Genomic DNA, 57,671 nt, shown 5'->3' on the forward strand with positions numbered 1-57,671 from the left:
CAAGATCATGTTTGTGCACTGCTAGCAGTGCTTGGGTCTGACAATGCCGGAGTCGCACTTCAGATCGAACCGAAAGATGGCGAAGATGCTCTGCTGACGCTGTCCGATGGCGCTAATGTCAGAATTTTGGAGGTCCAGGTCAAGGGTGCGGAAGTGCGCATTACTCACGACGTGCTGGTCGACTGGCTGGCGCACTTTCCAGATCGCGACGACAGTGGTTCACTTCTAGAAAGGCTTGTCGCCGATCCAAGGAAGTCGGTGCTCTTTGTGGCCAGCGGTCGATGCAATGATGAAGTTGTGCCTCATGTCGTAGAGCTGGCTGTACATACGACGGAGGTTAAAAAAGGCTTGGTGACGATTCAAACAGAGCGCGGGATGCGGGCGAGTCTGCAGGACTATGCCAACGCAACATCGAAGGCTGACAAAGGTCTAGCCAAAAAGCGTCGAGCACACATCGGAAAGCTGCTACCCGTCATATCGACAACTGTGCTGAAAGCATCGCTTCAGCGAGTACTCGTTGCAGAGAGGCTCGACGAGCAGGAGATTTTGCGACGCATTCGAGACAAACTTGTATCTCGTCATCGAGTCGTTCCAGATCGTGTTGAGGAGGTAACGAGGCGCATCACAGAGATAGTCATGCGCGAGAAGCGGACCGGCGTTGATGTGCTGCCGGAAGTGAAAAAGGTCATTGCGTCTGGCGTAGCCGCAGATCCTTTGGTGGTGGCATCCTATGTTTCCAGAGGCGAGGAGAAGGCATTGCTGTCCCAACTCGCGGAAGACTCTGCACTCCTTCTCACGGGCGCCCCTCGGGTAGGTAAGAGCTTTTGCGCTCGTAGCCTCGCTTCCTTGCTGCAGAACCAAGGCTATAGCGTTAGGATTTGCTCCGACGTCGCCGAGGCGGATCGCTACTTATGCGAGCCAGTTGAGGGTAACAGAGTAGCTCTCGTAGACGACCCGTTTGGAGGGGCGCACGCCGCAGACTACGCATCTCGTGAGTTGATGCTCCTTCACGCATTGATTCCGAAACTAGGGAACGGTAGACGCCTCATCGTTTCTCAAGCCCAGGACCGGCTTCTTGAGGTCTCTCGATGCAAGTCCATCGATCAAATCCGCATAGGCAAGTTATCGTGGGTGGAGATGGGAATTGGGAATGCAATCTTTCTAGGCGCTCTATGGGCCATGTCGGCGGACGAATATGCCGTTCCCGCAGCGTTGAAAGCTCAAGTCGCGGAGGCTATCCAGGCTGAGCAGTTGGACCTCGAGCCGGGCTGTCTCGTATATCTTGCCGCTAACCATGATCGGTTGGATATCGCGCTCCCCCTCGAAGAGGTGGTCCGCTATGCCCGTCAGGACTCGAAGTCCCTCGGCAGTGCGCTTCGGCAGGAACTGCTCGCGCCGCTCATGAGTGCGCTTGTCGTCGCCTCAACGCCGGCCTTGCCGACTGCGGAGCCCGAGTTAGCATTCGTCTTGGATAGTGGACGGATTGATCGTCCTGGCGAATCAGATGTCCGTGCCGTCATGAGTTCGTTTGGCCAAAGCTCGACCGCCCCACCAGCGCTGCCTCCCAGCTACGTTCCCCAGCCGGTCTTGTCGGCCCGTGAAAGTGACTCGTTGGAGCAGCTCGAGCTGCGCCGGATGGTGAGCGCGATGTCTCGGCGCTATACCTTCAGCCATCCATTCTACCGGGCGAGTGCAGAGTCACTCATCGATGCAGCAACGTCTCGGTCAACGGAGGAGGCGTTGTCGCTCGTGGAGAGGGCTCTATTCACTATCGATGCTGACACGGCACGTGCGGCTGCTACGAACCTTGGCTGGATTCATCAAAATCTCGATACTCGAGAGGGCCAGCAGGGGGTAGTTGACCTTGCTATTCGTGGGCTGCACTCAATTTTCCCGGTGGTGCGTGATCTGTGCTTCGAGTTCCTCGTGAGGCGACTGGGCTCGCTGCCTGTCAAACTGCAGTCTGACGTGTCGTCGTGGGTTCGTAGCGTGACTATGATGAAGCTTTCATATGTCGAGTGGTCGGGTGATCAACCGCGGATCCCTGCTGCGACAATTGCGAATTCGCTAGAGGTCGACGTGTTCCCGGCCGCTGTGTCTTCGGCAGAGGTCAAAGATGCGTTGGAACTCTTGAATAGCGTTCGGCCAGATCCGCTCTCAATTCGGGATGCGGCAAAGGTAGTCGCCTTTCTAGAGAAGTCGCCGGGTCAATTAACTTCGCAGATAACAGCCCGACTTCTCAGCATTGACGTGTCGATGGTCCGTGCGCCTGTTGTGCGCCTGTGGCTAAGTCAGCCTCGCAACGATGACCAACATCTGCTACAGCGTATCTTCAGCGAACAGCATCCGGCAGTTACACGGGCCGCGTATCAGGGCGTTGTGGAGGCTTGGCCTTCGTGTGATCACCGGCGCCGCGATGCTCTGACCAGCGGGCTGCGAGCGATGGCAGACTCTCCAGTTTCCGCTGCTGTTCTTATCGACCGCCTGGTAGTCATTGCCCGCGACGAGTTTGGAGGTAAGGATACCCCATGGGCACTACTTGAAGCTCTCATGCCGAGAGTTCTTCAACAGCTCCCGATCGGAGCATCCTTCAGGGACGAGCGTCTGTATGACGTGATGGATAAAGCCATCGGAAATATCTCTCTGCAGAGCTTGTTGGAAATAGTGGATCGCTGGATAGAACTTGTTCAGCATTCCTCGCTCTCAGGCATTCCAAGCGACTATATTCTCGGGGTATCGCACATCTTGATATCCGGCGTCTCGAGCGAATCTGGGGAAAGAGCGTCACGCGTTGAAAGTCTGCTTGCTCTGCCAGGCACTGCCGCTCGAATCCGGGTTGTATCGGACCTCGTGGACGCTTGGGGTGACCTCTCAACCGAAGAGCGCACGCGTTTGCTTCAGCACCTGGCGACCAAAGCGCTGGACGAGGTATGGTTGAAGGCAGCTGCTCTGACACGGTCCTTGGTTCCGGCTGAAATTCAAACTGCGTTGCTTCCTGGAGGCGTCGACCTAGAATCGCAGCCAGAGATGGTCATTAACAGACTGCCGCCTCAATTGCTTGATGCTTGCGTGCAGATTTTCACTGGCGACCATCCTGCCATCTACTACGTTGGCGCCCATGGATCGCGAAACGCAGTATGGAACGTGATTCTTCGAAGAATTGCTAGGATGCCAACTCACTCAATGTTTGATGTGGTTTGGAGGTGGCTGTTATCATTCGGCAACTCGAAGGAGTTGACTGAGGTCGCACGTGAACTCGGACCGGAGCAGGCGGAGCGCCTAGCGGGTCTACTGCTTGAACGCAAGCGGCACACGTCTGGTGAGTTTATGCAGGAAGTATGGGAGACGCTCTTCGGTCTTCCCGTCGACGAGGAGCTGAAGTCGGAGTGGATTTCCCAGATGGCGGCCTTGGCGCCCAGCGCCCTTGACTCCTTAGAAGAGCACGAGAATTGGATTCCCGAGTCGCAGCGCGAGGAGTTCTTATCGCATTTTGCGGAAGACTTGGTCGTGCGGGAACTGCTGAGCGCCTGGCTGAATTTGATGGAGAACTTGGAAGATCCGGCATCTGAACACTCGCGGCAGATACCCAATGTTGCTGAGGTTATCGATCTCGTGGTTGAAAGGGCACCTCCCAAGCATTGGCACACTTATGAAATGATCCTCAATTTCTTGAAGCTAACCAAGACGTCTGACGAGGCACTGAAGAGCAAGTTGGAAGAGCGTCGCACGCTCGGAATTAAGCGTGCCCACGAGCGGCCGGAAAGACATACGTCAAGTTTGGAAAACTGGAATGGGCGCTCCTGACATGGGAATCGGTCGTTGGATTTTCGAGTTCATGTGGTCATTGCCCCACAAGGAGCTGCATTCAATACCAACCGTTCATGCTGATGTAAGCCAGCTGATTCGGTGAGACTCGATCTTCGGAAGCTTCCGCAAGTTGACAGTTAGCTAGCGATCCGGGTGGGACGGCCTCCCTGTTCTACTGCACCCAGGCTGAAGCGGTCGTTCGGGAAATATTTTAGATCACCGTTCTTGGCCGATCTGAGTTAGGCAAACTGACGCTGTTTGCTTGGTCTAAATTGGCCATATACACGTAGGGTTAGGGGGTACACGACCATGTCAGTGCTTATTGGGGCGATGCCGTTTCGCTTCCCGCGATCGGCTTCCAGTTCGGTAGCGGCGTCAGGTAGTGCAGTTCGAAGCGTCGCTGCGTAAAGGCCCAGCGACCGTTCCGGCGCACGAACGTATCGTGATACAGGCCGCTGATCTGAGCCGGGCCGAGTTCGGCGTGTGTGACGAGCGCATCGAGCGCCACCTTGCCCGACGCGCGGTCACCGTCGACATCGATCAACGGATTGGCCATCCAGTGATGCATGTACGGCATCTGCTGCCAGTTCTTGTGCGCCGATTCGACGATGGCATCGATCCCCGTGTAGTTGCCGAAGGCGTCGCCGAGCAGCAGGCGAGCGTCGTCGTGCCAGAGGTCGCGCAACAGCGCTTCGTCGCGGCTGTCAAATGCGTGGTTGTATGCCGCGATCAGGCGCTCCAGCGTAAACCTACTTTCCAGCGCGTCGAGCCGCGCCTCGTAATGCTGCATGTCCATTAAGGAAGGCTCCGTAAAAAGACTCGGAGACGTGTGTCCAGAACGAAAGGTCGCACGCTCAAGTCTGGTGTGAGAGAAGGCACGTCGAGGCTACCTCTGTTGGATACGGGAACCAACCCGGTCGGTGTTCCGCTCAGAATGGACAGGACGTCCGGAGTGGAGCCGCGGCGGATCCCCGCCGTCGCACGTCGCTGTCTTCCGGATCCATTGCCATTCCGAGTCGGAGTGGTTCAGCGCTTACAGCCTGACCAGCCCGCCATCCGCGATGATCGTCTGCCCGGTGACGAACGCACTGTCGTCGCTCGACAGGAACAGCACCGTGCCAACGATGTCTTCGGCGGCGCCCGGGCGCTTGATCGCTTGCGCCTGAGCCAGCGCTTCGATGTGCTCTCGCTTGATATGTGTCTTGCCGCCGGTCGTCAGCGAAGCGGTCGGGCCAACTGCATTGACGGTAATCCCGTGCTCCGCGACGTCTGTTGCGAGACCGCGCGTGAAGCCGATGACACCAGCCTTGCTCGACATATAGTGCGACAGGCCCGTCGCAACGAGCCCGACCGAATTCGACGTGATGTTAACGATGCGGCCCCAGCTGCGTTCGATCATGAAGGGGAGTACGGCCTTCACCATCAGGAACTGGGAATCGAGATTGACCCGGTGCACGCGTTGCCACAGCGCGTAATCGACGTCGGCGAACGAAACGTTCGGATAGATGCCCGCGTTGTTGACGAGAATGTCGCAGCGGCCGAATTCTGCTTTCAGCAGCGCAGACAGGCGCTCGACCGATGCGGGATCCGACACGTCGGCGACGAGGCTGACGGCACGTGCGCCGGCACGCTCGACTGCCGCGACCGTGGCATCGGATTCAGCGAGGTCGACGGCGACAATGTCGATGCCGCGACCGGCCAGGCCGACGCTGATGGCCTGGCCGAAGCCCTGTGCCGCGCCGGTGACGACTGCTACTTTGCGATGGGTGCTCATGATGTTCATCTCCTGTTGGATTCTTCGTTACGGACGGGGTGCGAGTCGCGGGAAAAGTTGCAACGCATTGCCGTGATTGATCGCGGCGCGCTCATCGGGCGTCAGGCCGGTATAACCGTCCAGCCGATGCGTGAATGCACCACTGATTTCCTTGGATACATACGGAAAGTCGCTGCCGAACAGAATGCGTTCGCTGCCAGCAAAGGTCTTGAGCGCCGTCAGCGTGGCGGGGCTCGCCGACAGCGCGGTGTCGAAATAGAAGCCGCGGAATTTTTCGAGGATCGTGTCCGGGCCGGCGGCGCCGGCGTCGAATACCCGTGCAAGTTCGGCGAACCGGAAGGACGCATAGGGCAGGAAGCCGCCGGCGTGCGCGAGGATGATGCGGGTGCCGGCATGGCGTTCTACCGTTCCGTTCAACACAAGCTGGACGGCGGTGCGCGTCGTGTCGAACGGGTAGTCGACGAGCGGGCCGGCGACGCCGCCGATGGTGGGTAGCGGCGGCTGGCCGGGATGGACGAATACCACCGCGCGGCGGCGCGCGAGTTCCGCCAATACCGGTTCGAACGCCGGGTCGCCGAGATACCTGCCGGCATAGTTGGCGAGCAGGATCACGCCGTCCGCGTGCAGTACGTCGAGCGCGTATTCGAGCTCGAGCAACGCGCCATCGACGTCCGGCAGCGGCAATGTCGCAAAATTGCCGAAGCGCGTCGGGTGTTTCTCGACCAGTTCCGCCGTGTATTCGTTGACGCGGTGCGCCATCGTGCGACGCTCGAGCTGCTGCCAGCCGACCACGCTCGGCGCGGTCAGCGACAGGATGCCGGTGGCGATGCCCTGTTGATCCATCATCTCGATCGCGCTTTGCGGCGACCAGTCTGGAATGACGGTGCCGGAAGGGTCGCCGCCGTGCGTCGCCAGCTTGTCCGCCCAGAATGGCGGGACGACGTGCTGATGGACATCGATTCGGTTGGTTTGACTCATGATGTGCTCCTTGAATGCGGTGCGGCCGGCGCCGGCATGCAATGCGGGCCGCTACCGCAGGACGGATCAGAACGGATACGCCGGAATCTGCTGGCGAGTCGTGATCCATTGCCATTCGCTGAACTGGTCGGCGTTGGTCAGCGTGCTGTGGTTGAAGCCGTTGCCCGAGGCACCGACACCGCCGATCGGCCCGTAGACTTCGTGCAGGACCGTCTGATCGTTGATGTGGATGACACCGGAGTGCAGTCGATCCGCAATGCGCTGCGCGTGAGCGAGATCGGCCGATGCAACGGCGGCGACCAGGCCGTAATCCGTTCCGTTGGCCAGTGCAACGGCTTCGTCGTCGCTGCTGAAGGTCGTGATAGGGGCAACGGGCCCGAAGATTTCCTCGTCGAACGCAGCCATGCCAGGGCGCACACCGACGATCACCGTCGGTTCGAAGAACAACCCGTTACGCGTGCCGCCGGCCAGTACGGTTGCTCCCTGATCGCGCGTTTCCGCCACGATCCGATCGACGTTGGCGGCTTGCCGCTCATTGATGATCGGGCCGATCTGCACGCGGTCGTCGAACGGATCGCCGACCACGAGTGCCCGGGCCTTGCGAACGAGCGCGGCAGCATAGGCTTCCGCGACACGCTCGTGGACGAGATGCCGGCCGGCCGTGAGACAGATCTGCCCCTGGTGGAAGAATGCCCCCCATGCACCGGCGCTTGCAGCCGCCTCGATGTCGGCGTCTTCGAGGACGATGTACGGGTTGTTGCCACCGAGTTCGAGCGACACGCGCTTGAGCTGCCCGCCCGCGATCGAACCGATCTGCCGACCGACGCGGGTCGATCCGGTGAAGCTGATCATGTCGACGAGCGGTTCGTTGACGAGTGCCGAGCCGGTGTCCGCACCGCCCGGCAGCACATGGAAGAGCCCGGCCGGCAGGCCAGCCTCCTCGAACAGGCGGGCGAACGTCACGCCGCCGGCAATCGGCGTCTGTACGTCGGGTTTCAGGATCACGGCGTTGCCCATCGCCAGCGCGGGGCCGATTGCCCGGGAGCCGAGAATGAACGGCGAGTTCCACGGCGTGATGACGCCGATCACGCCGACCGGGATGCGGCGCGCAATGCTCTGGCGGCCGGCCTCGGCCGTGGCGACGAGCACACCTTCAGGCTGACTGCCGAGGGCGGCGGCTTCGAGGACTTCGCGCGCCGAGACCTGCACTTCCCACAGTGCCTTGGCGCGGATCGACCCGGTTTCCCGGACGATCTGGTCGGCGATCTCGTTGGCATGGACGAGCACGAGCCAGGAAAATTCCCGCAGCACGTCGCCGCGCTTCGGCCCGGGTACATTCGCCCATGCCTTTTGCGCTTCGCGTGCGATGGCGGCGGCTTTCGCAACGTCCTGCGATGATGCGATGCCGATGGCGCCGAGCCGTTTCCCCGTGGCCTTTTCCAGCACGTCTTCCGTGTTGCCGAAATTGGAGCGGGTCCATCCGTTGCTATAGATCTTTTCGCTCCATACGGTCGCGGGCGAGAGGAGCGTGTTGTTCGTCATGATGTTTCTCCGGGAACGTGATGTTCCGTTCAGATAATGTTTGAAGTACTGATCAATAATGATTGATCGGTTCGCTGGTGAGATATCTGTTTGCCGATTACGAGCGCGGCATGCTCATGCCGTCATCGTCGCGGCGATACGCTCGGCAAGCATGATGGTCGTCACGTTCGTTGGCACCGACGGGATCTCCGGCATGATCGATGCATCGACTACCCGCAATGCTTCGACGCCGCGTACACGGCCCAATGGGTCAACGACGGCGGAAGGATCCGACTCGGCCCCCATCGGTACCGTCGACGTCGGGTGCAGGTAGGCGGCGGCGTTGGCGATGATGTTGGCGCGCAACGCGGCCGGATCGTTGGCGCTGATGCCGGCACCCGGTGCCATCTCGTGATCGACAAGCGACGAGAAGGGGGCTGTTCGGCCGATCTCTCGCGACAGCTGGACCGCCTCGACCATCCGGTCGAGGTCGTTCGTGTCGCTGAAGAAGTTGTAGCGAATATGTGGCGCGATACGCGGATCGCGGCTTGCCAGCCGCAACTGGCCGAGCGATCTGGGCAGCGTGACCGCGCAGGCCAGCACAATTGCGCCGCCAGTCGGGCTGACCTTCGGGTCGATCAGGTGCGTGGCCGAGATCTGCAGGTCGAGCTCACCCGGCTTCGCGCTTTGCGACGGCGTCCAGACGATCGCGCCGGCGGCGGGCGTCATCGCGTTCGCTTCGCGCTTCAGTGCGTAGACGTTGTAGAAGAACGGGTGGTCCTGCAGTCGGTTCCCGACCGGCAGATCGGAGACGGTGGCGATGCCCAGCTCCGACAGATGCGATTGAGGCCCGATGCCCGAGCGCATCAGGATCGCCGGGCTGCCGAACGCACCAGATGCGAGGACGACCTCGCCGGCCGGGATGACTTCGCCGCCGACGAGCGCGACGCCGGCTGCACGTTTGTGCCGGATGACGACGCTGTCGACTTCCGCGTCGCCGCGAATCGTGAGGTTCGAACGGGCGCGTACCGCGGTAGTCAGGTAGGCGATACCGGTATTTACGCGCACGCCGTCGACGACGTTGAGTGCGTAGTAGCCGACGCCTTGAGGGTCAGCGCCGTTCAGGTCCGGCACGCGCCGCATGCCGAGCGCTTGCGAGCCTTCGACGAATGCGCGCATCGACGGCGTGTTGTCGGCTGCAGTCCGTTGTCGGATCGGGAACGGGCCGTCGCGGCCGTGCCAGGCATCGTCGCCGGCCGGCGTGTTCTCCAATGCCTTGTACGCGTCGAGCACGGCTTCCCACGACCATCCTTCGATGCCGCGGGCGGACCAGCGCGCGAAGTCGGCAGGGCGGGCGCGCATGGCCACTGCGGCATTGACGGCCGAGCTGCCGCCGACGACGCGGCCGCGCGGCACCGGGATATCATGGCCGAGCCGGGCCGCGTCCTCGGTGTGGTAATGCCAGTCGTACGCCGGGGAGCCGGCGACGACGTTGGCATTCGTCAGTACCTCGGGGTAGCTGCCGGGCGCGAAATTCGGTCCGGCTTCCAGCAGCAGCACGCTGCGCCGCGGGTCCGCACTCAGCCGGGCGGCCAGTACGGCGCCGGCCGATCCGCCGCCGACGATCACCACGTCGAAGTGTCGTGACTTCTTTCCGGATTGCGTGCTGGCCGAGACCTTGCCTGCAAGCGCCGCCATCGCGGCGGCCGCGCCGGCCACCAGAACCTGACGTCTTGATACTTTCATGATCCAACTCCTGTCCATGCCCCCGGACGCGATGTGGCCCGGAGCGCTCGTCGATCGGTATCGACCGGCCGTAACTACAGAATGGATTCAGACGTATGGATCAACAAGATGGATGCTATGGAATTAATGTCCAATAGTTTGGACGATGATGCTACGACACGACCTTTGGGATGCGCTCAACCAGGAAGTCGAGAAACACGCGCACCGACGGCAGCATGCCGTGCCGGAACGGCAGTACGGCGGTGATGGTGGCTTCGCCGGCGAGCCAATCGGGCAGAATGCAGCGCAGCGCGCCGGAGCGGACTTCGTCGCGACAGACATAGCCAGGGAGCGCGACGACGCCGAGTCCATCCTGCGCGGCCTGTTTCAGCGTGACCAAGTCGTTGCCTGCGAGGCGTGGCTTCAGCGGGACGCTGACTTCACCCTGCGACGGATGCTTGAGCTTCCAGGCGAACGGAAGATGGTGCCTTGTGACGAACAGCGAATCGTGCCCGGCCAGCTCGTCCGGCGCGACGGGCTGGCCACGTCGGTCGAGATAGTCCGGGCTGGCGAATAGGAACCACGGGGCAGGGGCCAGCTTGCGTTGCACGAGCGCGGAGTCGGATAGCGGCCCGTTATGGGCACGCAGCGCAAGATCGAAATTGCCGCCGACGATGTCGGTCTGTTCGTCGCTGACGTGCTCGATCACGTCGATTTTCGGGTAACGCTTGATGAAATCCGGAAGGATCTGGCGCATCGCGTAGAGCGACGTGGCCACCGCAGTCGTGAACCGGATCGTGCCGATCGGTTCGACCAGGCGCTCGCGGACGGCGTTCTCGGCTACTTCGGCGCGCTCCAGCATTGTGACGGCGTGACTGTAGAAGAGCTGGCCTGCGTCGGTCACGCTTAAGCTGCGCGATGTTCGGTTGATCAGCCGCACGCCGAGCGCGGCTTCCAGCTGCTGAAGCCGGTGGCTGACGGTCGATTTCGGGATGTCGAGGTTCCGGCTGGCCGCCGTGAGTCCTCCCGATTCGACGATTCGGACGAAATAGCGAAAGTCGTTGAGATCCAGCATGTTTGATCCGTATGGTTCGATCAATTGGACGATCTGATTCTAGTCGTCTTCCTACTGGAACGTATGCCGACTGGGTCGATAAGTACATTTCGTGCGAAATTCGACGCATTGCTAATGCAATTCTGTCGGCAGGTGGCCAAAATGGTGACGGCTGGGCTGGGCTGGGCTGGTGCGGCTGTCCGACGACGTGCCGGACATAGCCGTTGCGCACGAATTTGGCGTTCAGAGTTGGCGCCGACGGCGCTGTTGTCGTGGTGTGGGGGGCGGCGCCGGAGCCAACTCTAGAGAGGTCGTGTGGCCTGCTGCCCGAGGCGAATCGGCGCTGGCTTAACAAGCGACCCGTTCGCTTGAGTTAGCTGTATCGCCGTGTCGTGGCGTTCCAGCTTCTAATCGGACGACTACGATAATATCGTCGATGGCAACGTGTCAAAGGAGTCCTTATGTCGGTGTCCCTTTGTGCCGCGGCTCATCAATTCCGTCCAGGTGCACTCGATAAAGCGTGACATGCGTGGAGGCCGCAGTTCGAAGGATTTTGAAATAACTCTATAGGCATTCCGGTAGACATAGCAAACAATCCAATGTTGCAGTGTCACGCGTAGTCTTCAAATACTTGTGCCCATCTGGCGTTTCCGCAACCGTCACTTCTGCGGCCTGGCCATCGACGACGATAAAGAACTCGCGTCGCCCCGCCTCGAGTTCCGAGATGACATAGGGGATGTCCATCTTCCATCTCGCTCCGTGAGAGGGGCTGATTCCCCCGATGTGAGATATCGCCTCATGTCGGGCCGACTGGCCTGTTCTCTTTATACATCGAATTTGCTGTATCGCTGCCATTGTCAATCTCGCGCCCATAGATCATTCGAAACAGGTCTGTTGAGAACACTCAAACTCCTGCGAACAGGCAAACAGGATCGATGCAAGCCGGGCGCAAGAACGCGAACCGAAGGGGCTCCCTCCAGTTCGCTCGTGACGGAGATGTGGCTTGCTTCTCTTCGAGTTATCGACCCCGGTTAGGCTTTCTGGATCAGGCCGAGCTGCATGAGTGCGGTGACACCGTCGTCCAGGCCCAGTTCCTCGACGATCATGCCGTCTTTCAGACGAAGTACCGTCGTTCCCGTGAAACGCATCTTGCGACCCGTTGCCGCCGGCAGCCCGCCGACGAGGAAGTCGCTGAATGCGGGGCCGGTATGCGTACCACCACCTTCCCACTGGCCGACGACGAAATCACCTTCGGCGATGAGATCCGTAACACCCCAGAAGTTCAGGTCCGGGAATGCCGCGCGGAAGTCGGTCATGAACGCCTTGATGTCGTCGCGGCCGCGACGCGGCTCGTGCAGAGAGTACTTCAGGAGCATATCCGGCGCAGCGATTTGATCCACGATGCTGAGGTCGCATTTTTCGCCCCAGAAGTTGGTGAACCAGCGGCCGACGACTTCCTTGTTGTCCTGTTCTTTCGACATGATCGACTCCTTCGTGTGCTCAGTTGATGGGGAAGCGGAATTGCTGCGCCCGAGACGAACAATATCGATCGATGAGATGGGCTTCTACCCGTTTCTTGCTGCGAAATTCAAATTTCTCCGTCGACGCGTTCGATCACTAACGTTGCGAAGTTTCAAAGCAAGAAACGGATCGAACGGTCGTGGTTCGGCGCCTATCGTTGAGGTCATCTTCACAACCTCACGCGGTGTAGCTGCCCGACCAAACGAGCGTCATGAGTTCGAGCGACCACGTGATTCTCTACTCAACGAAAGCGGGAGTCTCCATGAAGCGCATCGGGTATCTTTCTAATGCCTTCGATCTCTTTCACGTCGGACATCTGAACGTATTGCAATACGCAAAGGCGCGATGTGACTACCTCGTCATCGGCGTGACAACCGACGAGGTGTTCACCAGGGTGTCCGGTTACAAGCCCGTGATCCCATTCGAAGTACGGATAGAGATCGTGCGCAGTGTGCGTTTCGTCGACTCGGCAGTTGCAGACGACACGGGGAACTACGTTGATGCGTGGAACACGCTGCGGTTCGATCGCTTGTTCGATCATTCCGAAGATGTGGGCACACAGGCAGAGGCAGGTGAAATTGCCGACGTGATCGTCCCTGGCATCGAGGTGATTCGACTCCCGGATCTACCTACGACCACGAGCGCCTCTCTTCGCGGCTCAATCGAGAATCTGAACCGACTTGCCGTTGGGCAACGGTTGCGCGCGGATCGAGTCTCTCCGAGCTTGCAGCTGGCAGTCCACTGAATCGAATTCGGCCCTTATTGGGCACATATTCCTCGTCGCCGAAATGGCATCGCCAACGGGCCGACTGTAGGGAACACCTGATCACCACGTTTATATGTACTCGTCTGCTCAAGAATCGGTGCATCAAATCCATTCGTCGAATACTGCCGATGTCGCACTTCACGTGCTGTGCACGGCCGCCAACACGTCGAGTCCGCTTGAGGAAGTAAGACTCGATCGCCTTGTGACCTCGGTCCTCGATATCGACGAGATGGAAGCCGAGCGACTGGAAGTGCTCTCAGGAGGTAAGTCGACCGTGCCGTTCAGAACGCCACGGCGATTTCACGAAACGCTAGTGTGGGCGATTGGCGAGCTCCAACTGTCGCAGTTCTTCTGTTCGTCCACTCAAGGTCATGACCACCGGAGCATCTGCCCTAGCGCCTATGACGAGCGGCGCGGCCAACACCATCCTGGCGAGATGGCGGCCTGGCGCGCGAATTTCCGTGCCCTCTCACCCGAGCGCCAGATGATCGCGGCTACGATCGTCTGGCTCTATCGGTCGGGTCCCGACTCCATCTGGCTCCGACGAGTTCCATGTAACTGGCGCGCGATCGATGCCTTGCGATACATGGCCGATGCCGGTTGTCTTGCGATCTGGCTGCGATTGATCGCCCGATTTCCGGGATGGTGATTGGGAAATCGAATTTGACCGCAAGGACCAGAGTTTGGAGACGTCGATCAGTGCCTAAACTTGTCGCATACCTTATCAAAAAGGAGATCTGCCATGAAGAACCGTCCTTCTACTGCTTTCAAGTACAACTTCCGCGCTCCGGGCAGCGACGTCGAAGGCCCAATTCGTTATGCGATTGGAAAGACCGTCCGCGAAATGATTCTGGTCGGAAAAAGTCGCCGCGGAATCTGCGCGATCTTTCTTGGTGATTCGCATCAAGCGTTGGTCGATGAACTTGAGGCGGAGTTTCCGCATAATCCTCTAGAGACGGACCAGCTTGGACTGCACCGTGAGTTGGTCCAGGTCATCGCGTTCATTGACAAGGATATTGCCGAAGGGGTCATCGATCTCGACATTGGCGGCACGCCTTTCCAGCAGCAGGTGTGGCAGGCATTGTGTGGCATCCCTGCCGGTCAGACTCGTAGCTATGGCGAGGTAGCACGAGACCTCGGCGTACCTGAGGCGGTTCGTGCTGTCGCAAGCGCATGCGCGGCGAACGTGCTTGCAGTAGCGATTCCGTGTCACCGAGTCGTTCGTCGCGATGGATCGGTATCCGGTTATCGCTGGGGGGTGGATCGCAAGCGTGCACTGCTCTCGAAAGAGAGCGAGCAATGAGCACGTTCGACAAGGACCGCTACTGGTCTGTGGATGGGCGCGAAATCCTCGGGGAGAACGCATTCATTCTCCGAGGATTTGCGCTGCCCGGCGCGGGCGATCTCCTCGAGGAGATCTCAAGTATTGATGCTCGCGCACCCTTTCGAAATATGGAGACGCCTGGTGGCTTCCGAATGTCTGTCGCAATGACGAACTGCGGGACGTTGGGTTGGACGACGGATCGGAGTGGCTACCGTTACACCGTCATCGATCCGGACACAGCCAAGCGTTGGCCGGCAATGCCGGGGTTGCTGTCAGCACTCGCGAACAACGCTGCGGCAGTCTGCGGTTTCCCTGATTTTGAGCCCGATGCTTGTCTGATTAATCGGCACCTGCCCGGGGCGCGCCTCTCATTGCATCAGGACAAGGACGAGCGCGATCTCAACGCACCAATCGTGTCGGTGTCTCTAGGAATGACAGCCATATTCCTGTTTGGTGGGCACGCGCGCGGTGATAGCGCCGAACGCGTTCTCCTCCGCCATGGAGACGTTGTTGTATGGGGAGGCGTCGATCGAATGCGGTATCACGGGATACTGCCACTGAAGGACGTCCCGCATCCGTTACTTGGTAGCCAACGGATAAACCTCACGTTCAGGAAGGCCGGATAAGGATACAGTGGCGCTGCACTCACGACGGCCCGTTCAAGGGCAGTCGTGACCACTATCGCGTGCGCACCACGCACGCGATCAGCCGTGTGCATTCAAGAGAGCGAATCGGACTTGAACTGTCCGTGCACGACTCACCTTGATGTCCGGATAGGCCAGGATTAAGCCCTGATCGGCACGATTCATTCTTGGCGTGTCGGTCGGCGGAATGCGTTCCAGGTGGAGGCGCATGTCGACGAATGAGGTTTGTGAAGCGGTCCGCGCGATTTCATGCAGTACCTGCCGGTGGTGCCGTGACCAACCCCGATAGATCAACGCTCGCCTTCAATGATCCGTACAGGTTCATTGCGATGTAGGCAGGCAGAAGATCAACACGATGCTCGTTGTTCAAGAACGTGCACGCTATCTTGCACACCTCGCCGAGATCCACGAAAACAAGGGATGCGACCGAGAACCGTCGTTGAGCGAACTGAAAGTCATGCTCAGTGAGAGTCGGGCGCGCCTTCAACATCGTGTGGACGGGATGTCCGCTCGGCAGCTTTAAGCCATAGCCAGGCTCATCCGACATGCGCTGCAGATCGGAACCATAGAAGTGAATCCCGCTGTAGTGCTCAACGCATCTGTAAAGTGCCCAAAACTGGTCCGCGGGCCAATACGAGATACGGCGAGATCCGTTGTACATCGCGTACTTGATCCAGACGCTATCTACGCCGCCGGACGCACCGGCGAACGCTGAGGTGAAACTGCTGACGAGATCGGGCTCGTCGCTTGCCTTGCGCTTATCCGCACCCACTCTTTGCTCCTGATGCCATACGGAATGTCCCCCGAGTCTCGGTGCTCGCGCATTGAGCCGCACTCCGATTCTTGCGATCGAATCTGCCTCATCTCCGAATGTCCAGGTACCAGTGAGCGCCACACCGCGATCGAGGCCTTCGGCATGCGCTCAATACGGGCACATGCGCACCGGATACTGACGTCCACTAGCGCCATCGACCAGGCAGAGTTCACCCGCGCTCATCGAGGGCCGCGATCCGCGAACGACAAATCGCTGCCGGCGCCCTTGGGAGATTTGCATTCCATCGCAAGAATCGGAGTGGCTCGTCGCGTCCTGTTCGGCAAAGTGCGCACCTGGCGCGGGCCATATCCGCGCGTCACCGATGCCTATGAGGAAACCATGACGACGAACCGTGTTGTGCAGCAAGCGTTCGCCTATAGCGAAGAGCAGAACTCATCGCCAACGCTGACGCGGCAGCTTCTCGAAGAAGGTAGCGTGGCTGCGCTTGCAGCCATCGATTCTCCTGGTATGCGGATGCTCACCGAGTCTGAACGATCGGCGTCGCTGCGGGAGACGCTGGCCGCGCGGCCGGCGGGAGACATCTGGGTTTTTGGGTACGGCTCGCTCATATGGAATGCGGCGATCGATGCCGTAGAAAGGCGTGTCGCAAGGGTCGATGGCTGGCATCGATCATTTTGCCTTTCAATCACGGCATTACGCGCGACAGCGGATCGCCCCGGGCTCATGCTTGCACTGGACCGCGGTGGGTCGTGTCATGGGGCCGCCTATCGTCTGGCCGAGGCGAACATCGAGCGCGAGCTGCAGTTGCTCTGGAGAAGAGAAATGGTCTGCGGTGCCTACGTGCCTCGGTGGGTGGATCTGAAAGGCATTTCCGGGGAGGCGATCGGCTCTGCGATTGCCTTCACCATCGATACGACCGTTCCGCAGTATGCAGGTCACCTCGAGCACGACGTCGTTGTACGCAAGCTGGCTACCGCTTCCGGTACATTGGGCAGCGCCCGCGACTACCTGTTTCGAACGTGCGAAGGTCTGCGCGCCAGCGGGCTCCGCGACGCTGCACTTGAACACCTCGCTGCCAGCGTGCGGATCGTTCACGCGGACGGTCTTCTGTCAGTTGCTTAGTCCATTGGACAGTCATTGTCCGTATCGACATGATCGCTCGCATTGAGATCGGTCGGCTCGTGGAGTCGTGAAACATCGACCTGTTCCGAATTGCCGCGGCTGCGCCTCAAAAGAGTAAGCAGGGCATCGTCCAAATTTGCGCAGCAAGAATCGGAGTGTTGGAAGGATTGCTGATCACTATTCTGTTGCTCAGACCATCAGATGATGTCGATGGTTTTCCGAAACCAACTGTGAGAACTTTTGAAATGAGCAAAGAAGAGCAAAACAAGGAAGTCGTCGTGCGCTGGTTCACGGAATTCTGGGGCAAGAATGTCAATTTCTCGGTGATCGATGAAATCGCCGCACCGGACATGCTGCTCAAGTACTCGCTGCATGAGCCGCGCCGCGGCCGCGAAGACATCAAGGCGTTCATGACGGACTTCCGCGCAGCGTTCCCCGATCTGAACTTCTGGGGTACGGCCGACCTGATCGCCGAAGGCGATTACGTCGTCGGTCAGTGGGAAGGCGGCGGCACCCACACCGGCCCCGCGTTTGACGACTTCCTGGTCGGCGGGCTGCCTGCTGCCACCGGCCGCACGATGCGCTTCACCGGCACGACCGTGTTGAAGGTGATCGACGGGAAAATCGTGGAAGAACTCGGGCTGGACGACGGCGTGGCCGCACTGACCCAACTCGGTCTGATCAAGACGACGGCCGTCAACGGCGACGCCTGATCGGTTAGCCGCCACCACGCCGTCCAGGCGTGACATACAGATCGGCAGGCACGGAAAAGGTCCGCACTTTGTTGCGGACCTTTTTTTGATCGTCAGGGCATCGAGTTCCAGTTGAATCGTTGAAGGGCCGTGCTTTCGAGTTCAAGAATTCAACCGCAAATACCGGAGTTTCGATCGACGGGCAAGTTCGTACACTGACATCATCCCGTAATCAAGTGAGCGATGTCCCATGACAGTCCGTTCCGTTTCTACGTTCAAATACGTCTTCCGTGCCCCGGGCAGTCGGGTTGTCGATTCCATTCGATTCGCCGTCGGTCAAACGACGCTTGGCTTGGTCATGGTCGGACGTAGTCAACGCGGCGTGTGCGCGATCTTTTTGGGTGACGATGCAATGGCCCTGCAAGCGCAACTCGCAGCAGCGTTCCCGACCAACGAACTGCGCGTTGACCAGGCTGCGCTTGCCTTGGAGCTCAGACAGGTCATTGCGTTCATCGACAACGAGCAGCCCGCCGGCGTCATCGATCTCGATATTTGTGGGACTGCCTTCCAGCAAAAGGTTTGGCAGGCGCTGTGTGAAATACCGGCTGGCCAAACCCGGAGCTACAGCGACGTAGCGCGAGATCTCGGTACCCCGGAAGCCGTTCGGGCTGTAGCAGGCGCTTGCGCCTCAAATGTCATGGCTATTGCCATTCCTTGTCATCGCGTCGTACGCAGCGACGGCTCCGTGTCCGGCTATCGCTGGGGTGTCGAGCGCAAGCTCGCGCTGTTGGCCGAGGAGTGTGCGCAATGAAGCTCAAGACTCGGCGTGAGCAGGATATGACGCCCTTGACTTACGATTGGCCGGGTGTCGAACGATCGCTCGATACTTACGGCAACGCTGTTCTTCCGAATTTGCTGACCGCAGAGCAATGCAACGCCCTTGCCGAGCGCTATGCAAAGGAGGATGGCTTTCGCACGCGAATCGTGATGGCGCGACACGGGTTCGGGCGCGGCGAATACAAGTACTTCGCGTATCCGTTGCCACCGCTGCTCGACGGGTTGCGACATGCGTTGTATCCCCGGCTTGTCCCGATTGCCAATCGCTGGAACAGGCAATTGGGTAGCGACACGCAGTTTCCGGTCGACCTGGATGTGTTTCTCGATCGATGTCACCTTGCCGGGCAGAGCCGGCCGACGCCGCTGATCCTTGAATATGGTGAGGGTGATTACAACTGCCTGCACCAGGACCTCTACGGCGACCACGTGTTCCCTTTGCAGGTAGCCATTCTGTTGTCAGCTCCCGGCTCGGATTTCACGGGTGGCGAGTTTGTCATGACGGAGTATTCAACCCAAGGCCAACGAGCAGACGTTGTCTCGCTGCGTCAGGGCGATGCAGTGGTATTCACCGTCAATCAGAGGCCTGCAATGGGGCAGCGCGGACTTCGAAGCGTGGCAATGCGACATGGCGTCAGTCGTATTCGTAGCGGCAGCCGTCACACCGTCGGCCTGATCTTTCACGATTCGAGGTGAGCATGGATTCGCTGCATCTTTTCGAGACGGAAGGTGAACACCTCCGCATTGGCGCCGACGCCGTCGTGCTTCGTGGGTTCGCCCTGCCGTATCTGCACGGACTGTTGCGTGCAATTGTCGATATTGACGCGATCGCTCCGTTTCGGCACATGGTGACGCCTGGTGGTTTCACCATGTCTGTTGCCTTGACGAACTGCGGGGCATTGGGATGGACGACTGATCGTCGCGGCTATCGCTACACCTCTGTTGACCCCGACACTGGATTGCCGTGGCCGGCCATGCCGGAGGTGTTTGCACGGCTAGCGAAAGAGGCCGCCGCGGCAGCAGGGTTCGACGATTTCGAGCCGGATGCCTGTCTCGTCAATCGCTATGCTCCCGGCGCGCGCCTTTCGTTGCATCAGGACAAGAACGAGCAGGATTTTAATGCGCCCATCGTCTCGGTCTCTCTGGGCATGAAAGCCGTGTTTCTTTTCGGTGGTCACGAGCGCTCCGATCCCACAACCAAAGTGCCGCTTTATCACGGTGACGTGGCCGTGTGGGGAGGCGTTGATCGTCTGCGCTACCACGGTGTGATGCCGCTCAAGGAGGATCCGCATGGTCTTCTCGGACGCCAGCGAATCAACTTCACGTTCCGTAAGGCGGGATGACGTCGTGAATTCGACAGCAAGGGACGGAGTGTTTTCTGGTGATGGCGCAACTAAAGTATGGCGGGTTGCTGGAGTGTACCTATGAAAACCATTTCCGTAGAACCGATGAACGAACAGTCCGAAGCGCGATACCAGGTCGAGGCGCATTGCCAGTCGCTGGTGGATATCGGTGCGGCGCGATGGTGGGTCAACGATGACGGCGCTACCGAACTGCACATGACGAGCGGCGAGACCTATCTGTTTGGGGAATGGGGTGTCACCCGGCTGAAATGAACCCAATCGGAGCGCCCAATCTGGTCTTCCGACTCACCTCGCAAGGAACATCATGCACATGTATAAGAGTGTCGTGGCATCGCCACTGGGTGACATGCTTCTCGTCACGGACGCGCAGCGAGCTGTGCGTGCGCTCGATTTCGCCGACCACCAGGCACGCCTCGATCGTGGCCTGCGCGAGCACTATGGCCGTGTTGGCTTGACTGAGGTCACCGCGCCTGACGAGATCGCCGACGCCATCACGCGTTACTTCTCGGGTGAGCTTGCGGCGTTGGACACGCTCCGGACGGAAACTGCCGGGTCCGACCTGCAGCGCCGCGTGTGGGCTGCGTTGCGCCGTATCCCGACGGGCACGACCACTACCTACGGCAAACTCGCGAAGGCGCTGGGATTCGACGATCCACGCGCGGCAATCGACATTGGCGCTGCCAATGGCGCCAACCCGATCGCGATCATCGTGCCGTGCCATCGCGTCATCGCCGCCAATGGCGATCTCAAGGGCTACGCATGGGGCCTACATCGTAAGCGCTGGTTGCTGGAGCATGAAGGGGCAATCCCGCCGCAACGCACCGAACCCCAAACTGCCACGCTGCCAGGATTTTGATTTTGACCGACACCATCTCAGCCGACCTGTCTCCGCGCGCCTATCGGAAAGCTGCTCAGTTCCTGTCGGACTTCGACAAGGACTGGGCTAGTCATATCGCCAAAATCGGCCCGTGCAGGCATGAGGCCAAGCCCGCCCGCGAGCCATACGAGGCGCTGGTTCGGGCGATAGCCTATCAGCAACTACACGCCAAAGCTGGCGATGCGATTCTTGGGCGGTTGCTTGCGCTCTATCCCGGTACGGACTTTCCCGCTCCCGAGCAACTGCTGTCGACCGATCCGGCGCTGCAACGTGCCTGTGGCTTCTCGGCTACCAAGCTGGCGACGATTCGCAGTATCGCCCAGGCTACCGTGGACGAAATCGTACCGAGTCTAGACGAGGCACGGCGCCTTCCCGATGCGACGCTGATCGAGCGCCTCATTACGCTACGCGGTGTCGGGCGCTGGACGGTAGAGATGTTCCTGATCTATTCACTTGAGCGCTCGGACATTCTGCCAGTTGACGACTTCGGTGTTCGCGAGGGTTACGGGCGTCTGAAGGGGTTGGAGAAGGCACCGACACCGCGCCAGATGCGTGACATCGGTGAAGCCTGGAGCCCATACCGGACTGTCGCCGCGTGGTACTTGTGGCGACTGCCCAGCCGATGAATTTTGATAGCAAGAATCGGAGTTCTTGCGAATGAAGTCCGGCCTATCCTGATTCCGTGATTGATGCTTCCAGGACTGCCACAATGAATACGATCACTGTCTACGAAACCGACGATGCCCGCTGGGAGGCGGTACAGGCGCGAGATGCTGCAGCCGATGGTCATTTCGTCTACGCCGTCAGGACCACCGGTGTCTATTGCCATCCGAGCTCGACGACACGCTTGCCCAAGCGCCAGAACGTAGTGTTCTACGACACTGTAGAGGCTGCGGAGGCTGCGGGCTTTCGCCCCAGCCGTCGGGCGCATGGAGACCAGACCAGCGCAGCGACGGAACGTGCGGCAATTGTGGCACGCGCCTGTCGCTTGATCGAGGCATCCGATACGCCACCCCAGCTCGACGACCTGGCTGCCGAGATCGGCATGAGCCCGTTCCATTTCCATCGCCTCTTCAAGGCAGAGACAGGTTTGACGCCCAAGGCGTACAGCTCGGCCTATCGTGCCCGCAAGCTTCGGGAGGAATTGAGCGCGCCGAATTCCTCGGTCACCAACGCCATCTATGGGGCTGGCTTCAACTCGAACAGCCGGTTCTACGAAGCCTCCGACCAGCTGCTCGGGATGCGTGCGCGCGACTATAGGGCAGGCGGTGCAGGTGCAGTCATACGTTTCGCCGTGGGGCAATGCTCACTCGGCGCCATCCTTGTGGCTCAAAGTCAGCGTGGGATCTGCGCCATTCTGTTGGGTGACGACCCGGACATGCTGGTGCGTAATCTGCAAGACCAGTTCCCCAAGGCGCAGTTCATCGGTGGAGAGAACGACTTCGAACAGTTGGTCGCCCGGGTGGTGGGCTTCGTCGAAGCGCCGTCGATGGGCTTGCATCTGCCGCTGGACGTACAGGGCACAGCCTTTCAGGAGCGCGTCTGGCGCGCGCTGCGCGAGATTCCGCCGGGCACGACGATAAGTTACGCGGAGATTGCCGAGCGAATCGGGTCGCCCAAGGCGGTGCGCGCTGTCGCGCAGGCCTGCGGGGCGAATCACCTTGCTGTGGCCATCCCTTGCCACCGCGTTGTACGACGCGATGGAGACATCTCCGGCTATCGCTGGGGAGTAGATCGCAAGCGCGAGTTGTTGCGCCGCGAAGCCGAGATTTGAAGGAGAGATTTATTGTGACTTCACCAATCACGAGTCTTGCTGGTATGGAATGGGCGGGTATTGCAGCTCAACTTGATACAGAAGGCTATGCGGTACTCCCCGGGTTCCTTGGCGAAGGAGCTGCACGTGACCTGGCACTCCTGACCGGAACCATGAGCGCGGGACAACGCGCGCAACTGGTGTCGGATGATATGGGACGCGGTGAGCTGCTCTATTTCGGCGCGAGTATGCCGGAGCCGCTCGAGAACTTGCGTACGAAGCTGTATAGCCACTTGGCTGTCGTCGCAAATCGCTGGAGCGAGATTCTCGGGAGCGGTCGCCGGTATCCGGCCGAGTTTGACGACTTTCTGGAGCAAAACAAACGGGCCGGCCAGGCACGGGGCCAATCTCACTTGAATCGCCTCGGCGTGAAGGATCATGTGTCGCTTCACCAGCGCAATGAAGGTGAGCAAGTGTTCCCGCTACAGGTCGTTGCATTGCTGTCAGAGCCGGGAGCGGACTTTTCGGGTGGCGAATTCGTGATGACGGAGCAGCGCCCGCGCATGCAATCACGTCCCATGGTTTTACCGCTCAAGCTTGGCGATGCAGCCATCATCACAACGTCCGAACGCCCTTTCAAGGGAGCGAAGGGGTATTACCGGGTCAATCTCAAGCACGCCATCAGTCGTGTGCATCGGGGTCAGCGTATTGGTCTGGAGTTGACGTTTCACAATGCCCGATAGTGGCTTGAGAGGAGAAGAATGATGGCCGCTCTGAACAAGACCTTCACACTGACTGGGGGAGATGGCAAACCTTTTGCCAGTCCTGTACGGGGAACCTTTGGTGGCCACCGTGGCGGCAAACTGTACGGCCGTCTCGATTGTCGCGCCGCGTTGCGGGCGATCGAGCGCGGTGGTTATACGAAGTACCGCGTCTTCTTTCTTGACGAAGCTACGGCCATTGCGGCCGGCTATAGGCCTTGCGCCGTCTGCTTACCTAAGGAGTACGCAGCATGGAAGCAAGCAAGGTCTGTCCAGGCTCCGACCTCCGCTTACAAGGAACCTCGCTCATGAGCTTGTTTGATTCAGTTTCCATCAGCACCGACATCGCATCGTCGCGCGACTCTCTGGAGGCTCGCATTGCGGCAGTGGATTGGGGCGCCTTGGAGACGACCTTGGGCCAGGACGGGTACGCCGTGATCCCCTCGTTGCTGGTGCCGAACCAATGTGATCAGGTATCTGGCTTTTTCTTCGAGGACGAACGCTTTCGAAGCCGTATCGTGATGGAGCGCTATGCCTTCGGGCGAGGTGAGTACAAGTACTTCAGCTACCCGTTGCCTGACGTGGTCGGCCGGCTCCGGCATTCCCTCTATCCTCATCTCGCGCCGATCGCCAATCGTTGGCATGGTGCGATGCGAATCGATCAGCGGTTTCCGGCGACTCATGCTGAATTTCGGGAGGTTTGCAAACGTGCAGGTCAACAACGGCCGACGCCGCTGTTGCTGCGCTACCAAGCCAATGATTATTGCTGCCTCCATCAAGACCTCTACGGCGAACATGTCTTCCCGTTCCAGGCAATCGTTCTGCTCAACGAGCCAGGGCGCGATTTCGAAGGTGGCGAGCTACTGCTGACAGAGAGCAATCCGAAGCGGCCTGGTCGGGCAGATGTGGTGCCGCTCCGACAGGGTGACGCAGTCATTCTTGCTGTCAATCATCGCCCCATTCGCTCCGCTCGCGGCTTCTACCGGGCGAATCTGCGTCATGGGGTTAGTCGGCTGCATTGGGGGCAGCGACACACACTGGGCATCATTTTCCACGACGCCAAGTAGCGTCCGAGGAGCTGCATCCGAAGATAACAGGGTATGACATCATGAAACGAATCGGATACGCTCCCGGCGCATATGACCTCTTTCATATCGGCCATCTCAACCTGCTACGTCAAGCGAAGCAGCAGTGCGACTTTTTGATCGCGGGCGTCGTCTCAGACGACGTGTTGGCCGTGCATAAAGGCGTAATGCCGACGATACCTCTAGCCGAGCGACTTGCGATCGTTCGAAGCATTCGGTTTGTCGACGCGGCGGTACCCGCCATGACGAACGACAAGGTCGAGATCTGGAAGACGTTGCAATTCCACGTCTTGTTCAAGGGCGACGACTGGCAGGGAACGGAAAAGGGTACGAAGCTCGAGCGCGACTTTGCCGCTCTCGGTGTTGATGTCGTGTACTTCCAGTACTGCTCTGCGACATCTAGCAGCGAGTTGCGCCGAACTCTGCGCGAGTTCGATATTCTCAGCTCAAGCTGATTGCGACCTTGAAATCGAACGTGTTCCGCGAACTACGTGACGATTGCCAAGCCGATTCATTCGAATGAGGCGCTATAGGTCGCGACTAGTCGTTGTTCGACCCTTACCAATCTGCGCACGCAAACCGCCCATTGCATAACGTTACTAACGGCTCATTCACGCTAAGCAGCTGCGCGGCAACGCGGCCACTGCTGGTTAAGCAGTGTTTCCCGATCGATGCCGGCTTCGACGAAGTGCTGTCGCAAGTCCGCGCATGAGTCGAACCAGCGATGCTATTTGGCGACGCGATCGCCGAATTCATGCCTAGCGCCTTGCCGGCCTCCCGCAGCGCGGTCGAAATGTCGCGACAGCGGAGGTCAGCACTGGCGATCGCGATCGCACTTCTGGTAGATGTACTGCATCAGGTCTTCGCGGCGCGGGTGATTGAAATCGACGTCGATATGGTCCCTACGAACGATCTACCAAAAAAGATCGCAAGTTCGTGCCGACTACTGTCGATCGTTGAAAAAGTAGAATCGCTCGCTTCCCCAGGGTTGCTCGTAAACCCTAGTGTTCTGTTTGATCTCGGTTTTGGTATGTTTATTTCAAAATATTTTACAACAAATTGCAACGAGAGCCAAAGTGCAATCAGATGAAAGGCGTTTGTAATAATTTGCGCCGTGCATTTTGCGATAAATCAGTCGAACAAGGGAAATTCCGGGGGCAACATGCATCATCGGCATTCCGAGCCTGCTCAACGCCAGGGGTATCGAGCTGCGCGTCATATCGTCCGAGGAGCCATCGCTCTGGTGGTTCTCTCTGTCAGTACTGTCGCAACTTCCGGTTCTATCAGTTATTCCTATGACGCCCTAGGCAGACTGACGAAAGCTGTATTCAGTACCGGATCCAGTACAACAACCATCATTTACAACTACGACGCAACGGGCAACCGTACGTCTGTCTCCACCACATCTCCATAACGTCGTCTTGCATCGAAACGTGTCGCAGGCTTTGAATTAATATTATAAGTAATCCTATTAATTTTCCCTAACCGGGGGACGTTATGTCCAGGATTCCGCGTGCCATCTCGCAGAGCTTCATCGCCGCTTTCCTTTTAATCGGCCTGACGACGCTCGGTTCGAATAGCTTTTCTGCTCCAATTCAATCTGCCTTGCCACAGACAAATAAGAGGGAAAGCACGGATTGGATGTTGGGTGCTCAACCACCATCGCCGAAGTCCACGACGCACTACGTGGGAAAAGTGCCGTCTGTCACCGAGGGCGGGAAAGCAATCACCTTCGTGAGCGGGAAGCCCGCTATTGCCTATTCGCCAGAGCGTCTGTCGGCTCTCGGCAGCGCAGCGGGACCCGGCAGAAATGCCGCCAACCTGTTCCCGATCTCGGGGCAGGATTGGGAGCAGTCCCGTGCTCATGTCGTCTTACCTTCGAAGATCAATCAAGGAGCCGCGGTTGAAACGAAGACCGCTGCTCCGTCAACCCGCGGTACCCGCGTGGGTGTCCTGAGCGCTGGTGGAAATGCAAGTCCTCAAGGGCCGGCGTCAATCGCGGAACTGGCGCGCGCATTGAATTACAACCCGGACGTGATCTATCAGTACGTCCACAACAATGTCGAGGTCTATCCGATCTACGGTACCCAGAAGGGCTCGTTTGGCACGGTGCTCGACAATCAGGGGACCGTGTACGATCAAGCCATGCTGATGGTTGACCTCCTGCGGGCATCTGGCTACACGGCGAGCTTCACAACCGGTGTCATCAAGTACACGGCTGCGCAGTTCAACTCGATGTACGGCGTCGACACATCAAATGTCTGTGGCGTGCTGAACCTATTGGGCAAAGGAGGGGTTCCGGTCTATGCGGCTACCGCTGTGAATCCAGGACAGTGTCCAGGCAATACGTCGGCACTCGTTGACGTGTCTGTTGGACACATCTGGGTGAAAACAGTCATCAATGGCACAACCTACTATTTCGATCCCAGCTTTAAGACTCACTCGTTCAAGACCGGTATCGATCTCGCTAGCTCGAGCATCACTGGCTACAACGCCACCACATTTCTGAATTCGGCAAAGAGCGGCGCGACCATCACCGCTGACTATGTGCAGAACATTAATCGCACGAACATTCGAAACAACCTAACGACGTACGCCAACAATCTCGCCACGTATCTGCGCGCGAATATGCCGACGGCGACGCTGGATGATGTCGTGGGCGGCAAATCGATTGACCTGATCTACGGAGCGATTCCGCACTACACGTCCCCCCCGTTGCAGAATACGGCGTATGCGCTTCAGGACCAGACCGATGTTCCGATATCAATGAAGGTGACGCTGCGAATCCAATACCAGGGGATAGACCAGACCTACACGTCTGATGCGATCTATGGGCATCGTCTAACCATTACGTACAACGCGTCCAACCAGCCCATCCTGTCGCTTGACGGCACCGCCGTTGGTAGTCCTGGAACAGCGCCATCTCCTGGCGCATCCACGCCCCTCACGCTAACCGTTACGCACAACGCATTCGGTACGACAGGCGGTGACCAGACAATCAATCAAACGATCGTCGCGAAACCGGGGAATATCTTTGTAATTGCCAATGCGTGGGGACCAACTGGTCGAGGCCTCGCGAACTTCTTCCAAACCGCACTCGGCAATTTGCGAGCATCTGGCGCTGCTGACACGTCCGACGCGGTCGGTGGGACAACGTTGGCCCTCCTTGCAGCTCAGTGGCTTGGGCAGGCTTATCAAGCGTATTACTTGAGCGAGCGCCTGTCAGGCACCTCAATCCTGCCTTATCACGATGTCGGCGTTGCTGGATATGTCGGTTCGTCATATGTTGATTTGCCGGGCGGAATGGTTGGACTCGCCAACGTTGCGGGAGACTCAACCAAGGAACCGCTCGCCTTATATCAGACAGCGATGCATACCAGCATCCTGGAATCGACCGTGGTTCAGCAGGTCAGCACTGTTTCAGCTGCTTCAACGGTAAAACTTATCGATCTGGCGGCAGCAGCTGGGCAACCAATCTACAACGCGACGTCGTCAAACTACGCGAGCGCGGTTCAGCCGAATCTGCTGAACTGCAGCGCGTATTTCGGGACTTTTAATAGCTACCTCTCCGCTGGATACAATCTGATATTGCCGCAACACTGCGATATCACGGAGAACAGCTGGACTGGTGCGGGTTACTACTTTTTTGGCCCGAACATTTTGGGCGCCATGATCAAGGGAAACCTCGCCGGGGGATACATGACCCTGGGGCAGTACCTCTCCACGCTTTCCCCGTTGGCCCAACTCGCATCGCCGTTCCCGCTCGCGATGTATAACCTTCCGGTCAACGTCCTACAAAACGGCTCCATCCAAATAGGATCCCTCCAGGGCCAGCCATTCAACTATGTCGGCGATCCGATCGGCCTGGCGTCCGGAAATTTTACGTACAACCGCGACGATCTAACCTCAGGTGTGGAGCAGTTTCCGCAAAGCCTCACCTTCAGCCGTCTGTACAGTTCGAGCGCCAAGAATCAGGACGGTGTGCTCGGCAAGGGCTGGGCGCACAATTTCAACGCGACCGCAAAGGTAAATTCGGACGGTTATCAGGGGATGGGGGAGGATTCTGCGCTCGATGCGGTAGCGACGTTGGTCGAGATGAAGGCATCGTTGGATTTGCTTTCAGACACGTCACACCCGATTGAAAAACTGGTCACCGCGACTCTCGGGCAACGATGGTTCGGCGATCAACTGATCAACAATACCGTGATCGTCACGCAAGGCCTGAATGGCGAGGTGTTTGTGAAGTTGCCCGACGGCAGCTACAACCCGCCCCCAGGTAACTCCTCGAAGCTCACGTTGAATGGGGATGGCACGTACAGCTACGACACTGTTCACCATAACACGATGCACTTCAATTCGTCGGGGAACATCGACACTTACAAGGATGCTAACGGCACGCAGGTCAACTACAGCTATACCGGAAATAACTTGACCAGTGTCAGCAACGGCTTCTGGCGTACGCTGAATTTTACCTACACGAACGGACGGGTTAGCCAGGTTTCCGATGGTGCTCGAACGGTCAAATATGGCTACGACACCAGTGGCAATTTGACGACCTTTACCGACACGATGTCGAAGAGTACGACGTACGGCTATGGCTTGCCGGGTCAGCTGACGCAGATCTTTTACCCAAGCTTCCCATCGACAGCGGGCGTCACAAATGTCTATGACAGTCTGGGACGAATCCAAACGCAAACGAATGCGCGTGGGAAAACGTATAGCTACTACTTCGCCGGATCGCGAGCGCTTGAATCCGCGCCAGGTGGCATCACCAGACTCAGCTACCTCGATGTGCTTGGGAACGTTTTGCAGCAAGCTGATCCGTTGTTCAACGTCACGCAATTCGCTTATGACGGACAAGGACGGGTGATCACCAAGATTTTGCCTCAAGGGAATGGCTTCTCGTACACATACGACGATGCATCTTGTGCGAGCTCGGACAAACGTTGTACACAGAACGTGAAGTCGACTACGCAGTTCGGCCCCTCTGGCTCTGGCCTCGCTCCACTGGTTCGAAGCTTCACCTACGAGAGCGCGTACAACAAAGTTGCAACGGAAACTGATGCGCGTGGCAATGTCACGTCATACACCTATGCGCCGTGGGGGGATATCGCGACTGTAACGTCACCGGTTGACGCAAGCGGAGTAGCGCCATGGACTGCTTACGATTATTACTCGTGGACACCGACCGGCTTTCCCACGATGTATCTGTTGTGGAAGACGACGGTCAAGACGAGTGCGTCGAATTCCACCGCGACGACGAGGACCTATGATTGGGCGCACCATGAAGTACCCGCGACCACGACAGTCGACGCGGGCACGGGAACGCTGAATCTCACGACCACCTACACCTACGACGACATTGGCAACCTGACCGTGGTGGACGGGCCGCGCACTGACGTGACCGATACGGTGACGACTGGCTATGACAGTGAACGCCGCCCGATCGTCGTCACGGATGCGCTTGGGAAGCAGACGCAAACCACTTATGACGCCGACGGCCGGCCGATTGCTGTCGCCCGGCAGATCGGCACTCAGTGGCTGACAAACTGTACACGCTACAGCGCGACAGGAAAGGTTATCCGGGCATGGGGGCCCTCGTTAACAGCATCTGCGACAACCTGCCCAGCCGAGGCTGCGCCGGTGCCGATCACGGACACTGCATATGACGATCTCGATCGGCCATATCAGAAAACGCAGTATCTCGCGGCCGCAGACGGAGGGAACAGGGTTACGACGACGGTGTACAACGTCGACGACACCATCAACACCATCCAGAAGGCGACAGGCACGGCGCAGCAACAGAACTATGTGCAATACACCTATACGCCGAACGGCAAACTCAACTCGAGTGCTGACGCGAAGAACAACCTGACCGTCTACGCGTACAACGGATTCGATCGCCTGACGAACCAGTACTATCCGCTGCCCAACACACCAGGCTCGGCAAACAGCAACGATTACGACGGCTACACCTACGACCCGAACGGCAACGTGGTGACCATTCGCAAACGTAGCGGGGACACTATCACCCAGACCTGGGACAATCTGAACCGTCTGACCGCCCGTACCTATCCGAACAGTGCGAACAACGTTCAGTTCGGTTATGACCTGCGCGGGCTACGCACCGCGTCGCAATACACGAACGGCAGTTACGCCGTGTCCTATGCCTGGGACAACGCAGGTCGGTTGCTCAATGCGACGGCGGGTGGAAAGACACTCAATTTCCAGTATGACGCTGCAAGCAATCGGACGCAGACGACATGGCCGGATGGGTTCAATACGACCACTAGCTACGATGCGTTGAATCGGCCGAGCGTGATCAAGGAGAACGGAAGCACCGCACTCGCGACGTACACTTACGACGACCTGAGCCGGGCAACCACACTCGCGTTCGGAAACGGTACGTCGATTCAACGCGGGTATGACAATCAAGGCGGGCTCTCGACGCTGACGAATGCGTTGACTGCGCCCGGCGATCAGGTGCAGTACACATACGCACGTAATCAGATCCTGGATGTGACCAGCGTCACGCCGAGCAACCTCGCGTACCAGTGGAGCAGTGGCACGATTGGAAGCCAGAGCTACACCGCAGACGGCCTGAATCGTTACACGACTGCGGCAGGAGGTTCTGCTGGGTACGACAACAATGGGAATGTAGCGAGCTACGGAGGCTGGTCGTACGGCTATGATCTCGACAATCGCCTCGTATCCGGGAGCACTGGGTTGTTTTCGACGGTGAGTCTTGTGTATGACCCGGAAAGTCGTCTGCGCCAGACTGTTGAGCCCAACGGTCTAGGCAGTCTCACGACGAACATGCTGTACGACGACACGAAGCTCGTTGCCGAATACGATTCGTCTGGCAATATCCTCCGGCGTTATGTTCAAGGTTCGGGCGCAGACAACCCACTCGTCTGGTACGAAGGCTCGGGGACCGCGAACAAGAACTGGCTGTACGTCGATCAGTCGGGAAGCGTCGTCGCGACGGCCAATGCGGCGGGAGTCAAGACGGCAACCTATACGTATGGTCCGTTTGGCGAGCCGAACGCAACGAGCGGTACGCGGTTCCGTTACACCGGACAGCAACTGATCGGTTCGCTCGGACTGTACTACTATAAAGCAAGGTTCTATTCACCTGGACTTGGGCGATTTTTTCAGACGGATCCGGTTGGCAATCGAGACGATCAAAACCTGTACGCGTATGTCGGGAACAATTCCATTAACCGAACCGACTCGGACGGATTGACCGGAACTGTTGTGGGATCGGACTCGCTACAAATTGCGGGTGACTATATTTGGGGACACGGCGATAGACATGTAAGCGATCCAGATGCTGCACGCGCAGAGATTGGCGCCCATCTCCCACCGATCGGAGATGTGGGCGGACCGTTTTGGGGGGTAACTCCGAACTATATTTATCGAGTATTTCCGTTGCCGTCGGGTGATGTAAATGTCGGAACATACTTCTATCGCCCATCAGGGATACCGTATTAATATCCGGGCGTGTATCGTAAAGAAATTTGGAGTGAATTTATGAATACGTCGTCGTTTCGGGATCTTAGCGAGTTGGAAGTTGCCATTCTCAATCGAATGGCGAGCTGCGGCGTGCCAAATAAGGAAACGCTGATCGCACAGATTTCAACCGCAAGGGCGTGCCAAATAGATGATGAGGGATCGATTCAACTTATTACGAGTAGCGATCGAAAATACAATGACACAACCGGGCCGTTAATAACAGCCGTACAAGCAGATATCGACACAGTGCAGAATTTCGGCCCATATATTAATTTTGTTTTGATATTGAAGGACGGATTTATCGATGAATTGGAAATTTACAAAGATGACGGTGGGCGGATAGTTTTCGACTTCAATCCAGATAATTTTTCCATGACGTGGGGTGGTCCGAGAAGTCTCTGAGGCTCGCATGGAAGGTAATGGCAGACGGTGACGAGGCATATTTGGCTAATGGATGTGTGTCAACGCACTATTTAGGTTTTGGTGCGGCAAGCGAGCTTGCGCGCGATCAAATTTCGTACTTTTCTGTTGACCTACCACACGCCATAGACGACGAGCAGTGCGGCGACGAGCGCTTCCTTGCGATACGTCTCCATACGCTTGGGCCAAAGGATCGCGCTCACCTGACCAGTCTCGTCTTCGAGCGTCATGAGCAGCACGCCTTTTGGTGTTGCCAGCCGCCGCTGGACCGTGACCAATCCGGACGTACGCGCGAGCTGTCCGCTGCGCAGCATCGCCACGAGCCGGAGGTATGCCACGTTTGAATTAAGTGGCTCAGTACAGATTCAACAACCCGCCGACTAGTTTGCAACTTGTTTTCCCGGTGTTCTCAGCGACACACCGAGAGTGCTATCTCGGGTTTCAGGTATCCGGCCCGTCCAAGTAAGGCAGAAGGTACTGCTGCATCATTGGGCTTTGTAATCCATCGCTTCCGCTCCGTCACAAGCGAAGGTCTGCTACCTTACTCTTTCTGGCCGGCCAAATAAAACTAATATAGTGGTAGGTCAGATATAGAGTCGTTGAGCGAAACTCAATCTCGTCTTCGACATAACCAGCTGATAGGGGACAAGCCAGTGACGATACTGCAAGAAATCCATGCGTGGTCCAAGGATCTCGCGGCCTGGCAACAAGACGCCATCGCCAGGCTTTATGCGAACCGGACGCTTGGCGCGGCCGATTTGGATGACCTCTACGCCTTGGCTAAAGCCGAGGTTGGCATCCCTGATTCTGAAGGGCGTGTGGCCAAGAAGCTCCAAGATGCTCAAGTAGCGCCGCCTGCCAATCCAACTCGCGTTGTTCTATTGACGGCCATCAAGCAATTGGCCAACGTCAATGCGTTGGCGAACGGTGCCTGCCTGCCCATTGCCCGGGCAGGTATCACAAGCATCTACGGTGAAAATGGCGTTGGAAAGTCCGGGTATTCGCGGGTATTCAAGAAGGCCTGCCGAGCACGCGATCGGCGCGAGCCCATCCTGCCCAACGCGAACCTGGAGCCCGGAAAGAGCGGACCAGCGCAGGCCACGTTCGCGACGGAGATCGACGGCGTCGCGATGGATTTGCTTTGGAAGGATGGTGTCGAGCCACCTGAGCCCATGGCGGATATCGCCATTTTCGATTCGCACTGCGCTCGAGCCTACATCGACAACCAAGGTGACTTCGCCTACGCTCCATATGGGCTGGACATCCTCGAAGGACTGGTCGGTGCGTGCAACAAGCTGAAGGCTTGGGCCACGGCTGATAAGGCGGCAAATACCCCGAGCAATGCTGCCTTTGCGGTCCTTGCCGGGGAGCAAACGGAGGTCGCCAAGAAACTGCTCGGTATCCCTGCCAAGACCAAGGCAGAAGACATCGAGATGCTGGCCACGCTCAGTGAGGCCGAACTGGAGCGGCTCGCCTTGCTCAACAAGACCTTGGCAGAGGCTGATCCGAAGCAGAACGCTTTGGCCCTGCGACAGAAGGCCAGTCGCATCACCTCACTGAAGGAACGGACCGCCGCGGCGATCGGTGTTGTGAACGATGAGAAAGTCGGTTCGCTTGAGGCGTTGATTGGCAAGTCGAAGATGACCAAGGCAGCGGCAGAACTCGCGGCCGCTGAGTTCAAGGCGACGCCTGGCCAACTGGCGGGCACCGGTGGAGATGAATGGAAAGCCCTCTTTGAGGCATCCCGAGCGTTTGCCGATTTCAGTCACGTGGATCACGAATTCCCTGAACTATCCGCGGAGGACGTCTGCCCCCTCTGTCAGAATCTTCTCGGGCCTGAGGGGGCGGCGCGGCTACGCCGATTCGATGCCTTCATCAAGGCCGCTGCTGAGAAGGCGGCGAAGGATGCGCGCGAGGCCGCCGCTATCCCCTTCAGGGTGATTCAGCAGGCGAGCGTGGACTTGATGTTCCGCGACGCGTTGGTCGAGGAGGTGACCGAGATCGGGGCGGAAGTTGCCGCGGCCTGTACGGCCCTTCAAGAGTCCCTCAAGGCGCGCCAGTCGGGCGTGCTCCAAGCGGCCGCCGGTAAGCTGGACTGGGATGAACTCCCCAAACTCACAGACGATCCACAACCCGGCTTGACCGACCTCGTCAATCGCCTGCTGGAACAGGCCAAGGCACTCGATGCTACCGCTGACGAGAAACTAAAAGCGGCCATGGTTGTAGAGCGTGCGGGACTCGATGCTCGCCGCAGGCTAGCTGAAGTCAAAGCAGCAGTGCTCGAGGCGATCTCCAAACATGAGTTCTGCCGTAAGTTGCAGGCCTGCATCAATGGCATGGAGACGAGGGGGATTTCGAGGAAATCCACGGAGCTTTCACGCACGACTGCCAGCCAGGAACTGGCCGATGCCCTCAACGATGAACTCAAGCTCCTCAAGGTCCATCACCTCCACGTTGTGATGAAACCCGAGTCGCCCGGTGGTAAAACCCAGTTCAAGCTCACCCTGCAATTGCCGGGCGGCGGTACGCCGGCGGCCATTCTCAGCGAAGGCGAGCAAAGAGCCATTGCCATTGCATCCTTTATGGCGGAGATTCGACTCGGCAAAGGGCGAGGCGGCATCGTACTCGACGACCCTGTCTCGTCGTTGGACCATCGGCGCCGATGGGAGGTCGCTGAACGTCTAGCGAGAGAGTCGCTGACCCGGCAGGTGATCGTTTTCACCCACGACATATACTTTCTTCTCATCTTGGAGCAGAAGGCGGCGGACGTCGGTGCAACGCTGACCAAGAACTATATCCGCAGGACGGCAGAGGGCTATGGTGTCCATTCAGAGGATTTACCCTTTGACGTGCTGGGTACAAAGGACCGCCTAGGACGCCTGAGGCAGCTTCTGGTTGGTGTGCGCAAGGCGGCGAAGGATGGCGACGAAGACCTGCACCGACAGTTGACGTCCAAGTGCTATGGGCAGCTCCGACTCGCATGGGAGCGCTGCATCGAGGAGGTTTTGCTCAACGGGGCCGTGCAGCGTTTTGGCGAGGGTGTGTCGACGCAACGCCTCAAAGGAGTGACGGTCACGGACGGCGACTATCTTGAGATTGACGCGGGCATGACCAAGTCTTCAAAGTTCGAGCACGACGCTGCAGCTGCCGTTGGCAGGCTTCCTATACCAGACCCAGACGAACTTAGCGACGACATCGAGCGCTTGGCTAAGTGGCGCGAGACAATCAACAGGCGAGTGGACGGCATTGCTAAAGGCACGGCCAGTAGGTCGGCCCTTTTTGCCACCTGATTTTTCATTCCAGTCAGTCATCGAAAACCATTCGTAGTCGGGTCTGTCACTGTCCAGTCCGAACGAGCGGCTGCGGCAGCAGCCAAGAGCAGTCAGTAGGCGGGAGGCCTGGGATCGTCGAAAATCCCGGATTTCGATTCAAGCGCTGGGACCTTGCGTCGCTGGAAGCTGGAGTTGAGATTTGCCTCCGTTCGGTAAGTTCTCGCAAGAGGCATTACCAGGCAAATAGCATGACGAGCCATTTACGCCCGCACCGACGTAGAGAATCTAATGAACTACCACGAAAACAACACCGCTCCCTTGATATACGATGACATTGCGGGATACGTCAGCGCGCAGCTCAATGCGCGCATCGATACTCTAGCCCGATCCGGTAGGGGCGGGTTAATCGTACCGGTCACTCCCGGTCCGTTTTTCGTACTGCTCGCGCTCGCCGAAGGTTCAAGGGACGTTCGACCTGCCCACAACTCATCCGAAAATGCCGTTGAGGCGCTCCGCTCGGCAAGTCCCGGCGGCCATGCTATCGCGAATCGTACCAGCCGCATGCCTGCGCGGACGTACTGTTTCGGCGAGCCGCACAGACTCGGAGATCCATGCCACGCTTACGTCCATATACACGATGACTCGTTCGATGCCCGACGTCGTGGCGTTCGCGACTCAGTCTGTGTTGCTGGCATGATCGAGATTGCGTGCGCTATGCCTGTGGATCCGCGTTATGGCATTAGCGGCTTGTATGAATTTGAGCGGACAGCAGCGCAGGACGCCAACGCACTTCAAGTGTCCTTTGATCGTCTCGGGCTCCGGCCTGACGGCCCACTCTTCGCGGTTGCTGCGTTGCTTCAGGTTAACGATTTGCGTGTGACCCGAGTAAGCGAGCTAACGAACTCCCCCGAGGTGGTCGGAATGCTGCGGACGCCCGTTGTGCGGATGATGCCGCAACGGATCGAGCACATGAAGGACCTAACCGGTCCAAGATTAAAGGAGTTCTATTCAAGTCTTTGGACGGACATACAGGATAAGGTAACACGACGATGCGGGGGTACAGGCCTAGCGCCGGACGAGACTGACGCAGCGTAGCTTTTTGATCAAGGATTTGTCACATAGGTCGCAGATACTGCCGTGTGGTTGATGGCGTAGCATCGTGAGTGCTCGAAAATGAATTGTTCCGGCCGGACTTTCGATTACGAGGTCGGAAAAGGACAACTCGTTGACAGCGACCAAGCATCTAATGGGCGTTCGCCCTGCATCTCGATTCAAGCACAAGCCTTCGCAACTGCTTCACTGTCTTCGAATGGGCGAAAGCGCGTGATGAGGCCATTCTCCACGGTGAAGTCGAACACGAACTCGCATTCGATCAACTTTCCTGTCCGTTTCACGCGTGTTGCCAGCGCTCCGATAATGACGACCCTGTTGCCTTGGGCCAGCACGTCCTTCACGTCGAAGCGCTCATTGACGGTCTCCGCACGCAGCGTGGCGTAAAATTGCACGACTCCGGATTTTCCATGCCAACGGCCTGCCCACGGCACAACTTCACGATCTCCAACGACGAACCAATCGACATCGGCACTGATCAAATCCTCGATTTCGGCTAAATCTGCAGCGGTTGCCGCACGTCGAGAGAACTCATTTACAACGTCGATCGCAGTAGGTGTCGGCATGTCAGCTCATTCCGCATGTAACAACATCGATGGCATTTCGCAACGCGAAGCTTTGGCTTTCAATAGTAGATCAAATTTGGCTTGGTTGCGACCTGAGTGAAGGAGCACTCAGGTACACAGGTCGGTCGGACTGTAACGGATTTCAGTTTTCACCCGCGTTTCACGATTCCCAGCCGGATACGACCGCTTTAATAGCGAACTTCGCTGTCCACCAACATCGGCAACGGTTGTGAGGTCTGGCCGTTGACTGTCGCACCGGCAAGTATGAAATTCGGTGCGGCCTTGCTCGTCAAGTCGGCCGGGAAGTTCAGCGAGGGCTCGGACACCTCGTCGAGCATCGCACGATGTTCCGCAGCCAGATTGATCTCGAGCGCGGCGAGATTGGCGCGAAGGTGATCAACGCGCCGCGTGCCGATCAGTGTCGAAGTCACGCCAGGGCGGCTGCGAACCCAGGCCAGCGCGACGGCCGCGGGGGCCACTTCCATCTCGGCGGCGACCGAGAGCAGTACATCGATAACCTTGTAGTCGCGCTCGCCCGGGACGCCAACCAGCGCGGCACGTTCGGATTTAGAATTCGCGGCGCTTTCGCGTGTGTATTTTCCCGACAACCATCCGTTCTTTAACGGACTCCACGGCATGATGGCGATGTCGAGGTCCGTCGCCATCGGCACAAGCTCCCCCTCGACGGTCCGCTGCAGCAGCGAATACTCGACCTGCATCGAGATCAGCGCCGCCCAGCCGCGGAAAAGCGCTGTCGTTTGGGCTTGAGCGACTTTCCAGGCCGGCGTATCGGAAATCCCGATATAGCGGACCTTGCCGGCCGTTACCAAGTCATCGAGTGCACGCATCGTTTCTTCTATCGGAGTGTGCCGATCCCAGATATGCATCTGATAGAGATCGATGTAATCGGTCTGCAGGCGGCGTAAGGACGCCTCGCATTGGTCGATGATCGCCTTGTGCCCCGTGCCGCCACCGTTCGGGTTTCGAAGATGAAGATTGGCAGCAAGCTTCGTTGCGATGACACTCTGGTTGCGCGTGCCTTTCCGTGTAGCGAAAAAGTCCCCGATGATTTTCTCGGAGTGTCCGTTCGAATACACCTTGGCCGTGTCGATGAGATTGCCGCCGAGCCCGAAGGGGCTGACACGCAGCCCGGAACGCCCGAGCGTAACGTAGGAATCAAGTGACATCGGATTGCTCCACAGATCAAGGTCTTTGCATGCTAGGCGACCGATGAGCCGTGGCAATCGTCGGTTACGACGATCTTTTGGGGGCACTGCGCGTGAGGAGTTCCTCGACCCTAGCGCACGTCGGAAATTCGTCACTTTCGACGAAGCAAGCGACGACAGCCGCGCTCACAATGCGTCGTAATCGAAACGAATTTCCACGGCGACGTGATTGGGGAATGCGAATGAACAGCCCGCGACACAGTGAGTTGCACACCTACCTGAACCATATCGACGGCAATGACGTGCCTCCAGCCGGCGGACAATTCTTTCCCACGGAGAATCCGTATGACGGCAATGCGTGAAGTCCGTCGCTCGACAGCCGGTCACGGTCCGCTTACAGTAGGAGGCCTGTGGGGCAACGTCGGCGCATCGTAGTCGCGTTGCGTGCCGCCCAGCAGGTCCCGATCAGGCACGGCTGCAGCCAGCGAGTGAGCGAGGCGGTTCGCGTGTGCGAGCGTCTGCCGGTCAGGACGATCCGGTTGCATTCGGCACGCGTGATCCGTGACGTCGACAAGCGGTCGCGCGGCGCGCGCGAGTTCGATGCGGACGGCTTTGTCTTCGGTCATGCCGTTGAGCAATGAAAAACCAGGCGCACGGGTGTCGTCATCGGTCTCTCGATCGCGCCATCCCGGATGTGCACCGCGACGTCAACGTTGCCGCACCCGGACGCCGCTTCGCTTCGGTGCGCATCCTGCAACAGTTGCACGAGCGTATTGAAGCCCGTTGGCCGGAAGGCTCGCTTGGTCGAGGAAATCGAACCCAGGCTGCGTAGGGCCGTTTGGCCCGGGATTTTCCGGTGGAAGTGGTCCGCAGTCGTGTAAATCAGATGAGTGATTTTTCAATGCCTGGAAAGCGACAAGCTGCCTGCCCGGGGACGATATTTGGTATTCCGCGCAAGGACGGGAAGGTCGTTGTTGGACAAGTTCTCGAGACATGGGAAGGGTACCCGGGCATTATGTGCATCGCCGTTTTCGATTGCGTGACGTCACTTGCGGATACGGTCGATTTATCGGTGCTGCCTTCGTCCTCGGTTATGTCCGTCACGTCAACTGCAAATGCTGCTATCGCGAAGAGGCATTGGACTGTCCTCGGATCGTTGCCGGTGCTTGTCGATCCGAGATTCTCACCTCATCGGAAATTTGCAGAGGCTAAGTACGCGGGTGCTATGTGGTACTCAAGTCTGATGATCGAGGATCTCGTTAACGCATACTACGGGTTGTCAACATGGGAGCCCTATCCGGGCAGGCCAGGGCAGCTTCGATCGTTGATTTTCTCCGGTTGATCGAGGAAGGTCACAGGAAGTAGTGCGTACGCCAATGCTGGCTCAGAAAAAGTTCAGTGACGTCGTCGGCAGGACATCGAGTAGTTCGGTTCGATCGACGAGTTTGCGAGCAATCATGCGTTGTACCTTTCCTTCGGCTTTCTGAAGATCACGACAGTCGGTTGTCGACCACAAGAGGGCAATCGACTTGCGGAGTAGAATGGATTGGCATCGATCGAGCCGCTCTATATGCAAGCGACGGGGGAAGTCATCATGATTGAATTGCTTGAACCCTTCTCTCGTCAAATGGCGGAAGACCTTCTCTCAGTCTTTCCGGACTGGACGAGTCATCTTCATATTGTTGCCAGCGCCGGGGAGAACTATTTCAATGTTCGAGTACCGTCGCTTGCAGCGGCGAAAGGTGGCGTCTTAGAGGTTTCTTCTCTGTACAACGACGAGGTGACCGTTTTCTACGCAACAACCCATCGGCATTTTTTCACGGTGTTGGGCAACGCAAGTGAGGCCGGTGGTGCAATCGAGTTCCTTCGCAAGATACTCGACGAACAACTTGCCGTGGTCTCGTACATTTGTATTGGAGACTCAACTATACGAGATGGGGTTTTTTCAAGTGTCGCTGTTCCGGCGGACAAGATCCCGCGCGAAAACTATGAGTATTACTACGCTACGTCGATGCGCGTGCGCTCTTGGAAGGGCACTTATGATGCTGACTTCTCCGCTCCGTACGTCAGAGACAAGCCAACAGGCAATGATGGGCGAGCGTAGGTTTTGGCGTAGGTTTTCGCACCGAGCCTTATCAGATAGTGCGCAGGTTCTGTTGCATCACTGGGGGCGGTGCAGGTGATGCGGTGAGTTGTGTGCTCACGTGGCCAGGACAAGTGGTTTTGGCGGCACGAGCCGCCATGCGGCCAGTTTTTGTGGTGGCAATAGAATTAACAGTGATACCTGTCCTTGATGAAGTTATTGTAATAGCTGCCCATAGAGGGCGAGCTCATTAGCCCCTTGTAGACGTTGAGGGGGACGCCACAGAAATCGTAACTATGCCCTTGTGCAAATAGTATTCGCATCCGCAAGCTGCTCGGATCGTAGCCGACTGCGCGAATCGCACTTGACTTTACTCGAATCATTTCCATCGGCATCCCCCATTTACGATACCGCTGTACGTATCCCGATCCTCTTACTGTTGCAGCCTAGCATACCCTATGTCTCGTTTAGGATGGATCGAACCTTATCGGCCTGCCCCGGTATTCATGATTCAATTTTGTCGCACCGCAACTGCAAAAGAGTGAGTAGCCGACGTCGATAGTGTCTCTTGCCCAACGCGGATGGCTTGCGTCCTTGGATCTGTACGACAACATCCGCAGGTACTTCAACCCACTCCGCAAGCGTACTGAACGGCCGGCGGGCCCCGGGCGGAGCAGGTTTTGCGATTCTCTCTTTCGTTATTCAAGCATCCTTCAGGACGACGTTGCTGCGCGGGATGCCCATGATCCGGTCGCCGATGTTCATTCCCCATTCGGTCATGCCGATGCCCTGACTCAATTGCCCGGTCTGCCACCGCGACAGGGCTTCATCGATGCCGGACTCCGCGGAATGCAGCGCCTTGGCCAGGGCCAATGCGTTGGCGGCTGCCTTGGCGGTGCTGCCCGCTGTATGCGGGCGCGGCACAAAGGCGGCGTCGCCCAGCAGGATCGCGCGGCCATACACCATCTGCTTCACCTGCAGATCCAGGATGGCCTGGACGAACGGGTCTTTGGTGGCTTCAACCAGCGTTTGAAAAGTCGGGGCGAGAAGCGCTTTCGACGCCTGCGTCAGGCTAGTGAGGTCTTCGTCTTTCAGTGCACCCGGAGGCAGCGAAAACGAGTGGCGAATCCCGGAGCGGTCGGTCAATAAAGTTGAGAGTTCTTCGCCGTGAGCGGCCTTCCGATACCACACCCAGTTCCAGCGCCGTTGCCCCTCCTGCGTGGACAGGTCTTCGCCCGGGACAAGATATTCGAGCATCAGGTGACCGGGGCCTTGCTGGAAGGCGAAGGTTCCTTTGAGAACAGCTGCGGCGCTCGCCGGGAGTGCCGCTTCAGGAACGAGACCACGCCACGCAACATATCCGGCATAGTTGGGTGAAAGGCCGGCAGAGACCTGCTCGCGGACGGCGGAGCGTGCGCCGTCAGCGCCGACGAGCAGATCGCCGGTTTCAACGCGGCCGCTGGCAAAGTAGGCGGTAATCCGGTCGCCGTTCTGTTCGAAGCGGACGAAGCGCTCGCCCGGATGAAAGACCTGCGCGGGCAGGTGCGCCTTCATCGTGCTGTAGAGCATGTTCCAGGACGTTTGGGTCTGCGGCATAAAGCTGCGCTGAATAACACGATCGCCGCGGTCCAGATAGATGCGGTCGCCCGACTGTACGCCGAGAGCGGTGCCTGTCTGAATGCCCGCGAAATGAAACGCCGACAGGACGTCGTCTTGCAACACGATTCCGCCGCCTCTGCTGTCCAGTTCACTCGGGGAGCGCTCGAAGATGTCGACGTCCCAACCCGCGGCTTGCAGTGTCGTTGCAGTAAAGAGCCCACCGAGCGAGCCGCCGATGATCAGTGCGCGAGGCTTGTTTTTTGCAGTGGCGACCATGGATCTCTCCGATCAAGTAGCGATATGTGAAGGCTAATTGTTGCGATTTGGTTGGTGAATGTGGCGTTATCGCAACGTGACATTGCGCTAAACGCAACGCACTTGGCGCGTGTGTGCCGCGTTGGCGGCCATTCGACCATTGCGTTGCGCCTGGCGCGCATGCCCGGTTCAGCGAGCTGGGCGTGCGCGCCGGCGTTCACCTGCGGGTGTCGATTCAGACTGCGGCCTTGGCCGTGTTGTCGCCGGTGGCGGTTCGAAGTACCTGAGCGAGCACCGAAACCGGTTGTGCACCGCTGACCGGAACGCCGCCGACATGAATGGTCGGCACCGACCGGATGCCGGTGGCCGCGGCCCGCAGTTCGTCGGCAACGACTTCACGCTCGCCGTCGTTCGTCGCCAGGAAACTGCGCACTTCGTCGGCGTCGAACCCCGCACTTTCCGCGAGGCTGACCAGAACCTCGGCCATGCCGATGTCCTGTCCTTCGGAAAAGTACGCAGAGAAAATCGCCTCGAAGAGTGCTTCGGTCCTGGCCGCATTTCCCTTGGACTGAGCAAGGAACATCAGGCGATGGGCAAGCCGTGTGTTGGGCGTCACCGCCACGCGGTCGTAGTTGAATTCGACACCTGCTCGCTTGCCCGCCAGCGTGACGTCGGCATCCATCGCCTGCGAACGTGCCCAACTGCCGAATTTGGCGCTGCGATATGCCTTTCGATCGATTCCGTCCTTGGGCATGGTCGGATTGAGTTCATACGGCAGGTACTTGACGGTCGGTGCGACGGCCAGGTCGACCTCGCGGAGCGCTGTCTTGAGATGTTCGTGGCCGATCCAGCACCACGGGCAGATGAAGTCATACGTGACCTGGATATCGAGCGGATTCATTTGGAAGCTCCTTGCGTTGACGGTACGAGTACTTTAGGCTTTGCGTCAGAGTAAGTGAATATGAGTCAATCGCAAACCAGCGTTGCGGTGTGTGCAAAGGGAAAGGACATAACGTGGACAAGCTACTCGCCTTGCGGGCATTCATTGACGTCGCAGAAACGGGGGGCTTTTCAAAGGCGGCTCGCCGCATGGGGGTTGCCACTTCGTCGGTGACTCGCCTGATGGACGCGTTGGAGCAGTCGCTTGGAAGCGCGTTACTGACTCGGACGACACGTCAGGTGACGTTGACGGATGCCGGTGCTGCGTATCTGGAGCAGATCACACGCGTGCTGTCGGACCTCGACGAAGCCGATGGCAGTGTGTCCGACACGGGCATTGACGCAGTTGGACCGCTGCGTGTTTCCATGCCGGTGACTTTCGGGCGCCTGTGCCTGGGGCCGCACATAGCAAGCTTCCTGCAGCAGCATCCCCGCGTGTCCCTGGACCTGGTGCTGTCGGATTCGACTCTCGATCTGGCTGCCGAGCGAATTGACGTTGCGGTCCGCATCGGCTCACCTGCAAACCAGCCCAATCTGATCGTCAATCGCCTGGCGGAGCATCATCGCTATGTGGTCGCGAGCCATGACTATCTGCAGAGCAACGGGGTGCCCGCCTCACCGGAAGATCTGCGACACCATCAATGCCTGCGTTTTGCGTACGAAGCTGCTTTGCAGCGGTGGTCGTTCACTCGCACAGACGGCACCGTACATGTCGAGATCAATGGCAGGCTTTCGGTGAACAACTCGGACGTGCTGCGCGAGGCGGTTATCAGCGGGTTTGGTATTGCGCTGCTGCCCCAATGGCTCGTCGAAGAGGATGTGGTGGCGGGGCGGCTGAGGCGGCTTTTCGAAGACTACTCGGTCAACCCGCTCGACCAGACCGTCTGCGTTTATGCCGCCTATCTTCCGAATCGCCGCCACTCACGCAAAGTGCATGCGTTGCTGGATTTTCTTCGACATCGCATCACGAACTCCGGTGCGTTCTCGGATGCTTCGAGCTAGGTAGCGATACTGCGCGCCGGCGTGAGCGGATCGCTGGGAAATGGATCCGCGCATGGCTGTGATCGGCCGCGCACCAAGACTTGCTCTACGACGCACTCACGGCTACGCAAGGTTCAGGATTGCCGGCACGAGGCTCCGTTACGGGGCGCCTGATATGTCGGACAGTTCGTCGATCGAACTCGAGCGTTCCGTGGGCACCTCACACCCAAACGGGTAAACACCGACAAGAAAATGCCTCTCTTGGCGCGCTTCGTCATCTTATAATTTATCGGTCGATAAATTGATGGTGGATAAGCGACCAGCGTTCATGTGAATCGCGGGGTATGAGTACAACCGGATTCTCGTTCATCGGTCGACCCTTTCAGTTGTAGTTCGAAAATTAATACGTATTACTAATTATTGGAGTGGGTATGACGATCCTGCGAAGTGCAAAAGTCGTGGTGGCTATGTTGCCGCTCGGATGGGCGTTCGGTGTCTGCGCACAAAGTAGCGTAATGCTGTACGGCATCGTTGACCCAGACGTGGTGTTCGTGAGCAATGCGCAGGTGAACAAGGTCGGTGGCACATTGCACGGTGCCCGTCAGGTCTCGCTGCAGGATGCAACCACTTCGGCTTATGTCGGTAGTCGGTTCGGTATTCGAGGTAGGGAAGACCTCGGCGGCGGCACGTCTACGATATTCACTCTCGAGAACGGCTTCAGCGTGGCGAACGGCTTTCTCGGGCAGGGTGGCGCACTGTTCGGCCGGCAGGCGTTCGTGGGTCTATCGAACGATAGCCTGGGCAGTTTGACGCTCGGGAGACAATATTCACCCGTGGTGGATTTCCTTTCCCCACTAACGACTGTTACGCAGTGGGGCGGTTTCATCACCGCGCATCCGGACGATATCGACAATCTCGGCTTAACGGTGCGACAGAACAATTCAGTAAAGATTTCGTCGCCTGTCTGGCATGGATGGTCAGCCAGTGCAATGTATGGCTTTGGCGGAGTCGCGGGTCAAATGGCGCGAAATCAGGTCATTGCGGCGGGTGCGGGCTACGTGGGCGGCGCGCTGCGCATTGGCGTCGGATATCTGAGCGCGTACGACCCGAACGTGTCCATGTGGGGCAACCAACCCAACGGGGGCGGCAATTTGGTAAATAACATCGGCTCGTTCGGCTCGGAGACGACGCCGCAGAAGAATCCCGTTATGGCTGGATATGCATCCGCTAGCCGTGAACAAACGATTGGTGCTGGAGCAAGCTATACGCTAGGCAGGGCGACGCTTGGGGCAGCGTATACGAACACGCGCTTTGTCGGACTAGGTTCAGACGCTGGCCCCAATCCGCAAGGCTACGTCGGTAGCGCAACATTCAATACGATCGAAGTCAATGGGGCCTATCGAATTGCCCCTGCCGTATCGCTCGGGGCATCATATTCGTACACGCTTACGCGTGGTCCCGATGCGATTGGGGCGCATTACAACCAGATCAATGCTGGCGTGCACTACGCGCTGTCGAAACGCACGGATGTCTATATGATCGCGGTCTATCAGCGTGCATCTGGTGTCGACTCGCTTGGGCAATCAGCCGTGGCATCGATCAATGGGATGACACCATCGGCGTCACGACAGCAGTTCGTGGATGCGATCGGCCTCGCGCATCGATTCTGACCAGTGCGCGGCATACTGCGGTGTCCATTCGAGAAGGTAGCAACCGTCAGTCGTAGCGCCTTGATGCGATGTAGCGCAAAGCGCTTGCGCTTCAGCGCTGCTTGCCGCGTGCGCGCGTCACGCTGCCGGTGAGTTGCTTTAGCGCTATTGGCGTGCCGTGCAGGAAAGCGATGATCTGCCGTTCGATCACGGCATCGAGGTCGTCAGGGATGGGCAAGCCATACACCCACTTCCTGACGCCCAAGTAGAAGATGCTCGCGTGCAAGCTCCAGATCAGCTCGATCTCCGCGTCGATCTGGGCTGCCGTCGTCGGTGTTGCGATGTCGAAAGCGTCCCGCAACTCGCGCAACACGGGCAGGAACACGCGCTCGCGGAGCCGCGACAGGTAGCGAGTATTGAAGCCTTCGCGGCTAAGCCCGGCGAAAATGAACGTCCTGATCCACTCGCGCCGCAGAATGGTTTGTGAATAGGAGCTGTAGAAGGTGACGAGGCGCGCCTGAAGCGGGATCGTGCGATCGGCAATCAGCTTTTCCCACTCAGGGTTCCAGGTATAGATTTCGTCGTACACCCGATCGATCAGGGCTTCCTTGCTCGGAAAGTAACGGTAGAGCAAGGGTTGCGTAACGCCAATCTGCCGCGCGAGTTCGCGCGTGCTGCCGGAAAAGCCGTGTGTCGCGAAATGCTCGATCGCTTTCTCAATGATTTGTCGCTCGCGCGCCTCCGGCGTGAGTCGCCGACCTGGCGTGACGGCATCATCGGGGACGTTCGTCCCGCGGCTGCGGGGCGTCGTGCTGCGCTTGCGTTCGCTCATTCATGGGCTCCTGATAGCGGGCATTCTTAACCTATCGGTCGAAAAATAGCAAGAAACGATAGGTGCCGCGCTCGTGACAGATTGTCATCGATTTCAGGAAAATTCAGTTCGCGACAAGGACTTTAAGATCGGTTTTCACTAATCTCCTTTCAAATTGCCGCGTTCATCTGGCATCCAGCCGGACGTCGCACGCCGAGCACGACTCCATGAACGGAGCGGACCATGCCTTATTTGATATCGTTGGCTGCTGGCTTCGTCGTCGGCCTACTTTATTCCCTGGTGCGTGTGCAATCGCCGGCGCCGCCGCTGATCGCGCTCGTGGGACTACTTGGTATCGTACTGGGAGAGCACGCGATCCCGTTCGTTCAGGCGCAACTCAGGCCGCCGATCGTGCAGGGACTCGAATCTCATGCCGACGCGAATGGCCCGGGAACCACACTCCGTCACCATGAAAAATAGGGGCGGCGACCGATTCATGAGAAGACTTTTCTCGAATCGGAATTAAGGTCGCGCCACTTGGTGCCAACATGCGGCGGTACGTAGAGTGTGGACCGTACTCGAATGAGCGACTAGGAATTTCCACCTGCGAGAAAGGACAGGTTGGTGCTCGGCGGGAGCCGGACTGGTGCCCAAACACGTGTATACGCCTTCCCACGCGTTTGCGGAGCGGACGGGTATTCGGCGTACTGCTCTGCTGTTTTCAATCTGCGGTTGGCTCGGCGTTGTGTCGTCGAGCCATCTCCTCGTCCGTTTCACGATATCGCCTTGTACGACAGGCGCGTAGCCGTCACTCGCCGGTGGTGTGTCCCGTTGCGTCGTGACGCCCATAGTCGACGTAACCGGTCCGATCGCCGCCATACCAGCCCACCGCCTGCGGTGCGGCGAGCGGAGCCTTGTTCGCGATGCGTTCGACCAGATCCGGATTGGCGATGTATGCACGTGCGAACGCGACAAGATCGGCGTCGCCTGACATGATCAATTTGGTTGCGACATCTGGCGAAATGCCGCCGTTTACGATTAATGCCCCTCCGAAGCTCTTGCGCACGATCTCGATGATACGTGGCAGGTCGGGTTCACCGCTCCAGCCATTGGTATCCGCAGCATGCACATACGCGACACCGGCTTCGTCGAGCATGCGGCCGACATAGGCATATGTCGCGTCCGGGTCCGTATCGCGCACATTGTTGTATTTCGCGTATGGCGAGATGCGCACACCGACACGGCTCAACGGAATCTCGCCACCCACCGCGGCGATGATCTCCTCGAGAAAGCGCACGCGGTTCGCCAGCGTGCCACCGTAGCGGTCGTCACGGCGGTTCAGCGTCGACGACAGGAACTGATGCGGCAGGTAGCCGTTAGCCGCGTGGATCTCGACACCATCAAAACCGGCCGACCTCGCGTGAGCAGCGGACTGCCGGAATTCATCGATCGTCTTGACCACTTCGTCAGTCGTCATCGCGCGTGACGGTGTCGCATGGATCTTCGTGTAATACCCGTTTTGCAATTGGGCCCACACCTGCAACTGTTCGAGATCGTCGTTCACGCCGGATGGCGACAATGGCGCTTGCCCGCCGAGTAGCGTCAGCGAACTGACACGTCCGCCGTGCCAGAGCTGCGCGAAGATGCGTCCGCCTTTCGCATGGACGGCCTCGGTGACTTTTTTCCAGCCGGCTACCTGTTCATCGGTAATGAGGCCCGGCGTGAGTTCGAACGATGCGGAGACCGGGCTTACGTTGGTCGCTTCGGACACGATAAGCCCGGCTGACGCGCGCTGTGCGTAGTATTCGGCCATGAGTTCGGTTGGCTGGCCGCGATACGGTGCGCGGGACCGGGTCATTGGCCCCATCACGACGCGATTCGGCAGGATAAGACCGTTCAGATCGAAGTTGCTGAGCAGGGAGGACATGGTGGTATTCCTTTCGAACGAGCAGGGCCATACCGCCAGTGTCGGTTGCGGCGGTGAACGGCGGGAGCCGTCAACCCTGCGGAAGGTTTATGGGAAGCGTGCCGGCATGGATCTCGCGGGCGCGACAAGCGGGAGCCGAGTTCGCGTTAAACCGGTGCCGGCCCGGGTTCAGGTCTGTGCGTGACGCTGTGCATGCGGGCGGCCGATCGCAAGGTAGTGCGCAAGTGCGGCAATCGGGAAGGCCGCGGCCACCGCCGCGACGAGCGGCCAGCCGCCGTGTTCGTATAGTGGGCTTGCGAGTGCCGAACCGGCTGCGCCGCCAACGAAGATGCTGGTCATGTAAAGCGCGTTCAGGCGATTACGGCTTGCCGCATGCAGTGCATAAATTTCACGTTGACCTAGCACCATGTTCATCTGGACCGCGAAATCGAGCACGATACCCGTGACGACGAGACCATACAGGCCGGTACCGTGGAATAGGCCCACTGCGTACGACAGCGTGCCGGCGATCAGCGCAATCAGCGTTGCGCGCACGGTATGGCCTGCATCCGCTAGGCGACCCGCAACCGGTGCCGAAGTCGCTCCAATCGCACCGACGAGCGCGAACAGCCCAATTGCCGATTGCGACAGCCCATAGTGACGCGTGAGCTCGACCGGGACCGCGGTCCAAAACAGGCTGAACGATGCGAACATCAGACCCTGGTAGAGCGCACGATGACGCAGCACGGGCATTGTGCGAACCAGATGCAGCAGCGAGCCGATCAGCTCGAAGTATGTCGAACGATGATCAGGCCGGCGCGATGGAATCGTCAGCGCAAGCAAAGCCGTGACGAGCGTCATCAGCACGGCAGCCGCTGCGAATACAAAGCGCCAGCCAAACGCATCGGCCACTACGCTCGAAAGCGGGCGGGCGAGCAGAATGCCGAGCAGCAACCCGCTCATGATGGTACCGACGACACGGCCACGCGAATGATCCGGCGCCAAGTGCGCGGCGAGCGGAATCAGTATCTGTACCGCCACCGAACTAAAGCCGACCAGTAGCGAGATCATGAGAAACAGGCCTGGCGTGTGGGCGATCGCCGCCGCTGAAAGGCTCGCAATCGAAACAAGGGCTGTTGTGATCATCAGCTTCCGGTTCTCCAGCAGGTCGCCAAGCGGCACGATGAAGAACAGGCCGAATGCGTAGCCGATCTGCGTCAGCGACACAATGAAACTCGCCGTGTCGCTGGACATGTGCAGGCTGGGTGCGATCAGTTCGGTGATGGGCTGCGCGTAGTACAGGTTCGCGACAATCGCACCGCAACTGAACGCGAATAACGCAATGAGCCCTTGCGTGAGCTTCGTAGCACGATCGCGAGCCTCGAGCGACGGTGAAGTTTCTGACATGATCGACTCCTTGAGCGAGGGGAGCCAGGCGTTTATCGGGCCCGGCTGGTGTTGCATTTGCGTAGCATCGTGGTGAACGTTGTGCCGTCCACCGTGTTGCCGACAATCTTATTGATCGATCGATAACATCGGAATGCCAGCGAAACGCAACCCAGCGTTGCGTTTCATGGAAAAGGGTCGGAGCATTCGCCCGCTCGAACTGAATGCTGACGGAGTGAAGGACGACCAGCAGGCGCATGAGATGCCTGTTCTCACGTCACACTCGGGCAGGAAACTGGACGGTTTCGGTGCTCCCAACGATATGAATCGTGCAGCGCAGGCACCTGCCGCACGCTGGCGTGTGTTTGTTGATCAGAGCGCTCGGTGTGATGCGCAAGACCTGTCCACTCAGTTTCGCTTGCCTTGCAACGTCGGAACCTGTGCGTATAGATCGGAGAGCCAGTCAACGAAGATCTTCAGCTTGGCTGGTATGTGGCGATTGGGCGGATACACCACGGAGATTGGCCGCGGCGGTGAGTTGACGTCTGTCAGCACTTCGCGCAATTCGCCGGACGCCAGATACGGCGTGACCAGGTACAGCGAGGTTTTGATCAATCCGATGCCGGCCACGCCGCATGCGATATACGTATCGGCATCGTTGACCGCGACGGAGGCGCACATCTGTGCGATACGCGCTTCCCCATCAATGACAAAATCCCAGATCCGGGGGCGACCCGTATCAGGTGATACATGGTTGACTGCGATATGTCGCGTAAGGTCGCCGACGGTCTCGGGCACTCCGTATCGCTCGATGTACGACGGTGCTGCACAGGTACAGGTCGTGAGGTCGCCGATCCGTTTGGCAATCAATCCGGAGTCGTCGAGTGCGCCAATCCGGACGACGCAGTCGACGCCTTCCCCTACGACGTCGATATGGCGATCCGTCGCACCGAGTTCGATCGTGATGTCCGGGTTCGAGGCGAGAAAGGCGGGCAGTGCGGGTACGAGTATCTGCTTGGCCATTGCCGGGGGCAGGTTTACCTTCAAGCGACCACGTGGAGCGCTGCGTGCACGGGAAACCGACGCCTCCATGTCATCGATCTCACGCAGTACGGCGATGCAGCGTTCGTAGTACGACTGCCCGTCCTCTGTCAGCGATAGCCGGCGGGTTGTGCGGTTCAACAATCGGCAGCCGAGATGTTGTTCGAGTGTGCGCAGCATCGCGGATACACGCGGCGTCGTGAGACCAGTTGTGTCCGACGCGCGCGTTAAGCTGCCTGTTTCGACGATGCGTGTGAATATGCGCATCGAAAGAAGTGTATCCATCAGTCGCGATTCTCCACCCTGATAGTCGGCAGCACCCGTGCGCGCCTACGCGTCGATACGCCTTCTGAGCCGTTCTCCAGCGAACGGCATTTCGCGCAGGCGCTGGCCGGTCGCATCGAAGATCGCATTTGCAAGCGCACCGGCGGTCGGGCCCATCGATGCCTCTGCCGCGCCGAGGAATGGCGCACCCGGGCGGTTGATCAGGTGAACGTTCAAGCTGCGCGGTGCCGCCGAAAAGCGCAGGATCGGGTAACTACTCCAGTCGAAGCTGCGAACCCGCTGCGTGTCGTACTTCAGTTCCTCGTACAACGTCCAGCTTGCCGCCTGGATGATGCCGCCTTCGATCTGATTGCGGATGCCATCCGGCGTGACGATCTGTCCCGCGTCAACTGCTGCTTCAGCGCGCTCGAGGATCACCTGGCCCGTTTCCGGAACGATCGTGATTTCGACCGCTATCGCGACATAGGCCATCAGATTCTTATACTTCCCAAAGGCGAAACCGACGCCTCGATTACGAGCTCGTGGTGGTCGAGGCCAGCCGAAGCGTGTCGCAGCGAGTTCAATCACTTGGCGCGCGCGTGGATCCTGCATGTGGCGTAAGCGGAATTCGACGGGATCGACGCCCGCCGTGTGTGCAAGTTCGTCCATGAAGCTTTCGATTGACAGCACGTTCATGTGTGCGCCAAGCGATCGCATCGCCGACGTCTGCAGTGGCATCGTCGGCGAGAAGTTGTTGACGACATGCATGTTTGGAAAGGCGTAAAGCGGGATCGCGTTGCGATCGCCGCCGCCCTCCGGCTGCAGCATCGGTGTCGATGGTGCAGACACAAACGGTGGCTCCAGCATTCGCGCCGGCAGCAGTCGGCCGGCGTTGACGATCCGTTCGTTATGCGAGCTGCTCCACAGGGCGTACTTCCAGTCCACGATATGCCCGCTTGCGTCGAGAGACGCACTGATTTCGGTGACCATGGCGGGTGTGAAGTGATCCCACGCGTGCTCCTGCTCACGCATCCATTGAACCCTGACCGGCTGATCCGGCATCGCGACCGCGATGAGCGCTGCGTGTGCGGCGGCGTCGTCCGCCCCATTGTGTCCATAGCAACCCGAACCCTCTACATGAACGCAGCGGATGCTTTGTTTAGGCATCGACAGCATTTCGGCGAGCCCGTCGCGCAGCGGATAAACACCCTGCGAGTGTGTCCAGACGGTCAGGACACCGTTCTCCAGGTGAGCGACTGAGCAGGACGGTCCTATCGAGCCGTGCAAAAGGTAGTTCTTCAGGAAGGTTGCAGTCAGCGTTTTAGTGGCCGGCGCGGTCGCTGTGTGCGTATTGGCGATTTCAATGCGTTGTGTCGAGATGCGCTTCAGTTCTTCATGAACCGTGTTGCGATCCGGCAGCGATCGGCCGGTCGACCAGCGACAACCGTTCGCAAGCGCACGCTGGGCGGTGACGGCCTGCCATTCTCCGCGCGCGACGACTGCGAGCATGCTGCCGTTGCGTACGATTCGTACGATCCCGGGCATCTTCAGAATTGCGTCTTCGTCGAAAGACTGCAACTTCGAGTCATAGACGGGCGGCATCACGACACGTGCGTGCAGCATGCCGGGTAACTCTATGTCCTGTACGTAGCTGACACCGCCCGTGACCTTGTTTGGAATGTCGACCCGAGGCAGCGATTCACCGATTACCTTGAACGTTGCGGGATCCCTGAGCGGCGACGCTGGCGTGGCTGCGCGATGAAGATTGACGAGCCGTACCGCGTTGCCGTAGCTCATCGTGCGCCCGTCGGGGGCCTTGATCGAACCGTCGCTGGTCGTTAGTGCGTGAGGATCGACACCGAGATGTTTCGCGGCGCCATCGATCAGTAGTGCGCGCACTTGAGCGGCGGCGTTCAGCAATGCGCTACCGCTGTCGGCGATCGTGTGGCTGCCTGCCGTCAATCCTTCGTCGGGGGACGCACCGGTATCGGCGGTGAGGAAAGTGATCAGCGACGGGCGCATGTCCAGTTCTTCGGCGGCGATCTGTAGTAGAGCAGTGCGCACGCCGGTGCCGAGCTCGACCTTGCCTGTAAACACGGTAACTTTGCCTTCCGGCGTAATCTTGATCCATGCATCCAGCAGCGGGTTGGTTTTCAGGCTGCCTGCAAGCGTCTCGGTAGCCTTCGAAACGTGGACGGCGGCGCCTTCGTCGGCAATCACGGCCTGCGCGACCGCGCGAGAGGCCGGAGCAAGGCTGAATGCGACGAAGAGCGCACTTGAGACGATGAAATTCCGGCGACCTTCGTCTATGTCGTCGTGTTGGTTCTCGAGGTCGTTCATCAGAGGGCCTTGCTGACCGTCACGGGTTCGGAAGCGTTTTCCGGTTGCTGTAAGCCCGCGACCTGACGCACGGCCGCCAGGATACGCATGTGGGTTCCGCAACGGCACAGGTTCGGCTCCATGTGTGCGCGCAACTCGCTTTCCGTCGGGTGGGGGTTCCGTTCGAGCAACGCCTGCGCACGCATGATCATTCCGGCGATGCAATAGCCGCATTGTGCGGCCTGATGATCGATGAAGGCACGTTGGAGCGGCCCAGGCCGCTCCAACGTGCCGAGACTTTCAATGGTCCTGACGTGGCGTTGCCCGATGGCGGCGATCGGAATCAGGCAGGAAAACATCGGCTTGTCGTCGACAATCACGGTACATGCGCCACATTGTCCGAGACCACACCCGAACTTTGCTCCGTGCAGATGCAGGTCGTTGCGCAGCACATACAGGAGTGGAGTCGTGGGATCGATGTCGAGTGTGTGCTGGACACTGTTCACGGTGATGGCGATCATCGCGCTCCGTCCTCCTTCCTGAGTTTCGCGGCCATGGCTTCGATCCCGGTCCATGCGGGGCGATCCGAATACGCACCACGGATGTAAGCCACCAGATCCGCGATCTGACGATCGTCGTATTGTTCGATGAACGACGGCATGTAGTTGAGGGTATCCTCGCCATGCCACGTGATTCCGTTGAGGATCATCTGAATCGCATTGCGCGGCGTGGTCGCGTTGACGGATGTACTGAAGGCCAGCGTCGGGCGCTCGCCGATTTCCTGCATTGGCGACCCCTGGCCATGACATTGCGCGCAAGACGCCTGGAACAGTAAGGCGCCGCGTTGCTCGCTCACTGTCGCCACCTTGCTTGCGATGGTGCTAGCCACAGGTTGAACAGTTACTGGTTTCTGGATCGACAGAATGTAAGAGGCGATTGCTTCGACGTCTTCGACCGGCACTGTCGCGAGATCGCGCGTGACTGGCAGCATTGGTCCGGCGGCCGCGCCATGTTCACTTGCACGGCCGGTGCGCAGATAGGCAACGAGCTGTCCTCGTGCCCATGGTCGCGTGGCGCTGCCTAGCATATTGAGCGGTGGCGCTTCCCAGCCGTCGACAATGCCGCCGTCGAACGTCTTTCCGGCCTGTTCACCGCCGATCGCGTTGAGTGGAGAATGGCAGGATGCGCAGTGCCCAAGGCCATCGACAAGTTGCTTGCCCCGATTCCACTCGGCCGACTGAGCCGAGTCTGGCCGAGACTCGCCCTCGCGCAGATAGAGGATGTTCCAGAACGCGACGGGTGGCCGAAAGTTGAGCGGAAAGATCAAGTCGTTCACGGGGGCTGAAGCGTGAACGGGTTCACGCGTCATCAGGTACGCGTAGGCGGCCGCGATATCCTGGTCGGACATGCGCGTGAAATGGATATACGGAAATGCCGGATAGAGTTGATGGCCGTCACGCGCGATCCCGCGTCGTAGCGCGCGGGCGAATGCTTCTTGCGACCAACGGCCGATTCCGGTGTCGGGGTCTGGCGTGATGTTTGTCGCATAGATCGTGCCGAACGGAGTCGCAAGCGGCAATCCGCCTGAAAACGGCTTGCCGCCTTTTGCGGTATGGCAAACGATGCAGTCGCCGAGCGCGATGATCCGTGCGCCGGCACGGACGAGTTGCGGGTCGAATACTGCGCGCGGCTCGACTGGTTCGATCGCTTGCTCATACATGATGCCGATCGCGATCGCCAAGCCGACGAGTGCGATCCCTGCAAGGCCAAGCCAGAGTCGTTTGTGCTTCACGCGTGCTCCAGGCAGATCGATTCGCGACCGGTCGCGCCATTTGCACGCCGGATCATACAAGCAGTCTAGGAGTGTGTGGCCACAATGTCCTTAAGGCTGGCTGAAACGTTGTGAACCCACTTAAGCACTACGCCGTAGCGGAATTTAAGAACGAGCCAATGGCGACGTGACTTTCCGGTATGTCTGTCGCACCCCGGCAAGGGGTCTTGGTCACGCCGGTATTCATGCAAGCGGTACATGCCGCATTCAACGCGATCGTCATCGATTTTTGTCGAGTCAAATCGGGTGGCCGAGTCCGAATGCCGTGGCCAACTCGGGGCCCTTCCGAAGCAATGAAGTTACGTCGGCGCGGCGCTCGATTGACCATCGAGCAAGTCGTGCAACGACGTCGGTTGCGTCCGCGGGCAGCGATTCAGCGAGCGAAACGGCGTCGCGCGCCGCCTTTGATGTGCCGGATGCCGTGTGTGGCCGCACGGTACATGCCGCGTCTCCGACCAATGCCACGCGACCGTGGGCAAAGTGCGGGCTCAGTGCGTCAAAGATTGCCTGGACGAACGGTGCCCGCGTGGCGAGGACCAACTGAGAGAAGACGGCAGGCAGCCGTTCGCTCGCGAGTTGCCTTAGACTCGCAACCGAGTCGTTCGAAAGCTGACCGGGGTGAATCGACCCATGATGGATCGTTCCCGTCTGATCGGTCAAATGACGACGCAACGCATCCGGGTTCGTTTCGTTGCGATACCAGAGCCAGTTAAAGCGCCGCGCGCCCGGTTCGAGCGAGCCGTCAAGTGCAGGGATCAGAAACGCCATGAACAGCTCACCCGGTGCCTTGTGGAGTGTCATGTTCTCGACCAGCGTCGCGATCGCTGCGGCGTCGAAATCAGCCTCGTCGACAATGCCACGCCAGGCGATGTAGCCGGCGAACGACGGCACATAATCGGGAAAGATGTGGGCACGCAGGGCCGATCCCATTCCATCCGCCGCAATGAGGACGTCAGCACGAACCTGTCGACCGTCGATATGAATGTTGACGCCATCGGCATCTTGCTCGAAGCCAGTGACGGCATGGCCATAATGGATCTGCCCGTGAGGCAACGTGCTGCAGAGTGAGCGGTAGACCGCATCCCATGACGAGAACGGCAGCATCTCCGGCTCGTCTCGCGTGACAACGCCGTCACGGTCGATCCATTGTCTGCGTCGTGTTGGCACGCTGATCATGGCGCGGCAATGATGTCCATGCTGTTCGAGAAATGCCATCATGCGCCTAAGGACGGCTACGCCACCGCCTTGTCCTCGCAACGGAGTAGGCGAGCGCTCATAGATCTCTACATCGTGCCCGATGCAATCAAGAGTCAGAGCGGCTGAGAGACCGGCGATCGAACCACCCGCAACGACTACTTTCATCTTCGCTTACTCCCGTGCGCGGCAGGTGTGAAGTACCACGGATTGAATGTCGGTCTTTCCCGCCGGCGTGCGTTTGCCGCGGCTGAGAGCGCGTTGGCGGGTGAGTCAGCCACCAACGCGTATGCCGTATTGCAACGTCCCACGGTGTTGTCAGATCGGAGATCGAATGATGCCACTATCGATCTGGTTTTGCTCGGGCGGTGTGGGGATTTGATCGGAAATCAACCGTGCCGCGTCCCCCCCAATTCGCACTCGACGAGCTGCGTGTCAAATCGTGCGCGCTCCTGTCGGGCCCGGGCCGAGTTGTCCGCAACGGAAATCACGACAATGCCGGCGAACGCGACAGCCATCGAAAAGAGTGCGGGGTATTCGTACGGGTAGAGAGCATGCGCGTGGCCAAGAACCTGTACCCATACTGTCGGACTCAATACGGTCAGCACAACGGCGGTGATGAGACCGAGCATGCCACCGATGACAGCGCCGCGCGTGGTCAGGCCGCGCCAATAGATCGAGAGCAGTAGGACCGGGAAGTTTGAGCTGGCCGCAATCGAAAACGTAAGACTGACAATGAAGGCGATGTTTTGCTTCTCGAAGGCGATACCGAGGAGCACTGCCAGGACGCCCAGGACGAGCGTGGTTATACGGGCCACGCGCATTTCATCGCGATCAGACGCATTGCCACGGCGCAGGACATTCGCGTACAGGTCATGCGAGATCGCGGACGATCCAGCCAGGGTCAGGCCGGCTACCACTGCAAGAATGGTCGAGAATGCGACTGCGCAGATGAATCCGAGGAACACGTTTCCCCCCACCGCGTGC

Annotated in this window: 50 protein-coding genes (2 of these 50 running past the window's edge); 27 read left to right on the forward strand and 23 right to left on the reverse strand. The window is 58.7% G+C overall.

Translation table 11 applies throughout. The features are described 5' to 3' along the window. Positions 1-3,804, forward strand: the 3' portion of a protein-coding gene (locus BCEP18194_RS14655; RefSeq protein ID WP_011352062.1) for a hypothetical protein. 39 nt of this gene lie to the left of the window's left edge; the window shows 3,804 of its 3,843 coding nt (coding positions 40-3,843); its start codon lies beyond the left edge, outside the window; it ends in the stop codon at positions 3,802-3,804. A 322-nt stretch (positions 3,805-4,126) separates the two neighbouring features. Here the strand turns inward: BCEP18194_RS14655 and BCEP18194_RS14660 are convergent, their stop codons facing one another. From BCEP18194_RS14660 to BCEP18194_RS14690, 8 genes are all read right to left on the reverse strand, one after another. Beyond that, on the reverse strand, positions 4,127-4,603 hold the full coding sequence (locus tag BCEP18194_RS14660) for a nuclear transport factor 2 family protein (protein ID WP_011352063.1): 477 nt from the start codon (positions 4,601-4,603) through the stop codon (positions 4,127-4,129). Between the two features lie 237 nt (positions 4,604-4,840). Continuing rightward, positions 4,841-5,581: an SDR family NAD(P)-dependent oxidoreductase gene (locus BCEP18194_RS14665; RefSeq protein ID WP_011352064.1), complete on the reverse strand. Its 741-nt coding sequence runs from the start codon at positions 5,579-5,581 to the stop codon at positions 4,841-4,843. 27 nt (positions 5,582-5,608) lie between these two features. Beyond that, on the reverse strand, positions 5,609-6,601 hold the full coding sequence (locus BCEP18194_RS14670; protein WP_279626889.1) for an amidohydrolase family protein: 993 nt from the start codon (positions 6,599-6,601) through the stop codon (positions 5,609-5,611). A 24-nt stretch (positions 6,602-6,625) separates the two neighbouring features. Then, positions 6,626-8,101 (reverse strand): benzaldehyde dehydrogenase, encoded by a 1,476-nt coding sequence (locus BCEP18194_RS14675; RefSeq protein ID WP_011352066.1) that lies wholly within the window; start codon positions 8,099-8,101, stop codon positions 6,626-6,628. A gap of 114 nt (positions 8,102-8,215) precedes the next feature. Then, complete coding sequence (locus tag BCEP18194_RS14680) at positions 8,216-9,778, reverse strand: GMC family oxidoreductase N-terminal domain-containing protein (protein WP_050781603.1); 1,563 nt, start codon at positions 9,776-9,778, stop codon at positions 8,216-8,218. A gap of 199 nt (positions 9,779-9,977) precedes the next feature. Further along, positions 9,978-10,880 carry a LysR substrate-binding domain-containing protein gene (locus BCEP18194_RS14685; RefSeq protein ID WP_011352068.1) on the reverse strand — a complete coding sequence of 301 codons (903 nt, stop codon included), beginning with the start codon at positions 10,878-10,880 and terminating at the stop codon, positions 9,978-9,980. Between the two features lie 543 nt (positions 10,881-11,423). Then, positions 11,424-11,732: a DUF3892 domain-containing protein gene (locus BCEP18194_RS42435; RefSeq protein ID WP_011352069.1), complete on the reverse strand. Its 309-nt coding sequence runs from the start codon at positions 11,730-11,732 to the stop codon at positions 11,424-11,426. 158 nt (positions 11,733-11,890) lie between these two features. Continuing rightward, on the reverse strand, positions 11,891-12,340 hold the full coding sequence (locus BCEP18194_RS14690) for an ester cyclase (protein WP_011352070.1): 450 nt from the start codon (positions 12,338-12,340) through the stop codon (positions 11,891-11,893). A gap of 302 nt (positions 12,341-12,642) precedes the next feature. On the opposite strand from BCEP18194_RS14690, the gene BCEP18194_RS14695 reads away from it, so the two are divergent. From BCEP18194_RS14695 to BCEP18194_RS42070, 5 genes are all read left to right on the forward strand, one after another. Then, the gene (locus BCEP18194_RS14695; RefSeq protein ID WP_050781587.1) at positions 12,643-13,125 is read left to right on the forward strand and encodes an adenylyltransferase/cytidyltransferase family protein; all 483 of its coding nucleotides are present in this window, start codon (positions 12,643-12,645) and stop codon (positions 13,123-13,125) included. 94 nt (positions 13,126-13,219) lie between these two features. Next, entirely contained in the window at positions 13,220-13,795 is a 576-nt protein-coding gene (locus BCEP18194_RS38710; RefSeq protein WP_011352072.1) for a hypothetical protein, read from the forward strand. 93 nt (positions 13,796-13,888) lie between these two features. Next, positions 13,889-14,449: a methylated-DNA--[protein]-cysteine S-methyltransferase gene (locus BCEP18194_RS39675; protein WP_157687176.1), complete on the forward strand. Its 561-nt coding sequence runs from the start codon at positions 13,889-13,891 to the stop codon at positions 14,447-14,449. Next, positions 14,446-15,096 carry a DNA oxidative demethylase AlkB gene (gene alkB, locus BCEP18194_RS14710; RefSeq protein WP_011352074.1) on the forward strand — a complete coding sequence of 217 codons (651 nt, stop codon included), beginning with the start codon at positions 14,446-14,448 and terminating at the stop codon, positions 15,094-15,096. Before BCEP18194_RS39675 ends, alkB (BCEP18194_RS14710) begins: the two co-directional genes overlap by 4 nt. 59 nt (positions 15,097-15,155) lie before the next feature. Next, the gene (locus tag BCEP18194_RS42070) at positions 15,156-15,236 is read left to right on the forward strand and encodes a hypothetical protein (protein WP_244272967.1); all 81 of its coding nucleotides are present in this window, start codon (positions 15,156-15,158) and stop codon (positions 15,234-15,236) included. A 125-nt stretch (positions 15,237-15,361) separates the two neighbouring features. Here BCEP18194_RS42070 and BCEP18194_RS14715 read toward each other — a convergent pair whose 3' ends face one another. Continuing rightward, positions 15,362-15,886: a hypothetical protein gene (locus BCEP18194_RS14715; RefSeq protein ID WP_041492836.1), complete on the reverse strand. Its 525-nt coding sequence runs from the start codon at positions 15,884-15,886 to the stop codon at positions 15,362-15,364. A 300-nt stretch (positions 15,887-16,186) separates the two neighbouring features. Here BCEP18194_RS14715 and BCEP18194_RS14720 point away from each other — a divergent pair, with 300 nt between their 5' ends. From BCEP18194_RS14720 to BCEP18194_RS14790, 17 genes are all read left to right on the forward strand, one after another. Then, complete coding sequence (locus tag BCEP18194_RS14720) at positions 16,187-17,011, forward strand: gamma-glutamylcyclotransferase (protein WP_157687177.1); 825 nt, start codon at positions 16,187-16,189, stop codon at positions 17,009-17,011. Positions 17,012-17,256: 245 nt separating this feature from the next. After that, positions 17,257-17,724 (forward strand): ester cyclase, encoded by a 468-nt coding sequence (locus BCEP18194_RS14725; RefSeq protein ID WP_011352077.1) that lies wholly within the window; start codon positions 17,257-17,259, stop codon positions 17,722-17,724. 229 nt (positions 17,725-17,953) lie between these two features. After that, positions 17,954-18,514: a methylated-DNA--[protein]-cysteine S-methyltransferase gene (locus tag BCEP18194_RS14730; RefSeq protein ID WP_011352078.1), complete on the forward strand. Its 561-nt coding sequence runs from the start codon at positions 17,954-17,956 to the stop codon at positions 18,512-18,514. Then, positions 18,511-19,233, forward strand: a complete 723-nt coding sequence (locus tag BCEP18194_RS14735) for a 2OG-Fe(II) oxygenase (RefSeq protein WP_011352079.1) — start codon at positions 18,511-18,513, stop codon at positions 19,231-19,233. Before BCEP18194_RS14730 ends, BCEP18194_RS14735 begins: the two co-directional genes overlap by 4 nt. 2 nt (positions 19,234-19,235) lie before the next feature. Next, entirely contained in the window at positions 19,236-19,880 is a 645-nt protein-coding gene (gene alkB, locus BCEP18194_RS14740) for a DNA oxidative demethylase AlkB (protein ID WP_011352080.1), read from the forward strand. A gap of 81 nt (positions 19,881-19,961) precedes the next feature. Then, positions 19,962-20,153, forward strand: coding sequence for a hypothetical protein (locus tag BCEP18194_RS14745; protein WP_041492837.1), 192 nt, complete (start codon positions 19,962-19,964; stop codon positions 20,151-20,153). Between the two features lie 52 nt (positions 20,154-20,205). After that, positions 20,206-20,757 (forward strand): methylated-DNA--[protein]-cysteine S-methyltransferase, encoded by a 552-nt coding sequence (locus tag BCEP18194_RS14750; protein ID WP_011352082.1) that lies wholly within the window; start codon positions 20,206-20,208, stop codon positions 20,755-20,757. Between the two features lie 2 nt (positions 20,758-20,759). After that, positions 20,760-21,404: a DNA-3-methyladenine glycosylase family protein gene (locus BCEP18194_RS14755; protein WP_011352083.1), complete on the forward strand. Its 645-nt coding sequence runs from the start codon at positions 20,760-20,762 to the stop codon at positions 21,402-21,404. Positions 21,405-21,487: 83 nt separating this feature from the next. Continuing rightward, positions 21,488-22,552, forward strand: coding sequence for a bifunctional DNA-binding transcriptional regulator/O6-methylguanine-DNA methyltransferase Ada (ada, locus tag BCEP18194_RS14760; RefSeq protein WP_011352084.1), 1,065 nt, complete (start codon positions 21,488-21,490; stop codon positions 22,550-22,552). Between the two features lie 44 nt (positions 22,553-22,596). Further along, on the forward strand, positions 22,597-23,274 hold the full coding sequence (locus BCEP18194_RS14765; protein WP_011352085.1) for a 2OG-Fe(II) oxygenase: 678 nt from the start codon (positions 22,597-22,599) through the stop codon (positions 23,272-23,274). A gap of 18 nt (positions 23,275-23,292) precedes the next feature. Then, positions 23,293-23,604 carry an Ada metal-binding domain-containing protein gene (locus BCEP18194_RS40760; RefSeq protein WP_011352086.1) on the forward strand — a complete coding sequence of 104 codons (312 nt, stop codon included), beginning with the start codon at positions 23,293-23,295 and terminating at the stop codon, positions 23,602-23,604. After that, the gene (locus BCEP18194_RS14770) at positions 23,601-24,359 is read left to right on the forward strand and encodes a 2OG-Fe(II) oxygenase (RefSeq protein ID WP_011352087.1); all 759 of its coding nucleotides are present in this window, start codon (positions 23,601-23,603) and stop codon (positions 24,357-24,359) included. The genes BCEP18194_RS40760 and BCEP18194_RS14770 overlap by 4 nt, the downstream gene beginning before the upstream one ends. A 41-nt stretch (positions 24,360-24,400) precedes the next feature. After that, the gene (locus tag BCEP18194_RS14775) at positions 24,401-24,832 is read left to right on the forward strand and encodes an adenylyltransferase/cytidyltransferase family protein (RefSeq protein ID WP_011352088.1); all 432 of its coding nucleotides are present in this window, start codon (positions 24,401-24,403) and stop codon (positions 24,830-24,832) included. Positions 24,833-25,101: 269 nt separating this feature from the next. Continuing rightward, on the forward strand, positions 25,102-25,467 hold the full coding sequence (locus tag BCEP18194_RS41190) for a hypothetical protein (RefSeq protein WP_011352089.1): 366 nt from the start codon (positions 25,102-25,104) through the stop codon (positions 25,465-25,467). 407 nt (positions 25,468-25,874) lie between these two features. Next, entirely contained in the window at positions 25,875-31,871 is a 5,997-nt protein-coding gene (locus BCEP18194_RS14780; RefSeq protein ID WP_011352090.1) for an RHS repeat-associated core domain-containing protein, read from the forward strand. 39 nt (positions 31,872-31,910) lie between these two features. Continuing rightward, positions 31,911-32,294, forward strand: coding sequence for a hypothetical protein (locus BCEP18194_RS41195; protein WP_157687179.1), 384 nt, complete (start codon positions 31,911-31,913; stop codon positions 32,292-32,294). Between the two features lie 671 nt (positions 32,295-32,965). Beyond that, positions 32,966-35,602, forward strand: coding sequence for an AAA family ATPase (locus tag BCEP18194_RS14790; protein WP_011352092.1), 2,637 nt, complete (start codon positions 32,966-32,968; stop codon positions 35,600-35,602). A 1,253-nt stretch (positions 35,603-36,855) separates the two neighbouring features. Here BCEP18194_RS14790 and BCEP18194_RS14800 read toward each other — a convergent pair. Next, the gene (locus BCEP18194_RS14800) at positions 36,856-37,260 is read right to left on the reverse strand and encodes a nuclear transport factor 2 family protein (RefSeq protein ID WP_011352094.1); all 405 of its coding nucleotides are present in this window, start codon (positions 37,258-37,260) and stop codon (positions 36,856-36,858) included. Positions 37,261-37,448: 188 nt separating this feature from the next. Next, complete coding sequence (locus tag BCEP18194_RS14805) at positions 37,449-38,447, reverse strand: aldo/keto reductase (RefSeq protein WP_011352095.1); 999 nt, start codon at positions 38,445-38,447, stop codon at positions 37,449-37,451. A gap of 1,525 nt (positions 38,448-39,972) precedes the next feature. On the opposite strand from BCEP18194_RS14805, the gene BCEP18194_RS14810 reads away from it, so the two are divergent. After that, positions 39,973-40,530, forward strand: a complete 558-nt coding sequence (locus tag BCEP18194_RS14810) for a hypothetical protein (protein WP_041492840.1) — start codon at positions 39,973-39,975, stop codon at positions 40,528-40,530. 167 nt (positions 40,531-40,697) lie between these two features. Here BCEP18194_RS14810 and BCEP18194_RS42440 read toward each other — a convergent pair whose 3' ends face one another. The 3 genes from BCEP18194_RS42440 to BCEP18194_RS14820 form a co-directional block, all read right to left on the reverse strand. After that, positions 40,698-40,904: a KTSC domain-containing protein gene (locus tag BCEP18194_RS42440; protein WP_011352098.1), complete on the reverse strand. Its 207-nt coding sequence runs from the start codon at positions 40,902-40,904 to the stop codon at positions 40,698-40,700. A gap of 307 nt (positions 40,905-41,211) precedes the next feature. Then, entirely contained in the window at positions 41,212-42,384 is a 1,173-nt protein-coding gene (locus BCEP18194_RS14815; RefSeq protein WP_011352099.1) for an FAD binding domain-containing protein, read from the reverse strand. A gap of 214 nt (positions 42,385-42,598) precedes the next feature. After that, positions 42,599-43,264, reverse strand: a complete 666-nt coding sequence (locus tag BCEP18194_RS14820) for a DsbA family oxidoreductase (RefSeq protein WP_011352100.1) — start codon at positions 43,262-43,264, stop codon at positions 42,599-42,601. Between the two features lie 113 nt (positions 43,265-43,377). On the opposite strand from BCEP18194_RS14820, the gene BCEP18194_RS14825 reads away from it, so the two are divergent. Both BCEP18194_RS14825 and BCEP18194_RS14830 read left to right on the forward strand, forming a co-directional pair. Further along, positions 43,378-44,304, forward strand: coding sequence for a LysR family transcriptional regulator (locus BCEP18194_RS14825; RefSeq protein WP_011352101.1), 927 nt, complete (start codon positions 43,378-43,380; stop codon positions 44,302-44,304). 410 nt (positions 44,305-44,714) lie between these two features. Further along, on the forward strand, positions 44,715-45,953 hold the full coding sequence (locus BCEP18194_RS14830; RefSeq protein WP_011352102.1) for a porin: 1,239 nt from the start codon (positions 44,715-44,717) through the stop codon (positions 45,951-45,953). Positions 45,954-46,044: 91 nt separating this feature from the next. Here the strand turns inward: BCEP18194_RS14830 and BCEP18194_RS14835 are convergent, their stop codons facing one another. Then, a complete protein-coding gene (locus tag BCEP18194_RS14835) occupies positions 46,045-46,764 on the reverse strand; it encodes a TetR/AcrR family transcriptional regulator (protein WP_011352103.1) in 720 nt (239 codons plus the stop codon). Positions 46,765-46,986: 222 nt separating this feature from the next. On the opposite strand from BCEP18194_RS14835, the gene BCEP18194_RS39685 reads away from it, so the two are divergent. After that, a complete protein-coding gene (locus tag BCEP18194_RS39685; protein ID WP_011352104.1) occupies positions 46,987-47,223 on the forward strand; it encodes a DUF1427 family protein in 237 nt (78 codons plus the stop codon). Positions 47,224-47,551: 328 nt separating this feature from the next. On the opposite strand, the gene BCEP18194_RS14840 is transcribed toward BCEP18194_RS39685, so the two are convergent. The 8 genes from BCEP18194_RS14840 to BCEP18194_RS14875 form a co-directional block, all read right to left on the reverse strand. Continuing rightward, positions 47,552-48,670, reverse strand: coding sequence for an alkene reductase (locus tag BCEP18194_RS14840; RefSeq protein ID WP_011352105.1), 1,119 nt, complete (start codon positions 48,668-48,670; stop codon positions 47,552-47,554). Positions 48,671-48,838: 168 nt separating this feature from the next. Beyond that, positions 48,839-50,056: an MFS transporter gene (locus tag BCEP18194_RS14845; protein ID WP_011352106.1), complete on the reverse strand. Its 1,218-nt coding sequence runs from the start codon at positions 50,054-50,056 to the stop codon at positions 48,839-48,841. 387 nt (positions 50,057-50,443) lie between these two features. After that, a complete protein-coding gene (locus BCEP18194_RS14850; RefSeq protein WP_011352107.1) occupies positions 50,444-51,361 on the reverse strand; it encodes a LysR family transcriptional regulator in 918 nt (305 codons plus the stop codon). Between the two features lie 45 nt (positions 51,362-51,406). Further along, a complete protein-coding gene (locus BCEP18194_RS14855; RefSeq protein ID WP_011352108.1) occupies positions 51,407-53,680 on the reverse strand; it encodes a xanthine dehydrogenase family protein molybdopterin-binding subunit in 2,274 nt (757 codons plus the stop codon). Next, complete coding sequence (locus BCEP18194_RS14860; protein ID WP_011352109.1) at positions 53,680-54,180, reverse strand: (2Fe-2S)-binding protein; 501 nt, start codon at positions 54,178-54,180, stop codon at positions 53,680-53,682. Before BCEP18194_RS14860 ends, BCEP18194_RS14855 begins: the two co-directional genes overlap by 1 nt. Next, complete coding sequence (locus tag BCEP18194_RS14865) at positions 54,177-55,451, reverse strand: c-type cytochrome (protein WP_011352110.1); 1,275 nt, start codon at positions 55,449-55,451, stop codon at positions 54,177-54,179. The genes BCEP18194_RS14860 and BCEP18194_RS14865 overlap by 4 nt, the downstream gene beginning before the upstream one ends. A 276-nt stretch (positions 55,452-55,727) precedes the next feature. Next, entirely contained in the window at positions 55,728-56,852 is a 1,125-nt protein-coding gene (locus BCEP18194_RS14870) for an FAD binding domain-containing protein (RefSeq protein ID WP_011352111.1), read from the reverse strand. Positions 56,853-57,073: 221 nt separating this feature from the next. Beyond that, positions 57,074-57,671, reverse strand: partial view of a cation acetate symporter gene (locus BCEP18194_RS14875; protein WP_011352112.1) — the 3' end only. Its footprint extends 1,037 nt past the window's final position; 598 of the gene's 1,635 nt are visible here — the last part of the coding sequence; the start codon falls outside the window, past its right edge; it ends in the stop codon at positions 57,074-57,076.

Source organism: Burkholderia lata (assembly GCF_000012945.1).
In the GTDB taxonomy this organism is placed as follows: domain Bacteria; phylum Pseudomonadota; class Gammaproteobacteria; order Burkholderiales; family Burkholderiaceae; genus Burkholderia; species Burkholderia lata.

What these genes read in the sequence shown, in the direction of transcription:
- BCEP18194_RS14725 (WP_011352077.1), top strand. Translation starts at nt 17,257, where the DNA reads ATGAGCAAAGAAGAGCAAAACAAGGAAGTCGTCGTGCGCTGGTTCACG.
- BCEP18194_RS14695 (WP_050781587.1), top strand. Translation starts at nt 12,643, where the DNA reads ATGAAGCGCATCGGGTATCTTTCTAATGCCTTCGATCTCTTTCACGTC.
- BCEP18194_RS14765 (WP_011352085.1), top strand. Translation starts at nt 22,597, where the DNA reads ATGGAATGGGCGGGTATTGCAGCTCAACTTGATACAGAAGGCTATGCG.
- BCEP18194_RS14775 (WP_011352088.1), top strand. Translation starts at nt 24,401, where the DNA reads ATGAAACGAATCGGATACGCTCCCGGCGCATATGACCTCTTTCATATC.
- BCEP18194_RS14845 (WP_011352106.1), bottom strand. Translation starts at nt 50,056, where the DNA reads ATGTCAGAAACTTCACCGTCGCTCGAGGCTCGCGATCGTGCTACGAAG.
- BCEP18194_RS14660 (WP_011352063.1), bottom strand. Translation starts at nt 4,603, where the DNA reads ATGGACATGCAGCATTACGAGGCGCGGCTCGACGCGCTGGAAAGTAGG.
- BCEP18194_RS14750 (WP_011352082.1), top strand. Translation starts at nt 20,206, where the DNA reads ATGCACATGTATAAGAGTGTCGTGGCATCGCCACTGGGTGACATGCTT.
- BCEP18194_RS14800 (WP_011352094.1), bottom strand. Translation starts at nt 37,260, where the DNA reads ATGCCGACACCTACTGCGATCGACGTTGTAAATGAGTTCTCTCGACGT.
- alkB (WP_011352074.1), top strand. Translation starts at nt 14,446, where the DNA reads ATGAGCACGTTCGACAAGGACCGCTACTGGTCTGTGGATGGGCGCGAA.
- BCEP18194_RS39675 (WP_157687176.1), top strand. Translation starts at nt 13,889, where the DNA reads ATGAAGAACCGTCCTTCTACTGCTTTCAAGTACAACTTCCGCGCTCCG.
- BCEP18194_RS14685 (WP_011352068.1), bottom strand. Translation starts at nt 10,880, where the DNA reads ATGCTGGATCTCAACGACTTTCGCTATTTCGTCCGAATCGTCGAATCG.
- BCEP18194_RS42440 (WP_011352098.1), bottom strand. Translation starts at nt 40,904, where the DNA reads ATGCCGATGGAAATGATTCGAGTAAAGTCAAGTGCGATTCGCGCAGTC.
- BCEP18194_RS40760 (WP_011352086.1), top strand. Translation starts at nt 23,293, where the DNA reads ATGATGGCCGCTCTGAACAAGACCTTCACACTGACTGGGGGAGATGGC.
- BCEP18194_RS14780 (WP_011352090.1), top strand. Translation starts at nt 25,875, where the DNA reads ATGTCCAGGATTCCGCGTGCCATCTCGCAGAGCTTCATCGCCGCTTTC.
- BCEP18194_RS38710 (WP_011352072.1), top strand. Translation starts at nt 13,220, where the DNA reads ATGTACTCGTCTGCTCAAGAATCGGTGCATCAAATCCATTCGTCGAAT.
- BCEP18194_RS14850 (WP_011352107.1), bottom strand. Translation starts at nt 51,361, where the DNA reads ATGGATACACTTCTTTCGATGCGCATATTCACACGCATCGTCGAAACA.
- BCEP18194_RS14820 (WP_011352100.1), bottom strand. Translation starts at nt 43,264, where the DNA reads ATGAATCCGCTCGATATCCAGGTCACGTATGACTTCATCTGCCCGTGG.
- BCEP18194_RS14770 (WP_011352087.1), top strand. Translation starts at nt 23,601, where the DNA reads ATGAGCTTGTTTGATTCAGTTTCCATCAGCACCGACATCGCATCGTCG.
- BCEP18194_RS14745 (WP_041492837.1), top strand. Translation starts at nt 19,962, where the DNA reads ATGAAAACCATTTCCGTAGAACCGATGAACGAACAGTCCGAAGCGCGA.
- BCEP18194_RS14805 (WP_011352095.1), bottom strand. Translation starts at nt 38,447, where the DNA reads ATGTCACTTGATTCCTACGTTACGCTCGGGCGTTCCGGGCTGCGTGTC.
- BCEP18194_RS14680 (WP_050781603.1), bottom strand. Translation starts at nt 9,778, where the DNA reads ATGGCGGCGCTTGCAGGCAAGGTCTCGGCCAGCACGCAATCCGGAAAG.
- BCEP18194_RS14830 (WP_011352102.1), top strand. Translation starts at nt 44,715, where the DNA reads ATGACGATCCTGCGAAGTGCAAAAGTCGTGGTGGCTATGTTGCCGCTC.
- BCEP18194_RS14730 (WP_011352078.1), top strand. Translation starts at nt 17,954, where the DNA reads ATGACAGTCCGTTCCGTTTCTACGTTCAAATACGTCTTCCGTGCCCCG.
- BCEP18194_RS14835 (WP_011352103.1), bottom strand. Translation starts at nt 46,764, where the DNA reads ATGAGCGAACGCAAGCGCAGCACGACGCCCCGCAGCCGCGGGACGAAC.
- alkB (WP_011352080.1), top strand. Translation starts at nt 19,236, where the DNA reads ATGGATTCGCTGCATCTTTTCGAGACGGAAGGTGAACACCTCCGCATT.
- BCEP18194_RS41195 (WP_157687179.1), top strand. Translation starts at nt 31,911, where the DNA reads ATGAATACGTCGTCGTTTCGGGATCTTAGCGAGTTGGAAGTTGCCATT.
- BCEP18194_RS41190 (WP_011352089.1), top strand. Translation starts at nt 25,102, where the DNA reads ATGCTATTTGGCGACGCGATCGCCGAATTCATGCCTAGCGCCTTGCCG.
- BCEP18194_RS14860 (WP_011352109.1), bottom strand. Translation starts at nt 54,180, where the DNA reads ATGATCGCCATCACCGTGAACAGTGTCCAGCACACACTCGACATCGAT.
- BCEP18194_RS14690 (WP_011352070.1), bottom strand. Translation starts at nt 12,340, where the DNA reads ATGTCGAAAGAACAGGACAACAAGGAAGTCGTCGGCCGCTGGTTCACC.
- BCEP18194_RS42435 (WP_011352069.1), bottom strand. Translation starts at nt 11,732, where the DNA reads ATGGGCGCGAGATTGACAATGGCAGCGATACAGCAAATTCGATGTATA.
- BCEP18194_RS14840 (WP_011352105.1), bottom strand. Translation starts at nt 48,670, where the DNA reads ATGTCCTCCCTGCTCAGCAACTTCGATCTGAACGGTCTTATCCTGCCG.
- BCEP18194_RS14870 (WP_011352111.1), bottom strand. Translation starts at nt 56,852, where the DNA reads ATGAAAGTAGTCGTTGCGGGTGGTTCGATCGCCGGTCTCTCAGCCGCT.
- BCEP18194_RS14665 (WP_011352064.1), bottom strand. Translation starts at nt 5,581, where the DNA reads ATGAGCACCCATCGCAAAGTAGCAGTCGTCACCGGCGCGGCACAGGGC.
- BCEP18194_RS14675 (WP_011352066.1), bottom strand. Translation starts at nt 8,101, where the DNA reads ATGACGAACAACACGCTCCTCTCGCCCGCGACCGTATGGAGCGAAAAG.
- BCEP18194_RS14735 (WP_011352079.1), top strand. Translation starts at nt 18,511, where the DNA reads ATGAAGCTCAAGACTCGGCGTGAGCAGGATATGACGCCCTTGACTTAC.
- BCEP18194_RS14855 (WP_011352108.1), bottom strand. Translation starts at nt 53,680, where the DNA reads ATGAACGACCTCGAGAACCAACACGACGACATAGACGAAGGTCGCCGG.
- BCEP18194_RS39685 (WP_011352104.1), top strand. Translation starts at nt 46,987, where the DNA reads ATGCCTTATTTGATATCGTTGGCTGCTGGCTTCGTCGTCGGCCTACTT.
- ada (WP_011352084.1), top strand. Translation starts at nt 21,488, where the DNA reads ATGAATACGATCACTGTCTACGAAACCGACGATGCCCGCTGGGAGGCG.
- BCEP18194_RS14815 (WP_011352099.1), bottom strand. Translation starts at nt 42,384, where the DNA reads ATGGTCGCCACTGCAAAAAACAAGCCTCGCGCACTGATCATCGGCGGC.